The sequence below is a fragment of the Collinsella aerofaciens genome, from assembly GCF_040910185.1.
GTDB lineage: Bacteria > Actinomycetota > Coriobacteriia > Coriobacteriales > Coriobacteriaceae > Collinsella > Collinsella aerofaciens_BF.
The window spans coordinates 1-57671 of sequence record NZ_JBDGBA010000012.1; the positions used below are offsets into that span (position 1 = coordinate 1).

Annotated in this window: 47 protein-coding genes and 1 tRNA gene (1 of these 48 running past the window's edge); 18 read left to right on the plus strand and 30 right to left on the minus strand. The window is 60.6% G+C overall.

From position 1 onward, the window contains the following. Nucleotides 1-327: hypothetical protein (locus AB5Z54_RS06065; protein WP_368160774.1), on the plus strand; the 327-nt coding region annotated here is incomplete at its 5' end. 103 nt (nucleotides 328-430) lie between these two features. Here the strand turns inward: AB5Z54_RS06065 and rplT are convergent. The 9 genes from rplT to recJ form a co-directional block, all read right to left on the minus strand. Next, nucleotides 431-790 carry a 50S ribosomal protein L20 gene (rplT, locus tag AB5Z54_RS06070; RefSeq protein WP_006234421.1) on the minus strand — a complete coding sequence of 120 codons (360 nt, stop codon included), beginning with the start codon at nucleotides 788-790 and terminating at the stop codon, nucleotides 431-433. Nucleotides 791-836: 46 nt separating this feature from the next. Then, the gene (gene rpmI, locus AB5Z54_RS06075; RefSeq protein WP_006234422.1) at nucleotides 837-1028 is read right to left on the minus strand and encodes a 50S ribosomal protein L35; all 192 of its coding nucleotides are present in this window, start codon (nucleotides 1026-1028) and stop codon (nucleotides 837-839) included. Between the two features lie 32 nt (nucleotides 1029-1060). Next, nucleotides 1061-1630: a translation initiation factor IF-3 gene (infC, locus tag AB5Z54_RS06080; protein WP_006234423.1), complete on the minus strand. Its 570-nt coding sequence runs from the start codon at nucleotides 1628-1630 to the stop codon at nucleotides 1061-1063. A 431-nt stretch (nucleotides 1631-2061) separates the two neighbouring features. Further along, nucleotides 2062-2148 (minus strand) — tRNA-Leu (locus tag AB5Z54_RS06085). Between the two features lie 39 nt (nucleotides 2149-2187). Further along, nucleotides 2188-3621, minus strand: coding sequence for a transglutaminase-like domain-containing protein (locus tag AB5Z54_RS06090; RefSeq protein WP_368160776.1), 1434 nt, complete (start codon nucleotides 3619-3621; stop codon nucleotides 2188-2190). Between the two features lie 351 nt (nucleotides 3622-3972). Beyond that, the gene (gene fba / locus AB5Z54_RS06095) at nucleotides 3973-4839 is read right to left on the minus strand and encodes a class II fructose-1,6-bisphosphate aldolase (protein WP_035137086.1); all 867 of its coding nucleotides are present in this window, start codon (nucleotides 4837-4839) and stop codon (nucleotides 3973-3975) included. 194 nt (nucleotides 4840-5033) lie between these two features. Beyond that, entirely contained in the window at nucleotides 5034-5717 is a 684-nt protein-coding gene (locus AB5Z54_RS06100) for an MBL fold metallo-hydrolase (RefSeq protein WP_334203716.1), read from the minus strand. An 88-nt stretch (nucleotides 5718-5805) separates the two neighbouring features. Further along, nucleotides 5806-8166 (minus strand): RelA/SpoT family protein, encoded by a 2361-nt coding sequence (locus tag AB5Z54_RS06105; protein WP_238022544.1) that lies wholly within the window; start codon nucleotides 8164-8166, stop codon nucleotides 5806-5808. 15 nt (nucleotides 8167-8181) lie between these two features. Next, nucleotides 8182-11469, minus strand: a complete 3288-nt coding sequence (recJ, locus tag AB5Z54_RS06110; protein ID WP_368160779.1) for a single-stranded-DNA-specific exonuclease RecJ — start codon at nucleotides 11467-11469, stop codon at nucleotides 8182-8184. A gap of 276 nt (nucleotides 11470-11745) precedes the next feature. On the opposite strand from recJ, the gene AB5Z54_RS06115 reads away from it, so the two are divergent. Then, nucleotides 11746-12744: a bile acid:sodium symporter family protein gene (locus AB5Z54_RS06115; protein ID WP_368160781.1), complete on the plus strand. Its 999-nt coding sequence runs from the start codon at nucleotides 11746-11748 to the stop codon at nucleotides 12742-12744. A 30-nt stretch (nucleotides 12745-12774) separates the two neighbouring features. On the opposite strand, the gene AB5Z54_RS06120 is transcribed toward AB5Z54_RS06115, so the two are convergent. The 8 genes from AB5Z54_RS06120 to AB5Z54_RS06155 form a co-directional block, all read right to left on the minus strand. After that, nucleotides 12775-13572 (minus strand): DUF4931 domain-containing protein, encoded by a 798-nt coding sequence (locus AB5Z54_RS06120; RefSeq protein ID WP_260699352.1) that lies wholly within the window; start codon nucleotides 13570-13572, stop codon nucleotides 12775-12777. 3 nt (nucleotides 13573-13575) lie between these two features. Further along, nucleotides 13576-14253 (minus strand): copper homeostasis protein CutC, encoded by a 678-nt coding sequence (locus AB5Z54_RS06125; RefSeq protein WP_368160783.1) that lies wholly within the window; start codon nucleotides 14251-14253, stop codon nucleotides 13576-13578. A gap of 175 nt (nucleotides 14254-14428) precedes the next feature. Continuing rightward, the gene (locus tag AB5Z54_RS06130) at nucleotides 14429-15142 is read right to left on the minus strand and encodes an ABC transporter ATP-binding protein (RefSeq protein WP_006234438.1); all 714 of its coding nucleotides are present in this window, start codon (nucleotides 15140-15142) and stop codon (nucleotides 14429-14431) included. Further along, on the minus strand, nucleotides 15143-16003 hold the full coding sequence (locus AB5Z54_RS06135) for an ABC transporter ATP-binding protein (protein WP_055287178.1): 861 nt from the start codon (nucleotides 16001-16003) through the stop codon (nucleotides 15143-15145). Further along, nucleotides 15993-17072, minus strand: a complete 1080-nt coding sequence (locus AB5Z54_RS06140) for a branched-chain amino acid ABC transporter permease (RefSeq protein ID WP_117758808.1) — start codon at nucleotides 17070-17072, stop codon at nucleotides 15993-15995. The genes AB5Z54_RS06135 and AB5Z54_RS06140 overlap by 11 nt, the downstream gene beginning before the upstream one ends. A 9-nt stretch (nucleotides 17073-17081) precedes the next feature. Beyond that, a complete protein-coding gene (locus AB5Z54_RS06145) occupies nucleotides 17082-17963 on the minus strand; it encodes a branched-chain amino acid ABC transporter permease (protein ID WP_117582912.1) in 882 nt (293 codons plus the stop codon). A gap of 139 nt (nucleotides 17964-18102) precedes the next feature. Beyond that, the gene (locus AB5Z54_RS06150; RefSeq protein WP_368160785.1) at nucleotides 18103-19290 is read right to left on the minus strand and encodes an ABC transporter substrate-binding protein; all 1188 of its coding nucleotides are present in this window, start codon (nucleotides 19288-19290) and stop codon (nucleotides 18103-18105) included. A gap of 270 nt (nucleotides 19291-19560) precedes the next feature. Continuing rightward, nucleotides 19561-20727, minus strand: coding sequence for an ABC transporter substrate-binding protein (locus AB5Z54_RS06155; protein ID WP_195568611.1), 1167 nt, complete (start codon nucleotides 20725-20727; stop codon nucleotides 19561-19563). Between the two features lie 250 nt (nucleotides 20728-20977). Between AB5Z54_RS06155 and AB5Z54_RS06160 the strand changes: the two genes are divergently transcribed. Further along, the gene (locus AB5Z54_RS06160; protein WP_368160786.1) at nucleotides 20978-22321 is read left to right on the plus strand and encodes a homoserine dehydrogenase; all 1344 of its coding nucleotides are present in this window, start codon (nucleotides 20978-20980) and stop codon (nucleotides 22319-22321) included. 335 nt (nucleotides 22322-22656) lie between these two features. Here AB5Z54_RS06160 and AB5Z54_RS06165 read toward each other — a convergent pair whose 3' ends face one another. Next, complete coding sequence (locus AB5Z54_RS06165; RefSeq protein WP_368160788.1) at nucleotides 22657-24219, minus strand: cation:proton antiporter domain-containing protein; 1563 nt, start codon at nucleotides 24217-24219, stop codon at nucleotides 22657-22659. Nucleotides 24220-24403: 184 nt separating this feature from the next. On the opposite strand from AB5Z54_RS06165, the gene AB5Z54_RS06170 reads away from it, so the two are divergent. Both AB5Z54_RS06170 and AB5Z54_RS06175 read left to right on the plus strand, forming a co-directional pair. Next, nucleotides 24404-28150 carry a phosphoribosylformylglycinamidine synthase gene (locus AB5Z54_RS06170; RefSeq protein ID WP_368160790.1) on the plus strand — a complete coding sequence of 1249 codons (3747 nt, stop codon included), beginning with the start codon at nucleotides 24404-24406 and terminating at the stop codon, nucleotides 28148-28150. A gap of 99 nt (nucleotides 28151-28249) precedes the next feature. Further along, on the plus strand, nucleotides 28250-29185 hold the full coding sequence (locus tag AB5Z54_RS06175; RefSeq protein WP_368160792.1) for a DMT family transporter: 936 nt from the start codon (nucleotides 28250-28252) through the stop codon (nucleotides 29183-29185). Between the two features lie 98 nt (nucleotides 29186-29283). On the opposite strand, the gene AB5Z54_RS06180 is transcribed toward AB5Z54_RS06175, so the two are convergent. The 4 genes from AB5Z54_RS06180 to AB5Z54_RS06195 all read right to left on the minus strand — a co-directional run bounded on the left by AB5Z54_RS06180 (nucleotide 29284) and on the right by AB5Z54_RS06195 (nucleotide 32795). Then, a complete protein-coding gene (locus tag AB5Z54_RS06180; RefSeq protein WP_368160794.1) occupies nucleotides 29284-30426 on the minus strand; it encodes a GGDEF domain-containing protein in 1143 nt (380 codons plus the stop codon). A 190-nt stretch (nucleotides 30427-30616) separates the two neighbouring features. After that, nucleotides 30617-31639, minus strand: a complete 1023-nt coding sequence (locus AB5Z54_RS06185) for a 2-keto-3-deoxygluconate permease (protein WP_368160796.1) — start codon at nucleotides 31637-31639, stop codon at nucleotides 30617-30619. A gap of 150 nt (nucleotides 31640-31789) precedes the next feature. Continuing rightward, nucleotides 31790-32113, minus strand: a complete 324-nt coding sequence (locus tag AB5Z54_RS06190; RefSeq protein WP_368160798.1) for an AzlD domain-containing protein — start codon at nucleotides 32111-32113, stop codon at nucleotides 31790-31792. Next, nucleotides 32103-32795 (minus strand): AzlC family ABC transporter permease, encoded by a 693-nt coding sequence (locus AB5Z54_RS06195; protein WP_368160799.1) that lies wholly within the window; start codon nucleotides 32793-32795, stop codon nucleotides 32103-32105. Before AB5Z54_RS06195 ends, AB5Z54_RS06190 begins: the two co-directional genes overlap by 11 nt. A gap of 126 nt (nucleotides 32796-32921) precedes the next feature. Here AB5Z54_RS06195 and AB5Z54_RS06200 point away from each other — a divergent pair, with 126 nt between their 5' ends. Then, complete coding sequence (locus tag AB5Z54_RS06200; protein WP_368160800.1) at nucleotides 32922-33734, plus strand: HD domain-containing protein; 813 nt, start codon at nucleotides 32922-32924, stop codon at nucleotides 33732-33734. Here the strand turns inward: AB5Z54_RS06200 and AB5Z54_RS06205 are convergent. The 3 genes from AB5Z54_RS06205 to AB5Z54_RS06215 are packed head-to-tail and all read right to left on the minus strand — an operon-like array spanning nucleotide 33731 to nucleotide 37356. Further along, the gene (locus AB5Z54_RS06205) at nucleotides 33731-34936 is read right to left on the minus strand and encodes an FAD-binding protein (protein WP_368160802.1); all 1206 of its coding nucleotides are present in this window, start codon (nucleotides 34934-34936) and stop codon (nucleotides 33731-33733) included. The genes AB5Z54_RS06200 and AB5Z54_RS06205 overlap by 4 nt on opposite strands. Further along, nucleotides 34937-35752: an electron transfer flavoprotein subunit beta/FixA family protein gene (locus tag AB5Z54_RS06210; RefSeq protein ID WP_368160804.1), complete on the minus strand. Its 816-nt coding sequence runs from the start codon at nucleotides 35750-35752 to the stop codon at nucleotides 34937-34939. It abuts the gene before it with no gap. Between the two features lie 2 nt (nucleotides 35753-35754). Continuing rightward, on the minus strand, nucleotides 35755-37356 hold the full coding sequence (locus AB5Z54_RS06215) for an FAD-binding oxidoreductase (protein ID WP_368160806.1): 1602 nt from the start codon (nucleotides 37354-37356) through the stop codon (nucleotides 35755-35757). A gap of 346 nt (nucleotides 37357-37702) precedes the next feature. Here AB5Z54_RS06215 and AB5Z54_RS06220 point away from each other — a divergent pair, with 346 nt between their 5' ends. The 9 genes from AB5Z54_RS06220 (at nucleotide 37703) to AB5Z54_RS06260 (ending at nucleotide 47451) form a co-directional block, all read left to right on the plus strand. Beyond that, complete coding sequence (locus AB5Z54_RS06220) at nucleotides 37703-37999, plus strand: hypothetical protein (protein WP_117746255.1); 297 nt, start codon at nucleotides 37703-37705, stop codon at nucleotides 37997-37999. Further along, entirely contained in the window at nucleotides 37996-38505 is a 510-nt protein-coding gene (locus AB5Z54_RS06225; protein ID WP_117746254.1) for a hypothetical protein, read from the plus strand. Before AB5Z54_RS06220 ends, AB5Z54_RS06225 begins: the two co-directional genes overlap by 4 nt. Before the next feature lie 90 nt (nucleotides 38506-38595). Next, nucleotides 38596-39195: a hypothetical protein gene (locus AB5Z54_RS06230; RefSeq protein WP_346976846.1), complete on the plus strand. Its 600-nt coding sequence runs from the start codon at nucleotides 38596-38598 to the stop codon at nucleotides 39193-39195. Between the two features lie 49 nt (nucleotides 39196-39244). Beyond that, nucleotides 39245-39460, plus strand: coding sequence for a hypothetical protein (locus AB5Z54_RS06235; RefSeq protein WP_368160808.1), 216 nt, complete (start codon nucleotides 39245-39247; stop codon nucleotides 39458-39460). 18 nt (nucleotides 39461-39478) lie between these two features. Continuing rightward, nucleotides 39479-40909: a hypothetical protein gene (locus AB5Z54_RS06240; protein ID WP_368160810.1), complete on the plus strand. Its 1431-nt coding sequence runs from the start codon at nucleotides 39479-39481 to the stop codon at nucleotides 40907-40909. Nucleotides 40910-41027: 118 nt separating this feature from the next. Continuing rightward, nucleotides 41028-41744 (plus strand): DUF554 domain-containing protein, encoded by a 717-nt coding sequence (locus AB5Z54_RS06245; RefSeq protein WP_368160812.1) that lies wholly within the window; start codon nucleotides 41028-41030, stop codon nucleotides 41742-41744. Between the two features lie 88 nt (nucleotides 41745-41832). After that, nucleotides 41833-43593: a TerB N-terminal domain-containing protein gene (locus AB5Z54_RS06250; protein WP_368160814.1), complete on the plus strand. Its 1761-nt coding sequence runs from the start codon at nucleotides 41833-41835 to the stop codon at nucleotides 43591-43593. Next, nucleotides 43586-44890 (plus strand): ATP-binding protein, encoded by a 1305-nt coding sequence (locus AB5Z54_RS06255; RefSeq protein WP_368160815.1) that lies wholly within the window; start codon nucleotides 43586-43588, stop codon nucleotides 44888-44890. The genes AB5Z54_RS06250 and AB5Z54_RS06255 overlap by 8 nt, the downstream gene beginning before the upstream one ends. A 116-nt stretch (nucleotides 44891-45006) precedes the next feature. Further along, nucleotides 45007-47451 (plus strand): DEAD/DEAH box helicase, encoded by a 2445-nt coding sequence (locus AB5Z54_RS06260; protein ID WP_368160817.1) that lies wholly within the window; start codon nucleotides 45007-45009, stop codon nucleotides 47449-47451. 26 nt (nucleotides 47452-47477) lie between these two features. On the opposite strand, the gene AB5Z54_RS06265 is transcribed toward AB5Z54_RS06260, so the two are convergent. From AB5Z54_RS06265 to AB5Z54_RS06280, 4 genes are all read right to left on the minus strand, one after another. After that, nucleotides 47478-48356, minus strand: a complete 879-nt coding sequence (locus tag AB5Z54_RS06265; RefSeq protein ID WP_368160820.1) for a spermidine synthase — start codon at nucleotides 48354-48356, stop codon at nucleotides 47478-47480. Continuing rightward, nucleotides 48357-50264: an elongator complex protein 3 gene (locus AB5Z54_RS06270; protein ID WP_368160822.1), complete on the minus strand. Its 1908-nt coding sequence runs from the start codon at nucleotides 50262-50264 to the stop codon at nucleotides 48357-48359. Between the two features lie 98 nt (nucleotides 50265-50362). Beyond that, on the minus strand, nucleotides 50363-51259 hold the full coding sequence (locus AB5Z54_RS06275; RefSeq protein WP_368160824.1) for a DUF4097 family beta strand repeat-containing protein: 897 nt from the start codon (nucleotides 51257-51259) through the stop codon (nucleotides 50363-50365). Next, entirely contained in the window at nucleotides 51259-51981 is a 723-nt protein-coding gene (locus tag AB5Z54_RS06280; RefSeq protein WP_368160825.1) for a helix-turn-helix domain-containing protein, read from the minus strand. The genes AB5Z54_RS06275 and AB5Z54_RS06280 overlap by 1 nt, the downstream gene beginning before the upstream one ends. A 267-nt stretch (nucleotides 51982-52248) precedes the next feature. Here AB5Z54_RS06280 and AB5Z54_RS06285 point away from each other — a divergent pair, with 267 nt between their 5' ends. The 3 genes from AB5Z54_RS06285 to AB5Z54_RS06295 all read left to right on the plus strand — a co-directional run bounded on the left by AB5Z54_RS06285 (nucleotide 52249) and on the right by AB5Z54_RS06295 (nucleotide 57070). Further along, nucleotides 52249-53121, plus strand: a complete 873-nt coding sequence (locus AB5Z54_RS06285; protein WP_022094355.1) for a class I SAM-dependent methyltransferase — start codon at nucleotides 52249-52251, stop codon at nucleotides 53119-53121. Between the two features lie 118 nt (nucleotides 53122-53239). Further along, nucleotides 53240-54079: a tRNA (guanine(46)-N(7))-methyltransferase TrmB gene (gene trmB / locus AB5Z54_RS06290; protein WP_368160827.1), complete on the plus strand. Its 840-nt coding sequence runs from the start codon at nucleotides 53240-53242 to the stop codon at nucleotides 54077-54079. A gap of 309 nt (nucleotides 54080-54388) precedes the next feature. Beyond that, nucleotides 54389-57070 (plus strand): DEAD/DEAH box helicase, encoded by a 2682-nt coding sequence (locus AB5Z54_RS06295; protein ID WP_368160829.1) that lies wholly within the window; start codon nucleotides 54389-54391, stop codon nucleotides 57068-57070. 78 nt (nucleotides 57071-57148) lie between these two features. On the opposite strand, the gene AB5Z54_RS06300 is transcribed toward AB5Z54_RS06295, so the two are convergent. Continuing rightward, a protein-coding gene (locus tag AB5Z54_RS06300) for a DUF2130 domain-containing protein (RefSeq protein ID WP_368160831.1) crosses the window boundary here: on the minus strand, nucleotides 57149-57671 show its final stretch. The gene runs 1235 nt beyond the window's last position; only the last 523 of its 1758 coding nucleotides appear in the window; its start codon lies off the right edge, out of view — the gene reads right to left on this strand; it ends in the stop codon at nucleotides 57149-57151.

Below are 57671 nucleotides of genomic sequence, written 5' to 3' on the forward strand. Positions count from 1 at the left end.
CCTCTCGGCGGCCTTGCGAAAAACAAATCCAAGTTAGACCATTTCAAATGGTTCGATGTCTGCCCGGATGCGACACTTGAAGTGTCCATCCTCGCAGTATCCGGTTCTCAAGGTGCACGCCTGCGCTGGTTCCCGGTTCCACCGGGCCGCGCGGCAAGGAGATATATTGCCAGACCGCGAAGCTCTGTGGGACGTCAATTCCACTCTTCACAAGTCCTACACAACATATTGCTTTCTATAGGTAATAGAAAGACTGGTGCGGATCTTCCGCACGTATCAGATGATGACCCTTTGGTTCAGGAATATATAGAGATCGGTCACCTGTAAGTGTTTATCTACCCGCGCTTTTAGCAATGTAAACCGCGCTTCAGATAAAAAGAGGGAGCGCCGCGCACAACGCGACACTCCCCTAGCGATTCAAGAGAATCTATTAGGCCTCGAGAGCCTTCTTGGCGATGGTAGCCAGCTCGTTGAAGGACTCGATGTCCTCGTAAGCCATTTGAGCCAGGACCTTGCGGTCGAGCTCGATGCCGGCAACCTTCAGGCCGTGCATGAACTGAGAGTAAGAGATGTCGTTCAGGCGAGCAGCAGCGTTGATACGAGTGATCCAAAGAGAACGGATCTCGCGCTTCTTGTTGCGGCGATCACGATACTGATACTGCAGGGAGTGCTGGACCTGCTCTTTAGCATGCTTGTAAGTACGCGAAGCGGCACCGTAGTAACCCTTCGCACGGTGCATAACGGTACGGCGCTTCTTCTTGGCGGCAACAGCGCGCTTAATACGTGCCATGTTCTATCAACTCCTAGACGGTAAAACGAAAAACGGGAACGCGAACTTAGGCGAGACGCGACTTGATGACCTTGCGGTCGGCAGCGGCGATCTCGGTCTCCTGACGGAAGCCACGCTTACGCTTGGTGGACTTCTTGCTCAGGATGTGGCTCTTGAAAGCCTTGGCGCGCATAAGCTTGCCGGTACCAGTCTTGCGGAAACGCTTCTTGGTGCCGCTGTGGGACTTCATCTTAGGCATGAAATACTCCTTAATCGGTTACAGAACACTAGTTACTTGGTATCGCTTGCCGCTTTATCCTCATCGAAGGCGCCCTTAATCGGGGCGAGCAGCATAAGCATGTTACGGCCTTCCATCTTAGGCTTGGACTCGACCGTAGCGTAAGGCTTGAGATCCTCGGCGAGACGCTCGAGCACGTTAAGGCCCTGCTCCGGGTGAGCCATCTCACGGCCGCGGAACATGATGGTGATCTTAACGCGTGCGCCCTTCTTGAGGAAACGCAGAACGTGGCCCTTCTTGGTCTCGTAGTCGCCAACGTCGATCTTGGGTCGGAACTTCATTTCCTTGACCTCGACCTTGGACTGGTTCTTACGAGCAGCCTTGGCCTTCATGGCCTGCTGGTACTTGAACTTACCGTAGTCCATGACCTTGCAGACCGGCGGCTCCGCGTTGGGAGCGATCTCGACCAGGTCGAGACCCTGATCGTCGGCGACGCGCTGGGCATCGCGGATGGCGAACAGGCCGAGCTGAGAGCCATCGACGCCAATCAAACGGCACGAAGATGCAGTAATCTCGTCGTTGATGCGGGTGTCATCAGACTTAGCTATTTTCCCTACCTCCATTCATAAAAAAATAACCCGGCGCTTCTCAGCAACCAGGTCATACACATAGACTTCCTCGATTTGAGGAAGGGAATCTAGGTTGTATGACCAGTCAGCTGCTCATTGGCGCCAAAAGGTGGGAGCCCTCGGGTTCCTCTTTAGGGCATTGTGGGAACAACGCCTTGCGAATAATAACACGTACAGCGCATTATCACATTACGTACACGAAAAAGGGGGCCACAACCCCCTCAAAGCGCAGGTGCATGTATGGTGCCCGAGGCGAGACTCGAAGGGCCTTCGCTTCGCGAAGCCCCGGGCTTCGGGCGCATGGCGCCCTCACCACGCTCCGCTACAAACAGGCCACAGGCCTGTTTACTTAACGCTCCGCGCGCTCACGCGAGTTCGGCACGAAAAAGGGGGCCTTGACCCCCTTGAACGCCCACTTGCATGTATGGTGCCCGAGGCGAGACTCGAACTCGCACGTTGTTGCCAACGGTGGATTTTGAGTCCACTGCGTCTGCCAATTCCGCCACTCGGGCACGTAATGCGTGAGTTAGTTTATCACAGCTTTCTGTTGATTAGTCCGAAAATGGTACTTCGAGCATTTCGATAAGCTCAACCTTGCGCAACATCTCCCGCTTACGACATCCACGTCCGTCAACCGAGGCCTCGCCCATCTGGTTGTCATAGGGGTCCTCGCGCATGCCATCGAAAGCAGGCACAAACTCAGCCTGGAATCGATCGTTGGCCACCATACGCCACGGATCGAGATTGCCAAAGTAGTGACGACGGCGCCACTCCTCCCCCATCCTGCGTGCCGAGGAACCAAACGATACGTCGGCGTTAAGCCAACCGGTCTGGGGTGTGTAGAACTCGGCCCAGTCGTGCGGTCCCACCGAATCGGGCGCAACATATAGGCCGCTCTGCCAACGAGCAGGCACCCCCGCGATGCGGCACATGGTGATAAAAGTGAGCGCCATAACGCCGCAATCGCCGCGGAGCGAATGCGCACAGTCGTCGGCAATAGATCCCAAAAGCAAGTACGGCGGCTGATAGCGATAGTCGATATGCTGCGTCAGGTAATCATAGATAGCACGGGCGCGATCGAGCGGATCCTCGAGTCCGCCAACAACGCTGGCCGTCAGCTGCTGCAGATACGGCGTAAATGCAATGTGCGGACGGTCCTCGGAAATATCCTCGGGCAGAGGCGCGTCCATACGCGGATGAACCGGAAGTGTGCCACCGTAGACATCACAATAAGCAGCATCGATGTGATAACGATAAGTCACCGAGAATGAGCGCTCACTCGAAGAAGACCACGAGGCGGTACGCGCCGAAGCGTTCGCGGGAGCAACAGCACCCTCCGGCGTCATGTCGAGAATCTCGACCTGAGACTGTTGGCGGCAGGTGGCGGCTACGGGAAGCCAAGCGCGAACGGTCTCCCCCTCTAGAGCGCCGGGGACAGACAAGGACGCCTTAAGCGTAATAACGCGAGTCAATCCGTTTTGTGACTCCATCTCCTTGAGCATCTCGTTGCGCAGTGCAATTCCGTCCGTAGGATCGGGACGCATGCCGGGAACCTCTTTGGGATATACGCGAAGCGAATCGAGGAAGTTGTCGAGAACGAACAGCTCGCCATCGATAAAGCGCCAGTCAATACGCTTACGGTCAATCAGATCGTCAAACTGCTCCTCGGTAAACTCAGGCCACTCCTCGCGAATCATCGCAATAGCCCGATCGCGCGACACCGAAAAATGAAGCGGCGTCTCAAGCATGCGATACCGCTCGGCACGAACGCAGGCAGCAAGCGAGGGATCGGGATTCTGCCCCAAAAGACGATCACAAGCCGCAACAGCCTGCGTCAAATATCCGGCATCCTTGAGACGAAGAATCTCGGGCGGCAGTCCAATATCGAGATGACGGAAATCATCACAGCAAACATCAACAGAGCAACCAACAGGACCCTCGTCAATGACCTTCCCATCCGAAGGCAGCACATTAATAACAGCCATACCAAACTCCAAGTCATTAGAACTCTTGAAGCCCATTGTAGCGAGATAAAAAAGAAAGCCCCAATAAAGGAACCCTCAACACCGATAAACGGTACCTCTAAAAATGAATTCAGCCCAGTAACCCTGTAGCGAGTTAACAAAGGAGGCCCCGTTTCCCCGGAGCTGATTCCGTCGCGCGACTTCTGGCAAAGCCAGTAGCCATCTTAATTCAGCCCAGTAACCCTGCGGCGTTAAACGAAGGAAGCCCCGTCCCCCGGAACTGTTTCCTTGGCGCGACTTCTGGCGAAGCCAGGTGAGCGCAAAGGAAACAGTGTAGGGGGACGGGGCTTCCGACGGGAAGTTTAGCGACGCTTACGCCTTGTTGACGGAGCCAAACTCCTCCATGAGCTCCTTGGTGCGGGCAACGATGTTGTCGCGACCAGGCTTGAGGAGCTTGCGGGGGTCAAAGCCCTTGCCCTGCTGATCCTTGCCAGCCTCGATATACTCGCGAACGCCCTTGGCGAAGACGAGCTGCAGATCGGTGTTGACGTTGATCTTGGAGATGCCCAGGGAGATGGCCTTCTTGATCTGATCCTCGGGGATGCCGGTGCCACCGTGCAGGACGAGGGGCAGGTCGCCGGTCTGAGCCTTGATCTCGCCCAGGCGCTCGAAGGAAAGGCCAGCCCAGTCGGCAGGGTACACGCCGTGGATGTTGCCGATACCGCAGGCGAGGAAGTCGACGCCCAGGTCAGCAATCTGCTTGCACTCAGCAGGATCAGCGAGCTCGCCGCTGGAGGTCACGCCGTCCTCGGTGCCGCCGATGCCGCCGACCTCGGCCTCGATGGACATGCCCTTGGAGTGGGCAAGCTCAACGAGCTCCTTGGTGCGGTCGAGGTTAAGCTGGAAGGTCTCCTCGTGAGAGCCGTCATACATGATGGACGTGAAGCCGGCCTCGATGCACTTGAAGCAGTCCTCGTAAGAACCGTGATCGAGGTGAAGGGCGACGGGAACGGTAACGCCCGTGGCCTCGACGGCAGCCTTGACCATGTCGGCGCAGACCTTGAAACCGCCCATCCACTTAGCGGCACCAGCGGTGCACTGAAGGATCAGCGGAGACTTGGCCTCCTCGGCGGCCTGGAGAATAGCCAGGGTCCACTCGAGGTTGTTGGTGTTGAAGGCACCGAGACCATACTTGCCGGCCTCGGCCTTCTTGAGCATGTCTGCTGCGTTGACGAGCATAAAAGAAACCTCCTGTAAGGTTGCTCCGATAACGCCTGAGATTTTACCACGACATACCCGAGCATAAACGTTCGTTTGTTCACGAATACCATCCGATTGGACAAATTTTGACCGTTTGCCCCACAGAATCGACCCACTGGGGAAAATAGCTTGACGATTGAGCGGTCTTCGTGGTTCGGACGACGGCTTCGAGCCTACATCTGCATAAACGGGTTCTGCATAAGTTCGCGCGCCATCGTGGTCGAATCGCCATGGCCCGTCAAGCAAACGGTATCGGGCGGAAGCATCTTGGCAAGTTTGGAGAGCGAGCGCATAATCGCCGCCTCGTCACCGCCGGAAAGATCGGTACGACCGTGGCTGCCCGGGAAAAGCGTGTCGCCCACAAAGGCGATGTTCCCCCGCTCGGTCGCGGCGAACAGGACGATGCCGCCCGGCGTATGCCCCGGCGTCTCGATCACCTGCAGGCAGACGTCGCCCACCTCGATTGTATCGCCCTCGGCAAGCAAACGCGTCGGCTCACCCGGATCGGGTGTCTCGATACCCCACATGGCGCGCTGCTCCTCGATATTTGCGCGAGGTACCGTCACGTCCTTAGCGCACAACTCATATAGCGCGCTGTCGCCAACGACAGCTCGAACCCCGGCAACCCCGCCAACATGGTCGGCATGACCGTGCGTGCAGACAGAGCCGAGTACGCGCACCTCAGGATGCGCGGTGCGGATATGCTCCACAAGACACTCGCCCTCCCACGCCGGATCGACGATTAAGCACTCGTCATTCGAAATCACGGCGTAGCTGTTGGTCTGAATGGGGCCGTTGACGAGCGCCTCAATCGAAGCCGCACCTCGGGGTGTCAGGTCCAAAGTCATATCGCCCATGCGCATACCCTCCTTCTAAAATACGTTCGAGGCACCAAACGATGCCTCGAACGTAACCAATATCTATGATGCTGAGAGGCTCTCGCACCTACACACGGCGCTTGAGCTGAGCTCCGCCTTCGCCGGGCATAAGACGGCGAGCGTCGTAGACCGAATCGACACTGCTGATGGAAGCCAGCAGCGGATCCAGACCACTCGCGTCCGAGATCTCGACCATAAAGCGCAGGGTTGCAATACCCTCGCGGTTGGTCGACGTGGCGGCGGAAAGGATATTGCCGCCTGCATCGCCAATGGCAATGGTGACGTCCTTGAGCAGGCCCATGCGGTCCAGGCACTCGACCACGATCTCGACCTGGAAGAGGGTGTCGGCAGCGCCGTCCCACTCCACTTCGATCATGCGCTCGGGATGTTCCATAAGACCCTTGACGTTGGGGCAGTTGGCGCGATGCACCGAAACGCCACGACCGCGCGTGATGAAGCCGACGATGTCGTCGCCCGTCACCGGATTGCAGCAATGCGCCAGACGGACCAGCAGACCACTGTTGCTCTCGCCCTTGACGATAATGCCGTTGCTCGCGCTCTTGCCGCGCTTTTGCGGCTTGCGGTTGGAACCGCGGGCCGGCTGTTTCACGACCTCGGCGATAGCCTCGGCCTTGGTGACCTGTTCCTCGGGCTTGGGGTCCAAGATTTGCTCGACCTTGTTACCCACAGCGCGCGGGGCAACCTTGCCGGCGCCGACGGCGGCAAACAGGTCCTCGAGCTGCTTGTAGTTAAACTGCTCCGCCACGGCGTTGAGCGCACGCGTGGATCGCGGCGTAGAGATGCCATACCCGCGCTTGCGCAGGTCCTTGGCCAGTATATCGCGGCCGGCAGCAGCGTCGTCGTCTTTGGTCGCGGCGGCGAAGTAACGGCGGATCTTTGACTTGGCGGAAGGTGTCTTGACGATCTTGAGCCAATCACGCGACGGCTTGGAACTCTTGTTGGTCAGGATTTCAACGCGGTCGCCCGTCTTGATCTCGTGCGTGAGCGGGGCCACCGCACCGTTGATCTTAGCGCCGACGCAGTGGTTTCCCACCTCGGTGTGAACGGCATAGGCAAAGTCGAGCGGCGTGGAGCCGGCACGAAGAGCCATGACCTCGCCCTTGGGCGTAAAGACGAAGATCTCCTGATCGAAGAGGTCGACCTTCAGCGAATGCAGGTATTCCTTGGCGTCGGTAATCTCATCAGACGCAGCCCAATCGAGCGAATGTTTGAGCCAGTTAATCTGGTCGTCCAGACGCTGGGCATCATTGGTCTTAGACGCAGACGATCCGCCCGACTTCTTATAGAGCCAGTGGGCGGCAATGCCGTACTCGGCCTGCTCATGCATCTCATAGGTTCGAATCTGAATCTCGAGCGGGCGGGCCGTGGGGCCGATAACCGTCGTATGGAGCGACTGGTAGTTATTGACCTTGGGCATGGCGATATAGTCTTTAAAGCGACCGGGCATGGGGTGCCACAGCGTATGCACCGCGCCGAGCGTGGAGTAGCAATCGCGCACCGAATGGGTAATAACGCGCAGCGCCACCAAATCGTAGATCTCGGAGAACTCCTTGCCCTTGCGCTTCATCTTTTGGTAGATGGACCAATAGTGCTTGGAGCGGCCATTGATCTGGAAGCCCTCCAGGCCAATGCGGTTGAGCTCGTCGGTGAGCGTCTTGATGGTCTCGGCCAGATAGCGCTCACGGACCTCGCGCGACTCCGCCACCATGCGCGCGATGCGCTGGTAGGCATCGGGCTCCAGGTAGAAGAAGGACAGGTCCTCGAGCTCCCACTTAATAGAGCTCATGCCCAGACGGTCGGCCAGGGGCGCATACACGTCCATGGTCTCGCGAGCCTTAAACAGGCGACGGTCCTCGCGCAGGGCCGCCAGCGTACGCATGTTATGCAGGCGGTCGGCAAGTTTGACGATGATAACGCGGATGTCCTTGGACATGGCGAGGAACATCTTGCGCAGCGTAAGCGCCTGCTTCTCGTCCATGCTGTCGACTTCGATGTTGGTGAGCTTGGTCACGCCATCGACGAGCTCGGCTACCGTATCGCCAAACAGGCCGGACACATCGGCAAGCGAGGTCTCGGTATCCTCGACGGTATCGTGCAGCAGCGCGGCGCACACCACATCGCAGTCCATCTTGAGGTCGGCCAAAATGATGGCTACCTCGACGGGATGGTTGATGTACATCTCACCCGAGCGCCGCTTTTGGTTGCAGTGCTTCTCGGCGGCAAAGCAGTAGGCCTGCTCCACCTTAGAAAAGTCGTCCTCATTCATATATTTGAGGCACAGGCGCTCCAGCTTGTCGTAGCTGTCCGCCATAATCTCGGGCGGCAGCTCATCGGCATGCTTATAGTGCTCCATCTCCGAGAACGGTTGGAGGGTGGAATCATGGGCGGTACGGGCTGCGGCATCCATCGAGGTCCCCTTCCCCTAGGCCCGCGGTACGATCGGGCGGTTAACTTTGGCTAGCATATCAGAAGCGCACGAATCGAGCGCCCAGCTCCGGAAAGCCGAGAACTCCATGCGCGAGCGCAAGCCCTCCAAATAGCGAATTGACCTGCTCAATTGCACACGGCCCGGGTTTTCTGCCATCGCGATGCGACGGGTGTCGTCAAACCCCGAAACGCGACAGAAACCAAGCTCTTCGAAGATTCCCAGGCCGCTTTCCACCGAGCGCTCGTCGACCGGCGTGCGAGCATCGATAGCAAGGCACATCTGCGCGATGTCGATATCGCTCGCACTAAAGGAATCGTCCCCGGTCTTGCCGCGGTTGGAGCGCCACATGGTCTGCAACGCACGATAGAGCGTGACGAGCTCGTCGCGCTCGGGCGCATAGCAGTCGAGTAGGCGCTCGTTAATGCGAGCGTCACGCGACGAGTAGAGCAAGTGAATCACGGCAGGTTGGCCGTCGCGACCGGCGCGTCCGCTCATCTGGTTGAACTCAATGCTGCCAAACGGCATGTGGTAGAGCACGACATGGCGGATATCGGGCAGGTTGACGCCCTCACCAAAGGCAGAGGTCGAAACGATGCAGCTGAGGCTTCCGTCTCGGAATGCTTCCTCCACGCGGCGACGATCGGAGCGCGCAAGCCCCGCGTTATAGAACGCGATGCGGGTCGCGCAATCGGGTACCCGCTTGCGCAGCGTCTTAGCAAGCGCCACGGACTGGTCGCGCGAGTTGACGTAGATGACGGTCTTCTCCCCCGTCGCCACAATTGACACCAGGCGGTTCTCGCGGCTCGCAAGGTCTCGGTCATCCTCGAGCTGCAAGTTCTCGCGCACCGTCTCGTCGACCACCGTACGGGTAATCGGTAGCACGCGGGCGAGCTCGGCCACAACCGGAGCCGTTGCGGTGGCAGTCGTGGCCAGAACGACCGGGTCGCCCAGGGCCTTGAGGATATCGGGCATGTCGAGATAGGCGCTGCGATCGCCGCCCTTGGCAAGGCCGGCGTGGTGCGCCTCATCGATAACGACAAACCCGATGCGCCCCGAACGCGCAAAGCGGTCGCGGTGAATGGACAGGAACTCGGGCGTCGTGAGCACGATGCCGGTGCGGCCCGAAGCCAAGCCGGCAAACACGTCATCGCGCGCCGCCTCCACGGTCTCGCCGGTCAGCACGCCTACGCCAATGCCGAGCGCGGCCATCGTCGACGAGAGGTGATAGGCCTGGTCGGCAACGAGCGCGCGCAGCGGATAGACAAAGATGCTCGCACGCCCGCGAAGGACCGCCTCGCGCGCGGCATGCACATGGAAGATAAGAGACTTGCCGCGCCCCGTTCCCATAACGGCCAGAACACTTTGGCGATCGGCCAGGGCATCGAGCGCCTCGACCTGCGCGCGGTGCGGCTGGTTCGAACCGATAAAGTTATGGATAAGCGAGCGCGTCAGCTCGGTATAGGAAAGCTGGGCGAGCGTTTGGCGCTTGCGGGACTCCAGACGAAGACCGGCGTCCGCAGGCTCCACGCCACGGCGAAGCTCACATGCCGGGTCGTCAACGCTGGGCGCCGTGGTATCGCGGACCAAGACATCCTTGATCATGAGCTTGGGCTTTACGCGACCTTGCCAATGCTCGGCCACGGCCTCGAATACCAGGTCGACGGCGCTATCGCAATTGATGAGCTTATCGATCTGCGGCACGCGGAACATAATGGCCGGCACACTCGCAGCGCCATCGGTCGCCACGAAGCGCATGTGCTCGCCGGTTTTGCCCACCACGGCACGATCGCACATTGTCACGCCCTCGGCCGCCAACAGCGGCACCTTGTTGCCCTGGCCAAACGGCTCAAGACGGGAGATTTGCTCGATGGTCTCAATATTCAGCTCGGAGAGGTCAACGGTGGCGGCAACCTCGTCGGTGTCCTCAAAGTCCTCGGCGGGAAGCTCCGATAGCACGGCCGAAAGGCGACGGCGGAACTCGTCGAGCTTGGACGCCTCGATGGTCACGCCCACCGCACCCGCATGTCCGCCGCGACGAATCAGCAGATCTGAGCAGCGCTCGACAGCGTCGAACAGGTTGACCTTGCCCACCGAGCGACCCGAACCGCGAGCGATACCGTTTTCGATCGAGAACAGCAGCGCCGGCACGTGATAACGGTTGGTCAGGCGGCTCGCCACGATACCCTTGACGCCCTCGTGCCAGCCCTCGCCACCCACGACGATTGCGCGACCGCCATCATAGGTCTCCTCGACCTTTGCCATGGCATCGCGTGTGAGCTCCGCCTCGATCTCGCGACGCTGCCGGTTGATCTCCTCGAGCTCGGCGGCAAGCGCGCTCGCTTCGATGGGGTCGCGGGCAAGCAACAGGTCGAGCGCCAGCTTGGGATCGGCCATGCGGCCGGCGGCGTTCAAGCGGGGAATGAGCGAGAATGACAGGCCATCCGCCGTAATGCTCGAAAGGTCCGCCTTGGCGAGCGCGGCAAGCGCGATATAGCCGGGGCGAGCGGTTACGCGCATCTGCTGGATGCCCTCGGCGACCAGCGCGCGGTTCTCGGGCGTCAGCGGCATCATGTCGGACACGGTACCAAGCGCCGCAACTTCGATCAGCGAACGCCAATACGGCGGCTTGCCCAGACGCTCGCCCAGAACCTGCACCAGCTTGAGTGCCACGCCGGCACCGGCAAGCTCACGCGAAGGACCCTCGTCCTCGAGCTTGGGGTCGGTCAGAGGCACGCCCTGCGGCACCTGGTCGGACGGCTCGTGATGATCCGTGACCACCAAATCGATCCCCAGGCTCTCCAGATAGGAGACCTCTTCCTTGGCGGCAATGCCGTTATCGACGGTCACGATCAGCTGGGGGCGAGCGAGCTCGTTAACGCGGTCGAGCGCCGCTCGCGAAAGACCGTAGCCCTCGTCAAAGCGATGCGGAATAAACGGCGTGACGTTGGCGCCAAACGTGCGCAGTGCCTCGGTCAACAGACAGGTCGACGTAATACCGTCAACGTCAAAATCGCCAAAGACCGCGATGTGCTCGTGGTTGCGAATAGCGCGCTCAACGCGGTCGGCAACGACCGACATGCCCGGGATAATGAGTGGGTCGGCCCAGTCGCGATCAAGCGAAGGCGTCAAAAACAGCTGGCCTTCCTCGATGGATGTAATGCCGTGCGCAACCATAATGCGCGCCACCAGCCCGGGTATGCCCAGGCCAGCCGAAAGCTCCTTTTCGAGCTCGGGGTTTTGCTGAGCGACCGCCCAGCGATGCGTCGTCTTAAGCGATGACATAGGCGCCCACCCCCGATAGGGGCAGGTCGCCGCGATACCTCTCACGGTTCATAGCGATGAGTCCTCTGTGTATGCCCGCTTCGGCAGGCAGATCTGTTGAACGGATTTATTATACCGTGCAGCGCGGACGCAAATCGCCGCAGCACGCCGCGGTTTCGGTAAACGATGCCGGTAATCGCCTCGAAATATTCGAGCGTTTCTGACGCACGGACGCATGCGAGCGTCTAGCATATCCATTCAAAACGAATTCACGAGCAAAGGGAGTCACAAGAGTATATGAAACAATGGGTTGGACTGGGCAAGTTTCTCGCGGGGCACATGCAGGTCATCGTCCCGATTTGTGTGGCGCTCGGCGTGCTCTTTACCCAGCAGATCGGCGTTCTCAAGCCCATCGTTCCCACCTTGTTTGCTTTCATGACGTTTCAGGGTGCGCTCAGCAACACCTTTCATCAGGTGGCTGAGGTGTTCCATCGTCCCCTGCATCTGATTTTGGCGTTATTTGTCTCGGCTGTGATCATCCCCATCGCAGCGTATGCCATGGGCTCACTGTTCTTTGGCTCCAATCCCAACCTTGTCTGTGGCATCGTGCTCGAGTACAGCGTACCCGTGGCAGTCACTGCCTTTATGTGGATTAGCATGTTCGGCGGCAACGGCCCGCTCGCGCTCACCATCATCCTGACGTCCTCGGTCATCTCACCTGTGACGATTCCTCTTACGCTCAAGCTCCTGCTGGGCGCCACCGTCTCGATCGACGTGCCGAGCATGATGCAGAATATGGCCTTTATGATCGCCATACCCGCCGTGCTCGGTATCGTCATTAACGAACTCACGCGCGGCTGGGGTCATGAGAAACTCTCCCCCGCGCTTTCGCCCGCCTGCAAGTTCATGATGATGGGCGTCATCGCGTCCAACTCCACCGCCATGAGCGAGTACGTGCTGCACATGAACATGGTACGCCTGGAAGTCGCCCTCTTTATCCTGGCGTTCGCCATCAGTGGCTTTATCATCGGCATCCTGGTCGCACGTGTCCTGCATCTGCCGTATAGCGAGACGACCACCATGTGCTTTACCTGTGGCATGCGCAATATCTCTTCGGGCGCCGTCATCGCCACACAGTATTTTCCCGGCGAGGTCGTGTTCCCCGTCATGTGCGGCACGATGTTTCAGCAGGTACTCGCCTCGCTTATCGGACATCTCTTTGAACGTCTGACCGGCGAGGAGCGCGCCAAACAGCGCAAGCGGGTCGAGGCCGGGCGCGACGCGATGGCACGCTAAGCAGCACTCTTTTCGCAGGCGCTCGCCTTGCTACGCGAGCGTTTCCAGATGCGCACGCAGGCGCTCAGCATCGATATCGAGCGTGGTCTCGGCATTGACCTGGGCCAGACGATAGCCCACAAAGTAGGGCGAAACCACCCAACGTGGCAGAGCCTTGGCAATGGTCCGGCCGTCCATGTGGTAGAAGAACAAGTTGTACGACTCCGCGCGACCGCCATGGTGCTCGTGCAGGATATAGCGCAGGGCCACCTGAATCGCATCGGCAAACAGGTCCGCTTCGGCTTGGTCGCGGGCGTCGTCGCTGGCGGCGATTCCCTGTGGAGCCGAGACGTTGACCTCAAAGAACCCCATGATCGGTTCGGTTGAGATGTCGACCGAGATTCTCCCCTGTTGCCAGACACTGATGCCTTCAAAGTTGGCTGAGGTCAGCGCCGCATAGCCGTCCTCCTGTTCCAGGCCCACAATCTGCATGTGTGGATGGACGAGGCTGCCGCCCGAAAGCGGGCCTTTGTTCTTGTACATGAGCACACTGCGGTACTGTTGGGAATCGATCATCTGCTGCCAACAGCCCAGGGCAAACCGCATCACATGATGCAGCTCATCCGGTTCATAGGTCACCAGGTCGGCGTCGTGATTGGCAGACTCGATCAATACGGTCTGACGTGTGGCCCGCAAGGTCTTGAACTTATTCTCGAGCCAGATACAGTCACCATCGCGCTGGATGATGTTGGCAAGTCCCTCCGTGTCGCAAAAGGGGCACGCGGTGCCAGGGCGACGATTATCGTCGGGCTTACCGCTCGCCTGCTGAACGTCAAATACCAGCGCCACGGGTTATACCTCCAGCGGCACGATCTTGGTGCCATGGAGCTCGGAGACGCCTAGCGCCGCCGCGACCGCGTCGCGATTTGCCGTAGTGATGCCGCCGCCGGGAAGGATGGTCAAACGATCGCCCGCATACTCGATTAAACGAGTCAGGTAATCGAAATTATCCTCGATCGACGTACCGGCAGCGCCGCCATGCGTGAGGATGCGCGTAACGCCGCAGTCGGCAAGTGTATCAATCGCATCGAGCTGAGCCTCGGGCGAGAGCTGGTCGAAGGCCATGTGGAAGGTAATATCGATGGGATCACGCTTACATTCCTCGGTCGCGCAGCCCGCAGCCATCACGAGGGCGCCAAGCGTAAGCTCGTCGAGCGCCCATCCGCCAGCGCAGGGTTTGCAGCAGCCAAAGACCAAGCCGTCAACGCCCGCACTCACGGCAAGGCCCAAGTCCATCTCCATCATGCGCAGCTCATCCTGGTTGTAGTGAAAGTCGCCGCCACGCGGACGGATCATGCACATCACCCGTGCATCGTGTTCGTGGGCATAGTTGGTTGTAGCGCTGATAACGCCGGCCGAAGGCGTGGTGCCACCGACGGCGAGGTTGTCACACAGCTCAATGCGCCTCGCACCGGCCTCGATGGCCGCTGGCACTCGCTCAAAGTTCTCGGCACAAAACTCGTACAGCATAGATGGACCCCCAAAGACAACAGACGTTTTCCGACGGGCATTGTCACACATCCCCATGAAGTTGCGGTGGAATAGGGACTGTTTTGGCCTCTGAGACTCCCATTTAGTCCCTATTCCACCGCAACTTAAAAGGGGGCGCTGACCGGGTTGGTCAGCGCCCCCTTTGTTGAATGGATTAACCACCCAGGTAGGCTTTGCGGACGTTGTCGTCGTGCAGGAGCTCTTGGCCGGTGCCGGTCATGGTGATCTTGCCGGTCTCGAGCACGTAGCCGCGTGTGGCGATGGAAAGAGCCATCTGTGCGTTTTGCTCGACCAGAAGCACCGTGGTGCCGGCCTTGTGCAGGTCCTCGACAATCTGGAAGATCTGCTCAATCAGAATCGGCGCCAGACCCATGGAAGGCTCGTCGAGCATAAGCAGTTTGGGGTTACTCATAAGGGCGCGCCCCATAACGAGCATCTGCTGCTCGCCGCCCGAAAGGGTGCCGGCGACCTGGCGACGACGTTCCTTCAGGCGCGGGAACTGCTCGTAGACGCGCTCCAGGCCCGGAGCCACCGTGGACTTGGGCTGCGTATAGGCACCCATCTCCAGGTTTTCCTCGACCGTCATCTGCAAAAAGGCGCGACGACCCTCGGGAACCTGAGCCAGGCCCTTACCAACCAGCTTATCAGCGGGCGTATGGGTAATATCCTCGCCCATAAACTTGATGGAGCCGGTCTTGGAGCGCAGCAGGCCCGAGACGGTCTTGAGCGTTGTAGACTTGCCGGCACCGTTGGCGCCGATCAGGGCCACGATCTCGCCCTCGTTAACGTTAAAGGAGATATCCTTGATGGCGTGGATGGCGCCGTACCAGACGTTGATGTTGTAGACGGAAAGCATCGGCTCTGCCATTTAGTTCTCCCCCTTATCCTGCTTACCCAGATACGCCTCGATAACGGCGTCGTTGTTCTGGATTTCCTCTGCCGTGCCCTTGGCGATGACCTTACCAAAGTTGAGCACGCAGATACCCTCGCAAATATTCATGACGAGCGACATGTCGTGCTCGATAAGCATGATGGCAATGCCGAAGGTGTCGCGAATCTTAACGATGTTCTCCATGAGCTCCGCGGTCTCGGACGGGTTCATGCCGGCGGCAGGCTCGTCGAGCAACAGCAGTTTGGGGTTGGTGGCAAGCGCGCGGACGATCTCCAGACGACGCTGGGCGCCGTAAGGCAGCGAGCCGGCCTGCTCGTTTGCCAGATGCTCCATATCAAAGATGGACAGCAGCTCCATGGCGCGCTCGTGAGCAGCCTTCTCGTGCTTCCAATACGTCGGCAGGCGCAGCACGCCCTCAAAGCCGGAGTAACGCTCCTGGTTATGCAGGCCGACCTTAACGTTATCCTCCACCGTCATGGTATTAAACAGGCGAATGTTCTGGAAGGTACGGGCAATACCCATGCGGTTGACCTGGTAGACCGACTTGCCCGAGGTGTCCTCACCGTCGAGCAGGATGGTGCCGTGCGTGGGCTGATACACCTTGGTGAGCAGGTTGAAGACCGTGGTCTTACCGGCGCCGTTGGGGCCGATCAGACCGGCAATCTCGGTCTTGCCGATAGTCAGGCTAAAGTCGTCGACTGCCTTAAGGCCACCGAACTCAATGCCCAGGTGGATGCACTCGAGTGCCGGGCGCTCGCCTAGGTCACGGTCGGGAACGATGGCGCCAGAAGGATACGGGACCATCTTGCCCTTGTTGAACTCAAATTTACTGGGCATCGGCTGCCACCTCCTTCTTGGAAGCAAAGCGGTCCTTGACGCGACCGAAGAACGCCTTGAGCTGCGGATTGTTGGTAAAGATCATGACCAGGATCAGCACGATGGCGTAGATGAGCATGCGGTAGTCCGAGAACTGACGAAGCAGCTCGGGAAGCACCGTGAGCAGCGCCGCCGCGATGACGGAGCCGCGCATATTGCCCAGACCGCCCAGGACCACGAACACCAGGATGAGAATGGACGTGTTGAAGTCGAACTTGGTGGCGGAGAGCTGCGAGAAGTTACCGCCGAAGAGGGCTCCGGCAGCACCGGCGAGGGCAGCGGAAACCACGAAGGCGATCATGCGGTACTCGGTGACGGAGATGCCTACGGACTCGGCTGCAATCTTGTTATCGCGCACGGCCATAATGGCACGGCCGGTACGGCTGCGAACCAGGTTGAGTACGATCACGAGTGCGACCATGACCAGGATGGCACCGGCGAGGAAGGTCGAGTACGTCGACACGCCCGAGGCGCCCTGGGCGCCCTTGATGATGGCGGTGCCGTCCTCGAGCAGGTGCAGGTCATCGATCGTGGAGTTACCCGTGATGTTAAAGATTACATGCAGGCCGCGGGAATCGACGCCCACAATGAGGCAGGTGACGATCTCCTTGATAATCTCGCCAAAGGCCAGCGTCACGATAGCCAGGTAATCGCCGCTCAGACGAAGGACCGGGATGCCAATCAAGAAGCCCAGGATGGCGGCAGCGATGGCGCCGACCACGATACTGATGATAAGGCGCACCGGATCGGAGGGAACGGCGCTCTCCAGCGCGACGGCGGTGACGATTCCCGTATAGGCGCCGACACTCATAAAGCCCGCGTGGCCCAGCGACAAGTCGCCCGCGATACCGACGACGAGGTTAAGGGAGATGGCCATGACGATATAGGCCGTGATGGGAACCAGCTGACCGGCGATCATGCGCGGAATCATGTGGTTAGACTGCATAAAGAACACGATGGCGAAGGCCACGATGCACATGGCGTACGTGACAAAGTCGTGACGCGTCTGCTTGTCTTTAAGAAACTTCATACCGCTCACCTACACCTTCTCGGGGACGTACTTGCCCAAGAGGCCGGCAGGCTTGACGAGCAGGACGATGATCAAAACACCAAAGACGATGGAGTTGGCAAGGCTCGTGGAAATGTAGGCCTGCGCCATCGCCTCGATGATGCCGATGAGAATGCCACCGACAAAGGCACCGGGGATGGAACCGATACCGCCGAAGACGGCGGCGTCGAAAGCCTTGATGCCAGGCATGGCGCCCGTCGTGGGCTGCAGCACCGGCGAGTAGGAGCACAGCAGCACGCCGGCGATGGCGGCAAGGGCAGAGCCGATGGCGAACGTCATCGAGATGGTGCGGTTGACGTTGATTCCCATGAGCTGAGCGGCGGCCTTGTCCTCGGACACGGCGCGCATGGCTTTGCCCATCTTGGTCTTACCTGTAAAGAACATCAGGCCGGCCATGATAACCAGGCAGGCGACGATGGTGACGAGCGAGACGGCGCTTACGTTGAACTTGGCCAAGAACTCCGGCACCTGGAAGGTAACGAGCGAAGTAAAGTTCTTGGGCGTGGCGCCCCACAGAAGCTGTGCGGCATTCTGCAGGAAGTAGGACACACCGATAGCCGTAATCAGAACGGCCAGCGGACCCGCCTGGCGCAGCGGCTTGTATGCCAGACCCTCGATGAGAACACCGAGAACGGTACAAACCACACAAGAGAGAATTACAGATGCCCAGCCCGGGAGGCCGAGATACGACGTGGCACAGAACGAGACATAGGCACCGACCATGATGACGTCGCCGTGAGCGAAGTTCAGCATCTTGGCGATACCGTAGACCATGGTGTAGCCCAACGCGATGATGGCGTAGACGCTGCCCATGGACAGGCCGTTGACCAGGTATTGGATAAAGACCGTCATGTTCCACATCCCCCTTTCGAATAGGTTTCCATTTAATGTATGAAACAGGGACGTTACACTGTCCCTAGATACCAAGCAAGCAGGGAAGGCCAAAACCTCCCCTGCTTGGGATCAAAACCGCTCTATGTAAGGCGGCCAATTAGGCCTGTACGTACTTGCCGTCGGTGATGACGTACGCCGTGGGCTCCTTCTGGACCTGGCCCTTATCGTTCCAGGTGAGCTTGCCGGTCAGACCGTCAACGGTAATCTTGAGCATAGCTTTGGACAGCTTCTCGGCGACCTCGGTCGGGTCGGCGTCGACACCAAGACCGGCCTCCTTGACGGCCTCGGCCACCGCGTGCACGCCGTCGTAGGCGTCGGCGGCAAACTGGTCGGGGGTATCGCCGTACTTATCCTTGTAAGCGTTGACGAAGTCGGCGTTCTTCTCGTCGTCGGCGGAGAACGGGGTCATGAGCAGCAGACCCTCGGCAAGAGAGGTATCGAAGCCCTCAACGCCCAGGATACCGTCCATGCCGTCGCAGCCCATCATCTTGACGTCGTAGCCCATGTCCTTGGCGTTCTTGAGCAGGACGGACGCCGGCGTGTAGTAGATCGGCGCAAAGATCATGGTGGCGCCGGCCTGCTTGGCCTTGGTCAGCTGGTTGGTAAAGCTCGTGGCGGAGTCGTCCTTAAAGGTCTCCTCGTCAACAATCTCGAGCTTGGACTCAGCGGCCTGGACCTTAAAGGAATCTGCGATGCCCGAAGAATAGGCGTCGCCGGAGTTATAGAACAGCACGAACTTCTCGTCCGCATACTTCTGCGCCAGGAACTTGGCAGCGTTGACACCCTGGTTGGGGTCGGTGAAGCAAACCTGGAAGACGCAATCCTTGCCGTCGGTGACGTCCTCGGAGGACGCGGACGGGGTGATCATGAACGTCTTGGGGTCGTTACCGCACTCGGCGGCAACGGCAACCGACGCACCCGTGGTGGTCGGGCCGACGAGGGCCTGCATGCCCCAGTCGAGCAGGGTGTTGAAGGCGTTGACGGCCTTCTCGCCATCGGCCTGGTCATCCTCGGCCTTGCTGGCAAGCGGCAACTCCTTGGTCGAGAAATCCTTGCAGCCAAGCTCGACACCCTGGGTAACGGACTTGCCGTAGGACGCGTTGGCGCCGGTCAGCGGGCCGATGGTGCCGATCTTAAACGAAGCGTCGCCCGAAGCGGAACCGCTATCGCCGCCGTTGGAGGAGCAGCCAGCTAGAATGGACATCGCCCCCAGACCTGCTGCGCTCGCGATAACGCTCCTGCGATTCATAACAGGGTTCAATGACTTACCGGTGAGGCTCGACATGCGGCTCTCCTCTCAAATCTCGTCGGGTTTCGGTTACCCGACAGGCCATCCTTCGCCGTGTTCGGCGTTCGCAAAATACTAGACGCTTTAGTTAAGGAAAGTGGCGATTATTTCAACTTTTCTTTGGATTTGTTCATTTATCCATAATTCTGCGTATTTCTATTACTTTATACAGTAATGCCACTTTATTGTGTGAAAGTAATGTTTCCGTTCTGTTACAGGCGTCCTTGCCCTGAATAAAACGGCCCGCCGGTCTCGATGTATATGCACTTAGGCGGCAATGTACTTACCGTCCTGAATCACATAGGCCGTAGCAGGCTTTTCGACCTGACCTTCGTCATTCCACGTCAGCTCGCCTGTCAGGCCCTCGATCTTGATCTTGCGCATGGCCTTGGCAAGGTCGCCGGCAATGTCGGCACCGTCGGCCGAAATGTCAATCCCCGCCCTATCGATAGCCTCGGCGATGGCGTGGACGCAATCGTAAGCGTCGGCGGCAAACTGGTTGGGCGTCTCGTCGTAGGCATCCTTATAGGCCTTGACGAAGTCGGCATTCTTCTCATCGTCAGCCGAAAACGGGGTCATGAGCAGTACGCCCTCGGCAAGAGAGGTATCGAAGCCCTCCACAGAGAGCAGGCCGTCCATGCCGTCGGTACCCATGAGCGTCATGTCGTAGCCCATGTCCTTGGCGTTCTTGAGCAAAACGGACGCCGGCGTGTAATAGATCGGCGCAAAGATGAGCGTGGCGCCGGCCTCCTTGGCCTTGGTGAGCTGGTTGGTAAAGCTCGTGGAAGAGTCGTCCTTAAAGGTCTCGGTATCGACGATGTCGAGCTTGGACGCCTTGGCCTGCTCGGCAAAAGCGTCGGCAACGCCCGAGCTATACGTATCGCCGGAGTTGTAGAACAGGGCGATCTTGGCATCCGCGTACTTCTCGGCCAAGAACTTCGCGGCGCTGGCGCCCATGGTGGGATCGGTGAAGCAAACCTGGAAAACCGTGGTCTTATCCTTGGTAACGTCGAGCGACGAGGCCGAAGGCGTGACCATGAGCATATCGTCGGCGATCTCGCCCGAGACAGCGACGGCGGCACCGGTGGTGACGGGGCCGACGAGCGCCTGCATGCCCCAGTCGCACAAGGTATTGAAGGCGTTGATGGCCTTCTCGCCGTCAGCGACGTCGTCCTCAGACTTAAGCGAGAGTTTGAGGTCCTTGGTCGAAAAATCCTTGGCGGCGAGCTTGGCACCCTTCTCGGCCGAAACGCCATAGGTTGCCGCGGCGCCGGTCAGAGGGCCGATGACACCGATCTTGAAGGTCTTGCCGTCATCGGCGGAGCCGCCGTCCGAGCCACCCGACGAGCAACCAGCGAGTGCCGCGGTGCTACCGAACGCCGCGGCGCCAGCCAAGAAACTCCTGCGGTTAAGTACGTTGTTGATGCTAAACATGGTGTCCCCCTTTTCGCTGGCCGCGGTGCGGCCGTCTTGCGGTACAGGGCAAACCTTATGGTGCAAACGTTGACAGTTTGTTACGGAAGTTCGTTTGTAGCGAGCGTGTTTCCAATGTTTCCGCAGCGTTTCGGGGGTGGCGTTTTATGCTGCTCCCGCTGCCAGGCAAGCACGCGCCCGCACTTCACGCTAGAATGCACTCAACCTTTAAGCGGTTAATCCATCCATAAGATGCACGAAGGAGCTATCTATGAGCGAACCCCTGCGCACCGTGAACGTCGGCCTCATCGGTCTGGGAACCGTCGGCGGCGGCGTGGCCCGTCTGATCAAGAGCCACCACGATGAGTACCTGGCAGCCTACGGCATCGACCTTAAGCTGACCCGCGCCTGCGCGCTTGCCTGGGAGCAGGCCGAAGCCGCCGGTATTGAGCGCGAGGCCTTTACGAGCGACTGGCACGATGTCGCAACCGACCCCGCCGTCGACATCGTCGTCGAGCTGATCGGCGGCGAGCATCCCGCAACCGAGATCTTCACCACTGCCTTTGAGCACGGCAAGCACGTCGTCTCTGCCAACAAGGCCCTGCTGGGCCGTCACGTCGAGACGCTTGCCGAGAAGGCGCGCGCGTGCGGCGTGCAGATTAAGTGCGAGGCCAGCTGCGGCGGCGGCATCCCCATCGTGAGCACGCTTGAGCACGACCTGGTAGGCAACAAGATCCTGACCATCGCCGGCATCCTCAACGGCACCACCAACTTCATCCTGTCGCGCATGGACGCCGAGGGCGCCGATTACGCCGACGTACTTGCCGACGCACAGGCTAAGGGCTATGCCGAGGCCGACCCGTCCGCCGACGTCGACGGCTTCGACGCCGCCAGCAAGACGGCGATCCTCGCCTCCATCGGCTTTGGTACCCGCGTGACCACCGACGACGTATACCAGCAGGGCATCCGCACCATCGGTGCCGAGGATATCGCCCAGGCCCGCGAGCTCGGCTACACCATCAAGCTGCTGGGCATCGCCCGCAACACCGACGCCGGCGTCGACGTTCGCGTGCATCCCACGCTCATCCCGGCAGACCATATGCTCGCCAAGGTCAACGGCGCCATGAACGCCGTCTACGTGGTAGGCGACGCCGTGGGCGAGACCATGTTCTACGGTGCCGGCGCAGGCTCCTTCCCCACCGCGAGTGCCGTCGTGGGCGATATCCTGTCGCTCTCCGAGCAGATCAGCCGCGGCGTGGCCCCACTGCCCGAGATTGAGCCCTATGGTCACAACCTCGCCTTTAAGCCCATGGACGAGCTCCAGACTAAGTACTATGTGCGCCTGAAGGTCGCCGACCGCGTGGGCGCCCTGTCCGAGACGGTCGATATCTTTGCCAAGCACAACATCTCGATCTCGCTCATCAACCAGGTCGAGGACGGCAAGTCGGGCGCTAGCGATACCTGCTCGGTCATCTTCCTGACGCACCGCGCGCTCGAGAAGGACGTCCAGGCTGCCGCCGCCGAGCTTGCCAGCGTCGACTGCGTGGCCGAGGTCGCCAACGTCCTGCGCATCGAGGACGTCGAGGCCTGGACCGAAGGCGTCATGGCCAACTAGTCCACTACTTCGAACCTCAACGAAGCTCAACGTAAAAGGCGCGCTGCTTGCATCAACCGCAGGCAGCGCGCCTTCTTCTGTTTGAAGTGGAAGCCGTGTCCCAGAATTCCGGTCCAGACCGGGATGCAGCTTCCCTCAGGGCCATGTTTCGGAAAGTGTGCCCCGTTTTGAACGCAGATTCTGGGACGCGCTTTCCGCAACGGGTCTCTCGCGGAAAGCGCGTCCCACTCTGGACGCCCATTCCGGGACACCGTTTCCCAACGGCCCCTGTTTCGGAAACCACATCCCGTTTCGAGCCTTCAAAGCGGGACGCGGCTTCCCCGAGAAAGTATCGACTACTTACCGTCGTCGTCTTCGGCTTCTTCGCGCGCATAGAGCTCCAGCATGCGGCGGCGGTATTCGCGCACAGCGAGCTTGGCGCGCTCCAGGCGGCGGCGCTCACGCGGAGTCAGCTCGGACGGGTCGACCTCGTCTCCATAGGTCTTATCGGCAAGCAGGTGCGCCGCGTCCACGATGCGGGCATCGATGTGGCCGCTCGCTGCCTCGGCGGAAAGACGCTCGGCAATCGTATCGAGCGTAGGCAGGCCCTCGAATACGCGACCATGGCCATGCGAGGTCAGCAGCTCGTGCTCGCGCGCGAGCAAGCTCGCTAGGTCGTGGTGGGCGCGCAAGATGTCGAGCGCATCGGATGGATGCTCGGCAACCTCTGCCACGGCGGCGACCGGTGCGGCATCCACCACGCGGTAGAAGAGCTGCGCGAGCAATGGCATCAAGAACACCGTGATGGCACCGGCGGCAACCATGACCGACGCAATATCTTGCGACAGCGCGCCCGCGTTGACGGCAACGCTCGTAACGGCAACGATGATCGGCAGCGCCGTGGTGCAGTACAGGGCCACGGTAATGCGACCATACGCCGACACATCGCGCGTCGCAGGACAAATGCTCATGGAAATAAGAATAGGCACGGCACGAATAATCAACAACGCCACGATAAAGCCCACGAGCAGACCCGGGCGCGACGCCACGGCCGTCAGATCGATCTTTGCGCCCGATACGGTAAAGAACACCGGAATCAAAAAACCGTAGGCCAGACCGTCGAGCTTGGTCTCGAGCGTATGGTTGCCCTCGGGGATGATATAGCGCAGGACAAAGCCGGCGGCAAAAGAACCCAACACGATGTCGAGATCAAAGACGGCCGAGAACGCCACGAGCGTGACCAGGATGAGCACCGTCAGGCGCACGAAGGTCTGCGACGTGGTATCGGCGCGCTCCTCGACAAACGCAAAGAAGCGGCTGCCGACGCGCTTGGAGCGGCTTGGGACCACGGCAAGCAACACGCAGACCACCGCAAACAGGCCAAGAATCACGAGCGTTTGGATGCCGGTACGGGCAGACAGCAGCACCGACATGGCAAGCACGGGGCCGAGCTCGCCCCAGGTGCCATACGCGAGAATCGAGTCGCCCACGCGCGTTCCGACAAGTGAACGCTCACGCATGATGGGCACGAGCGTGCCGAGCGCCGTAGAAGTGAGGGCAAGCGTCACGGCGATACCGTCGAAATGACTGACCGAGAACCACGGGGTAAAGCGCACGGCAAGCCAGGCGATACCAAACGTGACGACCCACGTCGCCAAGCCGTAGCGCCCCTCGACGCCCGTGATGCTCTTGGGGTCGATCTCAAAGCCGGCAAGCAGGAACAAAAAGGCCAGACCGAGCTCGGACACAAGCGAGACCTCGGCATCTACATGGATGACGCCGAGCATATGGGGTCCCAGCACCGCGCCGAGCACGAGCAAAAAGACCGTCTCGGGAACGGGTTTTCCAGGAATCGCCGAGGCGATAAAAGGACTCGCAAAGGCCACGAGTGCGATGATGGCGAGCGAAACGAATGCCATGTGATGCCTTTCTCTTGATTGCGCATCACTGTAGCACCCTCGCCGTCCTCAACGCGCCACGAGCTGTCGTATCATAGTGAGGTTTACAAACATGTGGCTCAAGGCGACCGCAGGGCAGACCCCGCAAACCGACCGCTGCCGCATACCGTACCGTACGCCCAACCGATCAGGAAGGCAGGAACCAATGGTCTCTCGTATCTACGTGGAGAAGAAACCCGGGTTCGACGTCGAGGCTCAGCAGCTCAAGGGCGAGCTGACCGAGATTCTCGGCATCAAGGGCATCGAGGCCCTGAGGATCATCAACCGCTACGACGTCGAGGGCATCGACGAGGAGCTTTTCCGCTCCTGCGTGCCGACCGTCTTTAGCGAGCCCCAGGTCGATGTGACCTACGACGAGCTCCCCGCAAGCGATGGCGCCGTCTTTGCCGTCGAATTCCTGCCTGGCCAGTTTGACCAGCGCGCCGACTCCGCCAGCGAGTGCGTGCAGCTCATCAGCCAGGGCGAGCGCCCCGCCGTGCGCTCCGCCAAGGTCTATATGATCTCGGGCGCTCTGGACGAGGCCGCCATCGATGCCATCAAGCACTACGTGGTGAACCCCGTCGAGGCGCGCATCGCCTCGCTCGACCTGCCCGAGACGCTGTACATGGAGACCCCCGAGCCCCAGCCCGTCGAGGTGCTCGACGGTTTCCGCGAGCTCGACGAGGCCGGCCTTGCCGCCTTTATTTCCGAGCGCGGCCTTGCCATGGACGAGGCGGACATCGCCTTCTGCCAGCAGTACTTCCGCGATGAGGATCGCGACCCCACCATCACCGAGATCCGTGTGATCGACACCTACTGGTCCGACCACTGCCGCCACACCACCTTCGGCACCGTCCTGGACGACGTGACGATCGACGACGCCGTGGTGCAGCAGGCCTTCGACCGCTACATGGAGATGCGCCACGAACTCGGCCGCGACGCCAAGCCCGTCTGCCTCATGGACATGGGCACCATCGGCGCTAAGTACCTTAAGAAGACCGGCGTCATGACCGATGTCGACGAGTCCGAGGAGATCAACGCCTGCACCGTCAAGGTGAAGGTCGATGTCGACGGCGAGGACCAGGACTGGCTGTTCCTGTTTAAGAACGAGACCCACAACCACCCGACCGAGATCGAGCCCTTCGGCGGTGCCGCCACCTGCGTGGGCGGCGCCATCCGCGACCCGCTCTCGGGCCGCAGCTATGTGTACCAGGCCATGCGCGTCACCGGCGCCGGCGACCCCACCGTCCCGGTTTCCGAGACGCTCGAGGGCAAGCTGCCGCAGCGCAAGCTCGTGACCACTGCCGCCGCCGGCTACTCCAGCTACGGCAACCAGATCGGCCTTGCCACCGGCCAGGTCAACGAGCTCTATCACCCCGGCTACGTGGCCAAGCGCATGGAGGTCGGCGCCGTCGTGGGCGCTACCCCGGCAAACCACGTTCGTCGCGAGTGCCCCGCCCCCACCGACAAGATCATCCTACTGGGCGGCCGCACCGGCCGCGATGGCATCGGTGGCGCCACCGGCTCCTCCAAGACCCAGAACACCGAGTCCATCGAGACCTCGGGTGCCGAGGTCCAGAAGGGCAACGCCCCTGTCGAGCGCAAGCTGCAGCGTCTGTTCCGCCGCGGCGACGCCTGCCGTCTGATCAAGCGCTGCAACGACTTTGGCGCCGGCGGCGTCTCGGTCGCCGTGGGCGAGCTTGCCGACGGCCTGTATGTCGACCTTGATACCGTGACCAAGAAGTACGACGGCCTGGACGGCACCGAGCTCGCTATCTCTGAGTCCCAGGAGCGCATGGCCTGTGCCGTCGCCGACGGTGACGTCGAGGAGTTCATGGGCTACGCCGCTGAGGAGAACCTCGAGGCGACCGTTATCGCCGAGGTTACCGCCGAGCCGCGCATGCGCATGGCCTGGAACGGCGTCGCCATCGTCGACCTGTCCCGCGAGTTCCTCAACTCCAACGGCGCACCCAAGCACCAGGTCGCCCACGTGTGCGCCCGTAGCGTGTGGCAGCCCAGCTGGGCCGGCACCACGCTCGCCGAGCGCATGACCTCGCTTGTCACCGACCTCAACGTCGCTTCTAACAAGGGCCTTTCCGAGCGCTTCGACTCCACCATCGGCGCCGCGACCGTGCTCATGCCCTTTGGCGGCAAGACGCAGCTCACCCCAAGCTCGGCCATGGTCGCCAAGTTCCCCGTGGACGGCGAGACCACCACGGCGAGCGCTATGGCATGGGGCTTCAACCCCTACCTGATGGAAGCCGACCAGTTTGCGGGCGCCTACCTGTCCGTGGTCGAGTCCATCGCCAAGCTCGTTGCCGCCGGCTTTGAGCACAAGCGCGCCTACCTCTCCTTCCAGGAATACTTCGAGCGCCTGCGCACCGAGGCAGAGCGCTGGGGCAAGCCCGCGGCAGCCGTCTTGGGCGCCCTTATGGCCCAAGTCGACCTGGGTGCCGGCGCCATCGGTGGCAAGGATTCCATGAGCGGCTCGTTTGAGGACGAGGCCGGCGAGCTCAACGTCCCGCCGACCCTGATCAGCTTCGCCGTCGCCGTGGGCAAGGCCGCCCGCGCCGTCTCGCCCGAGTTCAAGGGCCTCACGCACCGCGTCGTCCGCATCGCCCCCGCCACCTATGGCGAGGACTACCGTCCCGACGCCCAGCAGCTGCTCGCCGCGTTTGACGCTGTCGAGGTGCTCACTGCTACCGGCAACGCCCTGGCCATCTCCACGCCCGGCTACGGCTGCGGCGCCGAGAGCCTCTTTAAGATGTGCGTCGGTAACCAGATCGGTATCGAGCTTGCCGAGGATGTAGACGTGGAGAGCCTCTTCACCCCGCTCTACGGCAGCTTTATCGTCGAGCTCGCCGAGGATGCCGAGCTGCCCGAGGTCGCCGACGGCGTTGTCGTCGAGCCCCTGGGCACCACCGTCGAGGGCTATGTCATCGACACCGGCTCCGAAGTCATCGAGCTCGCCGAGCTCCAGGAGGCCTGGGAGAGCGGCATCGAGAGTGTCTTTGCCTACCGCAGCGCCGACGAGACCCCCGAGGTCGAGACCATCGACTTCCGCGCCAAGAACATCCACGTGTACGCCGGCGCCAAGATCGCCCGCCCGCGCGTGGTTATCCCCGTGTTCCCCGGCAACAACTGCGAGTACGACAGCGCCCGTGCCTTCCGTGCCGCCGGTGCTGAGGCCGACACCTTCGTGATCAACAACCTCACGCCCGAGGCCGTCGCCGAGAGCACCCACGAGCTTGCCCGCCGCATCCGTGCAAGCCAGATCGTTATGATCCCCGGCGGCTTCTCGGGCGGCGACGAGCCCGACGGCTCTGCCAAGTTCATCACGGCGTTCTTCCGCGCTCCCGAGGTCACCGAGGCAGTCCGCGACCTGCTCAAGGCCCGCGATGGCCTAATGCTGGGCATCTGCAACGGCTTCCAGGCCCTGATCAAGCTCGGCCTGGTGCCCTACGGCGACATCGTCGACGCCACGCCCGATGCGCCCACGTTGACGTTCAACACCATCGGTCGCCACCAGAGCCGTCTGGTGCGCACCCGCATCTCGTCCAACTTGTCCCCGTGGCTGTCGCAGTGCAGCCTGGACGACCCCTACACCGTCGCCATCAGCCACGGCGAGGGCCGCTTTGTCGCCAATGACGAAGTGCTCGCCCAGCTGATCGCCAGCGGCCAGGTCGCCACGCAGTACGTGGGCGAGGACGGCAAGCCCAGCATGGATCTCTCCGTCAACCCCAACGGCTCCGCACTCGCCATCGAGGGCATCACGAGCCCCGACGGCCGCGTCCTGGGCAAGATGGGCCATGCCGAGCGTCGCGGCGACAACCTGTACCGCAACGTGCCCGAGCATGTCCCCGGCGATAAGTTCATGCCGATCTTTGAGAGCGGCGTGGCCTACTTCGCTTAAACCTTTCCCATCGGTTACAATCCCTTCGGGTAACAACACCCGCCACCGACACATCCGGTGGCGGGTTCTTTTTTGCTTCGCGCATGTAGGAAGGACATCATGGAAAGCCGCAAGCCGTATCTCGCCACCCTGCCCGGACTCATCCTGGGCTGTCTTGTTTGCTGTGCACTCTGGGGATCGGCCTTTCCCTGCATCAAGATCGGCTACGCACTCTTTGGTATCCCAGCGCACGACAGCGCTTCGCAGCTGCTCTTTGCAGGTTTACGCTTTACGCTTGCCGGCGCCCTGGTTATCGTTGGGATGAGCGCGGCCCAACGCCGTCCCCTCATACCGCAAGCGCGCGACATCAAACCCATCTTTGTCTTGTCGCTCTTCCAGACTATCGGGCAGTACTTCTTTTTCTATCTGGGCCTCTCACGCGCCAGCGCCATGTCGAGCTCCATCATCGAGGCCAGCGCCAACTTCCTCGCAATCCTCTTTGCCGCCCTGGCATTTCACACCGAGAAGCTCAGTACGGCCAAGGTGCTTGGCTGTGCGCTGGGCTTTGCCGGCGTCGCGCTCGTCAACCTTTCGGGCGCAGATGGCACCTTTGGCTTCAGGCTCGATGGCGAGGGCTTTATCCTAGCCTCCACTGTCGCGGGTGCTCTTTCGACCTGCCTGATCGGTATCTTCTCGCGCGAGCACGACGGCGTCTTGCTTGCCGGGTGGCAGTTCTTGGTCGGCGGCCTGGTCCTCACCGCCATCGGCTTTTTGATGGGTGGCGCGCTCTCCCCCACAGCGATTGTCCCCGCCATCGCGCTCATCATCTACATGGCGCTTATCTCCGCGGTCGCCTACTCGCTGTGGTCGCGCCTGCTTGCCGTCAACCCCGTCAGCCGCGTCTCGGTCTTTGGCTTTATGAACCCGGTCTTTGGCGTGCTGCTGAGCGCGCTGCTGCTCGGCGAGGGCGCTGGCACGAGCCCCGTTACCGTCATAGTTGCCCTGCTGTTGGTCTGCGGCGGCATCATCATTGTCAACAAACCCAAAAAAGCCTAGCGAGCTCACTTTTTAGGAAGGGCATTCGCATACTTTAGCTTAATGGAATACATCGATGAGCTGAGGGCCGCCACGCACGCAAGCGTGCGACCCTTTTCCTAGCGTATCTGGATGCCGGCTTTCTTTTTCTCGGCCTTGACGCGGTAGAGCTCCGCATCGGCAGCGCGAAGTAAGTCTTGCCAGGTATCAACACTATCGCCGACCCGCGCGTAACCGATGGACATCCGCAATGCATACGGTACCTCGGCACGAGCGAGCTCGTCGTCAATCGCCGAACACAGGTCTATGATGTCCTGTTCCGCCGCTGCCTTTTGGAGCACCACAAACTCATCGCCACCATAACGTGCGATAAAGCCACCAGACGCCGAGCAGACTTCTTTGAGCGCAGCGGATATGACCTGAAGAGCATGGTCGCCCTCCACATGTCCATAGCGATCGTTAATCTGCTTAAAGCCATCAGCGTCCATCATAAGCAGATAAACATCTTCGGCCTGATCCACATTTGAAAAGAGCGACAGCATATAGGTCTCAAAACGATTGCGGTTGTTGAGTCCAGTCAACGGGTCAGTAGAGATCAGTTGCTCCTGATAGACGATGTAGAGCAGCAGGATGCTCAGCGTTATACCGACGCAAAGGCCCGGTACCGAAAACAAAACTTGGAAGGTACCGCCCACCAGAGCGGGAACCGCAAAAAAGGCGAGGGCGCGATAAATGGCCTTCTTTTGCAGGCTTTCGACTTTTCGAGCCTGAATAAAGGCATGCAAGGACGTATATATGACGTAGCAGTAGCTCACGATGGGCTGAATCATATAAGCAAAGCCGCGACGATATACGCCCTGTGCATCGATATAGAACATAGCGTGCGTCCAGTAGCTGGTAAATGCCAGCACGACCACCAATGCTGTTGGCAACGTTAAAAGTACCACCCTGTAGGGCGTGGTCAGGAGCCGTGAGCCCTGCATCGTCTCGGAATAGAAAAACCAAATGAGGCACGCGATGGCGAACAGCGAAAACGAGACCGCGTTGGAAATCCAGTTGGCCGTGATGCCTACAGGAGTGCTCACGCCGTCCGAGAGCGTCCAGATCATATCGAAGAAAATGTAGGCAGCAGACGTGTAGCCCAGCATGCTAAACAAAAGCTGCTGGGTGCTCGAGAACAGGGAGCGACGGCTTCGTACGGCAAGCCCGATAAGAATAATCATGCACAGCAGGAATATCTCGATCTTGAGTGCCTTAATCACTAGACGCCCTCCCTTCAATATCCAAGTGGCCAGAATCGCCCGAGTCGCGCCCAGGCGCCAAACACCCCTTTCTCCGCAGGGGTAAAGGGAATCATAGCAGAGCGCCCGAACGTCACTGCAGAACAGCCACCGTTCGGGCGCCCATACGGCGCGAATTGCACACGCCGGCTTGATTGACTCGCGTCGACGATTACTCGCCGTCGATGTCGGTCGCGACGGCCTCCTCAATAGCCTCGACGCCTTCGACCGACAGATCCTCTTCGCCGTGGCAGAACTTCTTATCGACCCAGCCGGTCAGAATCGGGGCCATGATTGCCGTGATGATGACGGCGGTGGCGATCTGCGCATACGCGGTGGGCGCAAGCTCGGCATAGCGTGGCGCGACCTCGGCAAGAGCAACCGGCGTGGTCATAGCCGTGCCGGCGATGGTGGAGCAGGCAACGGCGGCCTTGCCGTTGCCGCCGCACAAGCGCTCGAAGGCAAAGGTGATGGGGCCAACGATAAAGAGGGTGATGAGGCCCAGCAGGATGCCCGAGATACCGCCGGTGATAAAGCTCGACAGGCTCATGGACGCACCGAGCTGAAATCCGATGACAGCGATCGCGGGATTGGCGCCGGGGACCAGCAGGTTCTTGATAAACGGGAACAAGTTGCCCAGGACCATGCCGATAACAAGCGGCAGGATGGATCCGATGATGGTGCCGACGGGGATATTGGCGAGACCCGAGACACCGAGGATGATCATCGTGACGGCGGGGCCGGCCGTAAAGAACAGGATACCGACAGCGCCCTGCTCGGACTCATCGCCGAACTCGCCCATGATGCCCGTATAGAGCGCCATGTTGCAAAACGTAATGCCGCCGATGATGGAAACCGAGCTCAGGCCTAAAAAGTTATCGTTAAAGAAGTACGCGACGCCCAGACCCAGCGCGGCTGCCACTACAAGCTTAGGAATCAGCACGACGATGCCGGTCTTGATGGCGCCCGGCGTGGACTTAAAGCTGATGCCGGCGCCCACAAACAGCAGGATCGCGGCGACGATGGTATTGGACCCACCGCGGCAGGCAGCCGTAAAGAAGCCGCCGATCTCAAAAACCTGCGGGCAGAAGGTGTTGAGCAAAAGACCGACGATCATGGGATAGATCATGATGTCGCCCGGGATGCGCGGGACCTTGAATTTCTTTTGCTCGTTGGCGGTTGCTTCCTGTGCCATGAAACCCCCATTTCCGCTGACGGGGTACAAAAGCCCACGTCACGCTTTGCTACAGTAAAGTTTGACCATGGTACCAGAAGAAATAGACCAGCTCGGTGAAAAATTCTACAAGTTGGGATGGAACGAGATTCGGCGCCCGCGACGCCAGCCCTATATAAGGCTCAAGACGATATAGAGCACGATGCCCGAGACGCAGCACCACAGCATCGATTTTGTCTTGACCGCCACGGCCACGACGCCGGCGGCCGCAATCCAGGGAACCAAGGCAGGCCAGAATCCCGCGTCGAACGCGCCGGGGTTCACCAAGTCGTTGGCGACCAGCGCGGCAAAGGCAGCGGGCGGGATATAGCCCAGGGCCTCGGTAATGCGGGGCGACAGGGTCCGCCCGCGCAAGGCGAACGCCGGCGCGATGCGAAAGAACGCGATAGCAGCCCACGACGACAGCCACAAAACCAAGAACTCGTTAACGGGCATCGCGGGCACCTCTTCCGTCAAATACAGCATCGCACGCCAGCGCAATGGCAATACCGACCACGACGCTTGCCGGCACGGCAATATTCGTGAGGCCCAAGGACTTGCATACGGCGACGGACACCGCGCCCGAAACCGCTGCGACAACGTTGCCGCGCGACAGTCGCTGCGAAAAGAGCAGGCAGATAAAAAGCGATGTGCAGACAAAGCCCGCAATAGCGGTGGGGACATCGACAACAGTGCCGACAACGGCGCCCATCGTGCACGAAACGCCCCATGTCGCGATGAGGATCGCGTTGAGCACAAAAGACTCGAGCGGACCCCAATCCTCCCCTTCAACCAACTTGGCAAGCGAGATGCCATATGCTTCCTCGGTGAGCGTCGCGGCGACGGCCAGCGTCTGACGCTTCGAGGCACCCCTCAGATGCGGGGCAAGCGATGCCGAATATAGTGCAAAACGCGAGGAGATGGCGGCGACGCTCGCGATAATCGAAGGTGCCGGTACGCCCGCCAGCCAAAGATTGCAGATCATAAACTGGCCGCTGCCCGTCACAAACGTGCTGCTCAGGGCAAAGACCATCCAGGGCTCCATTCCCGTCTGCCCCATGATCATTCCGCACGGCGCGCCTATTGCAACATAGGTAAGCATCACTGGCCAGACGGTTCTAACGATTTTGAGCACCATACGCTTCTCATCCTGACAAGGTCTCCGAACCGCATGTAGCGACACGGCAGAATCATCATCCGACAGCAACCGAGTTCACCTACAATTGCCACCGGATCGAAAGACACAACTTTTTAGGAAGTCATTATGACAGCTATCGATCGAGACCGGGCGCGCGCGGCCTTCAAAAGCTACACCGATGCCTACGACGCCACCAACCCACGCATCGCGCTCAAAATCGAGCATACGTACCACGTGGCCGAGGCATGCGATGCCGTAGCGCGCGAGCAGGGCTGGTCGTCAGAAGATATTGACCTGGCATGGCTTTGCGGCCTGCTACACGATATGGGCCGCTTTGAGCAGCTGCGACGCTGGGACACCTTTAAGGACGCCGAGAGCATGAGCCATGCGGCGCTGGGGATCGAGGTCCTCTTTGGCGAGAATCCCGCCGATGCACCCGCCGTAACGAGCATCCGCGACTTTATCGATGACCCGGCAGAAGATGAGCTCATCCGAGCGAGCATTGCCTATCACAGCGATTTCCGTCTACCCGCGCAGCTCGACGTGCGCACGCGAAGCTTCTGCGATATCGTGCGCGATGGTGACAAGATCGACATTATGCGCACCATCGCCGACAGCACCGTCGACACTATCCTCAAGGTGGACGAGAAGACGTTTCTCGGCAGCCGTTTCTCGTCGCCGACACTTGCCGCCTTTGACGAGCACCGCTGCGTCGCACGCGATGAACGCAACGAGCCCGCAGACTACCTGGTGGGACTCATCTGCTTTATGTTTGAGCTCGTCTATCCGGCAAGCCGCGCGCTGGCGCGCGAACAGGGCGATATCCACCGCCTGCTCGACGCGCCCTTTGGCATTACGCGGCCCTTTACCGACCCCGCCACGCAGGCAACCTGGAGCCGTCTAAAGGACGAGATGCGTAACTGGCTGGCGCGCGCCTAGCGCTCAAGCTGGGCTAGCAGCTCCTCGACGACCTCGACGGCGTCCCCAACAACCTTGTACTGGGCAGCACCGAAAATGGGGGCATCCGGGTCCTCGTTGATGGCGATAATGCACTCCGCCCCACCGATGCCGGCGAGATGCTGGATGGCGCCCGAAACACCGATACTCACGAGAAGCTTGGGCGAAACCGATACGCCGGTCTGGCCAATCTGATGGCGATACTCCAACCAGCCGGCCTCCACGACAGGTCGCGTGCAACCAAGCTCGGCTCCCAGAGCCTCGGCGAGCCTTCGCATCAGGGGCAGATTCTTCTTGCAGCCAATGCCGCGGCCCACCACGACCAAGCGCTCGGCATCGGCGATCGAGGCCTGCTGCCTCCACTCCTCGGCGGGAATCGAGATCTCGACACGAGCCTTAGCATCATCCGCAAGCGATATCTGGGTAATCGTGCCGGAGCGGTCGTAGTCAAAGTCGGGCGCCTTAAAGATGCCGGGACGAACCGTTGCCATCTGGGGACGATGATTGGGGCAGACGATGGTGGCCATCAGGTTGCCGCCAAACGCCGGACGCGTCTGTTGCAGCAGTCCCGTCTCCGTATCCATCGAAAGTACAGTGCAGTCAGCCGTAAGGCCCGTCTGCAAGCGCACGGCAACGCCGGGTGCCAGTTCGCGGCCAAAGGCGGTCGCGCCGTACAGAATGGCCTCGGGCTTGCGCTCTGTCACCAAATCACAGATCAGGCGGACATAGACTTCAGCGTCGTTCTGACGCAGGCGCTCGTCGCGACAGACCAGGACCTCATCTGCGCCCGCGCAAACCAGATGCTCCAGGTCGCCGAGAGAACCCTCGGGACCCATACCGACCAGTGCCACCAGACGGCAGCCGCGAGCATCGGCAAGCTCGCGGCCCTTGCCCATAAGCTCATAGGCAACGGGAGTCACCGTATCGTGCTCGTCGGTCTGCGCGAATACCCAAATGTCTCGATACGCATCAAGGTCAACCGCGCCGGCGGCCTCATCACGCTCGATCGAGATAGCATTGACAGGGCAGGCGTCGACGCACCCACCGCATAGGATGCAGCCGTCGGTTACGTGGGCGCATCGGTTGGGTCGCTCGCCTTCCACCACGATGCCGCCCGAAGCACAGGCGCGAACGCAGCGACCGCAGCCGATACAGGCTTCGCTATCGATAATCAGTCCGCTCATCTACGCCATCCCCTCGATAATCTTGGCAAGTTTTGCCGCCTGCTCGGACGCCGTTCCGTCAACGTCCTCGCACGTTTGGTCACGGTCGGGCACAAACGATCGCACGACCTGTGTCGGTGATCCGGCAAGGCCGCAACGCGAGGGATCGGCGTTCACGTCGGCGGCACTGACCACGCGCACGTCCGCCTCCTCCGCCGCGCGAATACCGGCAATGCTCGGCATACGCAGCTGGCCGATCTCCTTGGCGGTCGTCATCGCACACGGCATCTCAAGATAGACCGTCTCCTCGCCGGCATCGCAGCCGTGAACAAGCGCCAGTGAACCACAGGTCGTAAAGCCCGCGCTTTGCACGCAACTCACGTCGGTCACGCAGGGAATCTCAAAGGCACCGGCAAGTTCGGGACCAATCTGGGCCGTATCGCCGTCCACCGCCATCTTGCCGCAGATGAGCAGGTCAAAGTCCTCGTCGAGCGCCTCGATACCGCACTTGAGGGCATAGGTGGTTGCCAGGGTATCGGCACCCGCAAAGGCGCGATCGGTCAGCAGCAGTGCGTCATCGGCGCCTCGGGCGATGCAGTCGCGCAATAGCGATTCAGTCGCGGGGATGCCCATCGACACCACCGTTACGCGCACGTCCATGCCAAAGCCGATAAAGTCGTCCTTCAGCGCCAGCGCGCATTCCAAAGCGCTCGCGTCAAAGGGGTTAATGACCGCTTGCTTGCCATCGCGCACGATAGTATTGGTCTTGGGGTCCATCTTGACCTCGGTGCTTCCGGGCACGGCCTTGACGCACACCACCATATGGAAATCGCTCATCTTCACGCGCCCCCTTTCTGGACAAGCTCATCCAAGAGCTTCTCCGAAAACAGGTTGCCGCGACCCAGTTGCCCGTCGGGATCGAGCTGGAGCTTGAGCCGCGCCGACTCGACCATGGCCTCGTGACCGTACATCGTCTCTAAGAAGCCCGCCTTGATCTTGCCGACGCCGTGCTCGGCAGAAACGGCGCCGCCCATAGCCGTCACCTCCGCAGCCCACCGGGCAAACAGCTCGCCACCTCGACGGTAGTCCTGCGCATCGCGCGGCAGAATGTTCACATGCAGATGGTTGTTACCGATATGCCCCCAGGCAGCAGACTCAAGCCCGCTTTCGGCCAGCGTGCGGCGATAGAGGGCCACGACATCGGCAAGGCGTGCATTGGGCACCGACATGTCCGAACCCAGTTTGGTAATGGTGGGATCCGTGCGGCGACGCTCGTCGATAAGCATATTGACGCTCTCGGGGACCGCATGGCGGAAGAACCGCTGGCACTCGCGATCAACCTCGGTGCGCGCGACCCATGTCGCATCGTCGCTGCCGCCCGCAAGCTCTAGTACCCACCCCAAGTGATACAGCTCCTCAGTCGCCTGGGCCTCGTCATCGCAGTCGAGCTCCACGTAGACACAGACCTTGGCCTCTTTGTCGAGCGCCGGCAGCGAGGCAAACGCCGTCGACTGCTCGCGCTGACGACGCAGGATATCCAGAGCGCCCGCATCGAAATATTCGATGGCAGCCGCGTGGGAGAGGACGGGACGCACAGAATCGGTGAAGGACACAGCCTTGTCTTCGCTGTCAAAGAAGCAGCTCACGCCCCAAACGACCGCAGGCGCCGCCTGCAGGGCAATCTCGAGCTCGGTGATGACGCCGAGTGTGCCACACGCACCGATAAACAGATCGATGGCATCCATATCGTCAGCGACGAAATAGCCCGAAGCATTTTTGGTCTTGGGCATGGTGTAGTCGGGAAGGTCGAGCTCGAGCGTGCGGCCCTGCACCGTGACGAGCGAAAGGCGACGACCCTGCGCAAAAACCTCGCCACGATGAAGCTCGAGCAGGTCGCCATCGGCCAGCACGACATGAAGGCCCGTGACGTGAGGGCGCATGGGGCCGTAGGCGTAGCTGCGGGCACCGGAGGCGTTACATGCCGCCATGCCGCCCAGACAGGCAGACGCCTCGGTGGGATCGGTGGGAAAGAACTGCTCGGGGGCCTCTTGGAACTCCTCGTAGGCCTCAAGCGATGCCTGGTCCCAACCAGCAGTCGGCAGCACCTTCTTGCTCAGCTGCTTGCGCAGCTCCGAGAGCACAACGCCCGGCTCCACGCGCAGCAGAAATTGGCCTTGTTCATCGCGGCGAAGGCCCAAGTAGCGATTCATACGGGAAGTATTGAGGATATGCCCGCCGTGGGGCACGGCACCGGCGGCAAGGCCGGTTCGGGCGCCCTGAACCGTTACCGGGACACGCTCGGCATGGAGCTTTTCCAAAATGGCACGGACCTCGTCTTCCGTTGTCGGAAACGAGATGCTCGAGGCCTCGCCCGATGCGCGAGACTCATCGCGACCATACTCTTCGAACTCGTCGGTGAAGGGTTTGATGGTTGCAGACACGCGAACTCCCCCTTTAGCTAACTACAGTGTTTGCAGGGAGATGTTACCGCATCGTTTCGTCGACGTGTTCGAGACCGTCTCCATAATTGGCGATTTTTACGTTCGTGCAATTCGGCAAGCGGCTGGATTTCCTCGGCAGACGATGCTTTTGACACATATGGCGCCGCCGTCGCCGACCGAGCGATTGTCGCTCGAAAAAAGTTGGAGTATTTTTTGCCGCCTTTTACCTGCGGAGACGCCAATCCGTCAAGCATTTGGTCAGAAATTGGTCAAGTAGCGGCTGATACGGTCGGCATCGACAGCCAAAACCGACAGAAGTTTTGGCCCCAGAAGCAGGGAGGTTCCCATGGCATATTACTGGCCCCAGTACGGCATCGCCATCGAAGTCGACGACGATCCCCATCTCCTGCCTTTCGACGAAGAGGCATTCCCCGATACGACGGTCTACCACGTTACCACCGATGTGATCTGCGACCCCGAGTCGTTCTCGGCGCTCGCCCACCGCATCGCGCATATCCACGACATCGAGCTCCCTCCCGACTTCGACGAGCTTGTCTACTCACGCCGCCTGATGCTTCACATGCTCTTTGGAGCGAACCCGTCCACCTTTGCGCGCATCTATACCGCCAAGGATGCCGCATGAGCGCGAAGAAGCCACCCCACTTTGCAGGCCTGGGTCGTCGCAAGAAGCTCATCGTTGCCTGCTTGGCCATCGTCTGTGCCCTTGTCGCCGTAGGACTATACGCTTGGCAGTCGCAGCCCGTACCCGAGGCGGGCGCTTCGGTTACGACGGCCGAGGGCAAAACGCGTCAGGAAATCCAAGATGAGCTCGACGCCATAGTCCGCGACAACATGATGACGATTTCGGTCGCACCGGTCGCTCAGCTGCAGGAGGACGGCAAGCTGCGCGTCAACGTGCAAAACGTCCAAGACAATAAATTTCCCCAGCGATTCCGCGTCATCCAAAACGACGAGACCATGTACGAATCCGGTGTGGTCGAGACCGGCAAGACAATCGAAACGTGCCCCGCCGGCGACATCAAAGAAGGCGAGGCGTACATCGAGATCCAGGCACTCGATGCCAAGACCCTCGACAGCCACGGCAATCCGACACGTGTCAAGGTGCGGGTTGAGCAAGCCGAGAACTAGCTTTTCCGGCCGACGCGGCACCGCACGCAATTCACCAGCATTCGTCCAATCATCGCGGGGACGGCCCGCGGCGAATAGAAAGGAACGACCATGGACATCACCAGGAACATGAACGGAGCCAGAGCGCTCGTCGTGGGCGCGGGGCTCGCGCTCGCGCTCGCAATGGGCGCCGCCCCGACGCCAGCTATGGCGGCCGGGCGCGTTGGAACCACGAAAGTAATGGTCAGGACCGAGATCGACAACGTTGAGTTCAAAGTTCCGACGGTTATTCCCTTCGTCGCCAAGGCCGACGGCACGCTTCAGGGCCCCTCAGAAGACGCGACCACCATCGACAATCATTCGGCCTACGGCATCCATGTCACCAACATGAAGATCGACGCCATGAACACCTGGACCATTGCTGCCGACGCCAAGGCCGGAACCGCGCAGAACTCCATCGACTTTAAGGTCGGCCCCGACGGCGCGCTCCAGAACGCCAGCGCCGCAATGCAGGGGACGGGCCTCGATCTTTCCAAGAATGCAGCCTTCGACATGGGCTACCAGGGCATTGCCGGCGGCACAGACAAAATTAAGCTCAAGACAAGCGGAAACGTCGCCCGCGTCACGCGCGACATCTTCCACGTAACCGGCGAAGGCGATCAGGTTGCAACGATCACCTGGACGGTCGAGCCCGGTGTGCACACGGCATAAAGCCGTCGCCCTGGCCGCCGCCGTCAGCATCCTAGCGTTTGGGCCAGCCATGGCCTTTGCCCAGCAAGAACAGGCGCAGGCCGCCACACAAGTGACGGTCGACCTCTCGGAGCTCGACCGCCGCGACCGCGAGGAACCGTTGGCGCAGACAGGCGACAGACGATGGCTCTTGGCAGCAGGCGCCACAGCAGCAGGCGCGGGAACCGCCGGCCTCGGTCTGCACATCAAACGCAGCCAGAAACAAAACACGGACAGGCCGCACTAAATTAGCTAAGGAGACCCCATGGCATCGAAGAACCTTTTGCCCGTCGTCGCACTTTGCGGCGCGCTCGCAACCGGAACGCCTGTCGCCGCTTGGGCGACTCCCGTCATGGCAGACTCCTTACCAGCAGCCCTAAGTTCCGCCCCAAATCCGTCGAGCACCATTGCGTGCGAGCGTTTTTCGATCGCACAGGCCGCGATCTCAACCTCGGGATGCCTTCGTCGTAATACGGACGGCTCGATAGTCGTGGATATCAAGCGTTCGAACAAGGCAAACGGCTCCCAGGCGGGGTGCGCCGTCTGCACGTGGCGCTCGGTTGTGCTCGATGCGGATGGCGATCCATGCAATTTAGAGCTGCGCATCGACATCGCTTCGGTCGATGACTCGGCGAACGGAGCGAAGGTCGCCTTCGACGGTACGTTTTTTGAGAAAGGAGGCGGTATATGTCTGGGCTGCGCCGCCGCGAATGCGGATGATGCGCAGCCCACCCTCTCATTCACGGCATCGTTGCGGCTGACCAAAGCCGGTACCGATGCCATCGCGGCGGGAGAAGCGTCCCTGCTGTTCTACGCCGTCAGCACCAAAGACACAGACGCTCATTTCGAGAAGCCAGCCGGATCACTCAGCCTTACACGAGGGATAGAGGCAGGCCCTATTGAAATCGATGCCCACGCGCAAAGCAGGCAACGTATTCTTGCCGACCCGGCGCTTCTCGAAATGGAGTGGAACGGATCAGGAGCCATCGGAATTCTCCCCTCCACGCTTGACGCCAAGACGCTCCCCTCAAACGACGAACCCATCAACGCAACCATACAAGAAGAGAGCGCGGACAAAGAAGCAGGTGCGGGCGACACGCCGTCGCCGAAAAACAGCGTCCCAGCTTCTTTCGAAGCATCGAATGAGCCCGCTGCCGTTCCAAACGACCCCGAGCTCGCGGACAGTCTGGGGCTTGCTGATCCTAAAGAAATTGATGAGGGTAACTGCTGCGTGCTTGCCGCGCTCGACCACACAGAGGTCATCGACGCTGCGAACATCGAAGTTGCCGCCGCCAATCAGCCCGTCCGCAAGTCGGCCATCATCGCATTTCCCGAATCCATCGAAGTCGTCTTTTTGCCATCGGGCGAGGTCGTGGCCCCAACACTGCTCACCTTGTTGGGCGCCAAGAATACTCGAAACGAAATTAAAAAGGTCACGGTTGTCGACCCTGTAACCACCGCTAAACTGCGTCTATACGCCGTTGCCCCAGGCGGAGGCAAGACCTTGGAATTCGATGGCGACACACTCCTAGCCTGGCGACGTCTGGACATTATGCAAGACGTCTCGTATCAGATCGAACTCGTAGGGTTTGATCGTGCCCGCGATGCCAATATCATCGCCGCGGCTATTGAATCCCCACAGCGGCTTATGACGCTGCGCTTTGACTACTATCCCTATGTCCCGACAACCACCTGAGGCTTAAATGCTGCGCACCATCCCTAATACCACTTATATAACGTATTAGATGAGTCGCGATGTGCCTCGCATTTCGTTCTGCTACGATTGCCACGTTGGCATCAATACAGGAGGGCTCATGCCGGGCTTGGGAACAATCATCAACGTTGTGCTTTTAGTTGCGGGCGGTCTTTTGGGATTAGTGGGCGGCCGCTTCATTACACCGCGCATCCAAGACACGCTCATGAAAGCATCGGGGCTGTGCGTCCTGTTTATCGGCCTGGGCGGCACCATGCAAAAGATGCTCATCATCGATGGGAAGGCACTGGCGGCCACTGGTACCACCATGCTCATTGTCTCGTTCGCCCTCGGCTCGCTCATCGGCGAGGCCATCAACTTGGAGGCCACCATTGAAAACCTTGGCGAATGGCTCAAGCGCAAAACCGGCAGCGAGGGCGATAACGAGTTCACCAACGCTTTCGTCTCGACTTCACTCACCGTGTGTATCGGCGCCATGGCCATTGTGGGATCGATCCAGGACGGCCTGCTCGGCGACTGGTCCACGCTTGCCCTCAAGGGCGCGCTGGACTGCATCATCGTCTGCACCATGACGGCGTCGCTTGGCCGCGGCTGCATTTTCTCCGCCCTGCCCGTCGCCGTGTTCCAGGGGACGATCACGCTGTTTGCCGGCGCACTCTCCCCCATCATGACTACGGCAGCCCTCGACAGCCTTTCGCTCGTAGGCTCCATGCTCATCTTCTGCGTCGGCGTCAACCTCATCCGTCCTCAGACCTTCCGCACGGCCAATATGCTCCCCTCCGTCGTCATCGCCGTCATCTACGCCCTCCTGTTCTAAATCTATCAACGCAGCGGTATCTCGAACATCTGTTTGATGCTGTGCTATGATATGAGGTCACCGTAGCTGCGTTAGGAGAGGAGAAGCGGTGGCCGACCAGGACATCAAGATGCTCATCGAGCGCATTATGGCCGAGGCCCGGACCCATCAGTCCACCCGCTTCTCAAACGAAATCTACGCAGACGAGCCGATTCTCAAAACCGGCCGACAGATGCAGAATTTCCTCCCCGACCAGTACCGTAAAATGCGCGAGATATCGCGCTGGCAGGATGACCCCAAGGGCGGTGCGGGCCGCTGGCTTTCGGAAGCCGAGCTTTTTTACCGCCAGGGCCTGCTGATGGCCGACTTTGAGGACGACTGTCCCTACAACGGCACCTTTAAGTCGTACTTTCCCACCTACAACGCCATGAGCGACCGACAGCTGCGCGGCTACTTTACCTGGCGCGCCCAAGTGCGCCGCGGGACCGTCGAGGAAACGTCTACGTCCTTTGCCTTTCTGTATCTCTATGAGCTGATTTGCGGCATCGGCGTAGATAATCCGCTCGATGGTTTTAACAAGATCAAGGCCTTTTGGGATGCCTACCGCGCCTTTGAGCCCGGCATCGACCGGTTTGCACGCGTGTGGTTGCAGGACTACGCCGTGTTCCACGGGCTCGACCCCAAGCTGCTTCGTGATTCTAAAACCGTCATGTTCGACAACGCCCTTATCGAGCTGCGGCGCGCGGCACGAGACCTTGCACCAGCACCGGCACCGTCCGGCCAGACCCCCAAGCGTCGCAAAACCTCCGAGCCCACGCTCCCCCTTCCGCCCGATGAGGTGCGCGAGGAGCGACTCATGACCGCCATCAACGCCCTCTCCACGTACAACCTAAGTAACTCGCGGCTCGACCGCAGCCACCACCGCGATCTGCGCCACGTGGCATGCGCCGTGTATGTCCGCATGGCGCGCTACTATGACACGCACCGAAAGACCGGCATCGTGGCGAGTTTATTTGGGGAGGAGACGGCCATGCCCTACACCATGTTTGCCTCGGCCGTATTCTTTGCGCCCGAGCGCCACGAGGACTGCGAATACCGCCTGGATCCTATCCATATCTACCGTTGCCAAAACGGCTTTTGGGAATGCATGCGTATCCATGGCAGCAGGCAAAAGAGCAGCAAGCTCGGTGAAATGATGCGCGCCTGCGACCAACGCCTGCGCCTGGCGCTGGACCCCGCCCATCCCCTTAAGGAAGAAAAGGTCCCCAAATATCTGGCCAAGATTATCGATGACGAGATTGTGGCATGGCTTTCGTGGGACGCCGCACACCAGCCCGTCAAAATCGATATCGATCTGAGTCAGCTGGGGCACATTCGGAACGCCGCTGCGCAAACGCGCGAAGCGCTTTTGATCGATGAGGAACGCGAGGACGGCGCGTCCGCAGAAGCCGAGGCAGCGGACTCAGGGCAACCGGAAGCCGGGCCCGTAGCCGACGCGATTGTCGAGGCGGTCGTGGCACCCATTCGGCAGGACTTGACCGACGAGCCGACCATATCCACCGAACAGTTTGGTGTCGTGGCACCGCTTCTCGCGCCAACGTCAGCGTTCGCAGCCGCAGTGCCCGCTGACGCCACGAACGAGCTCGCGCCCGCCGCAGACGCCTATCTCCGCGCGCTGCTCGAGCACAACGCAGTACAGGCGGAATCGGCGGTAGTGCAATCGGGGCAGAGCGAGGACATGCTCGTCGATACCATCAACGAGACGCTCTTTGACCTGGTGGGCGACACCGTAATTGAATTTAGCGCGGCAGGGCCGCAGATTATTGAGGACTACGAAGCAGACGTGAGAGGATACCTAGACCATGAGTGATACCGCATCCGCAGCACCCCGCGTGCCCAAGCGCGTCGCCGCCGTTATCCTAAACTCGCTCAAGGGCGGCGTGGTCCCGCGCATCGGCCTTCCCTATATCACCGTGGGACGCGAGGTCGAGATTCGCGCCCTGCTCACCGATCTGAGTCTCATCTCCGACGGTGGCGCGAGCTTCCGTTTTTTAGTCGGTCGTTACGGCGCCGGCAAGAGCTTTTTGCTCCAGACCATCCGCACGCACGCCATGGGCGAGGGATTCGTCGTCGCCGATGCCGACCTATCCCCTGAGCGCCGCCTGCAGGGCGGCCAGGGACAGGGCCTTGCCACCTACCGTGAGCTCATCCGCAACATATCGACTAAAACGCGCCCCGAGGGCGGTGCGCTCAACCTTATCCTGGATCGCTGGGTCGCCTCGTGTGCCGATGCCGATGAGTCTGCCGTCAATGCCCAACTGGCCCCGCTCGAGGAAATGGTCCACGGCTTCGACTTCGCCCGTATGCTCCGCCGCTACCGCGCGGCCGTATCCGAGGGCGACGAAGAAGCTATGAGCCGCGTGACCAAATGGATTCGTGGCGAGTACCGCACCAAGAGTGAGGCACGCGCCGAGCTGGGCTCCTCGACCATCATCAGCGATGACGACTGGTACGACTACGTTAAGCTCATTGCGCGCTTTTTGGTCTGCAGCGGCTACAAGGGCATGCTGGTGCTCATCGACGAACTCGTGAATCTGTATAAGATTCCCAACGCCATCACACGCCAATACAACTACGAGAAGATCCTGACCATGTACAACGACACGCTCCAGGGCAAGGCGCAGTACCTGGGCATGATCATGGGCGGCACGCCAACCTCCATCGAAGACCGCCGCCGTGGCGTGTTCTCCTACGAGGCCCTGCGTAGCCGACTCGCTCAAGGCCGCTTTGCACGCGAGGATCTTAAGGACATGCTCGCGCCCATCATCCGCCTGCAGCCACTCACCTATGAGGAGTTGCTGGTGCTCATCGAAAAGCTCATGCAGATCCATGCCGGCTACTTTGGCTGGACGCCCACGCTTACCGAGAACGACTTGGTGGACTTCCTCAAGATTGAGTTTGGCCGCGTGGGAGCCGATACGCACCTGACGCCTCGCGAGGTCATTCGCGACTTTATCGAGCTGCTCGACATCCTATGCCAGAACCCCGATGCCAACGTTGCCGAGCTACTACAAAGCGTCGGCGGTGACGCGCTGGCGCCAGCAACCGCAACAGGCGACACCGATACCGCAGGTGGCGACCGTAACTTCGCCGAATTCACCATCTAACCTGCCAAAAAGGGACAGGTTTATTTTGGTAGGTTTTATCTGGGCGAACGTTGAGACAGTAATGCAGCAAGCCACTGACCACCGCGTTAAGAGGTTCGTATATGAGAGGAGGCCCCGTGAACGCCTTTGACCGCTACGCCCCGTTTATCCAAGACTTCATCTACTCCCACGATTGGGATAGCCTGCGCTCCATTCAGGTTGCGGCAGCAGATGCCATCTTTAACACACAAGACAATGTGCTCCTGACGGCATCCACGGCATCCGGCAAAACCGAAGCGGCCTTCTTTCCCATCCTGACCGAGTTTTGGGAGAACCCGCCCGCAAGCGTTGGCGCCCTCTACATCGGCCCCCTCAAGGCACTCATCAATGATCAGTTCGTCCGTCTCAATGACCTGTGCGAAGAGGCCGACATCCCCGTCTGGCACTGGCATGGCGACGTCTCGCAATCGCACAAAGCTAAGCTCATCAAAAAACCGAGCGGCATCTTGCAGATTACGCCCGAGTCACTCGAGGCGCTCTTAATCCATAAGCACATGGCGATCCCGCGCATGTTTTGCGACCTACGCTACGTGGTCATCGATGAGGTCCACTCGCTCATGCGCGGCGATCGAGGCGGGCAAACGCTCTGCCTTATCGAGCGACTCTCGCGCATGGCCGGCGTGCAGCCTCGCCGCATTGGCCTTTCGGCCACCATCGGGGACCCGGAACGCACGGGTGCCTTTCTCTCACAGGGAACGGGGCGCAACTGTGTTATCCCCCGCTTTGAAGAACCGCGCCGCGTATGGCGCATCTCCATGGAGCACTTCTACAACTCGGGCCCCCAGGCACAGCAGCGGGGATTCATGGGCACAGGTCCTCAAGAGGCCGAAGTGCTCGCGTGCGAGCGCATCGAGGCAGCGGCATCCGCGGCGCTGCCGGCCGGTGCTCAAGACATGCGTCACAGCGGACAACTCACGCAAGAGGAGCGCCGCCAACGTCGCGAGCAGGCACGGGGCAAGGCTGCCCCCAAGGACCGTCGCACTTCCTCAGCCCCCGAGGGCGAAGTCGACATCCCGCAGGCAACCGAACAGGCACTGCTCAACCCCACCGACACCGCACCCGACAACGCCGACCCCGGCATGGGCTACATCTTTGAGCATACCCGCGGCCGCAAGTGCCTGGTCTTTGCCAACTCGCGCGAGGAGGCAGAGGCCGTGTGCTCCATGTTGCGCAGCTACTGCGAGAGCCGGCACGAGCCAGACCGCTTTCTAATCCATCACGGCAACCTTTCGGCATCGCTGCGCGAGACGGCCGAGGAGCTCATGCGCGACGAAGAGCAGGCGCAGACGACCGTCACCACCTCCACGCTGGAGCTCGGCATTGATATCGGTCGCCTGGAGCGCGCGTTCCAGATTGACGCGCCGTTTACCGTCAGCTCCTTTTTGCAGCGCATGGGGCGCACAGGCCGTCGCGACCTTCCGCCCGAGATGTGGTTTGTCATGCGCGAGGAAGAACCCGAGCCGCGCACGATGATGCCCGAAACGATACCCTGGAAGCTCCTGCAGGGCATCGCACTCGTACAACTCTATCGCGAGGAAAAGTGGGTCGAGCCGCCCGAGCTCGATCGACTCCCCTACAGCCTGCTCTACCACCAGACCATGTCGACGCTCGCCAGCACCGGCGAGCTCACGCCGGCCGAGCTTGCTCAGCGCGTGCTCACGCTCAGCTATTTCCACCGCGTCTCGGCCGATGACTATCGCGTACTGCTGCGCCACCTCATCAAGATCGACCACATCCAGGTCACCGAGGGCGGTGGGCTCATCGTGGGTCTCGCGGGCGAGCGCATCATTAACAACTTTAAGTTCTACGCTGTGTTCCAGGAAAACGAGGAGTTCACCGTTCGCAGCGAGTCGGCCGAGTTGGGCACGATCGTCAATCCGCCACCGCCCGGTGAGCGCATCGCCATAGCCGGGCACTGCTGGATAGTCGAGGAAGTGGACTGGAAGCGACACACCGTCTTTGCCACGCAAGTCAAAGGTCGTGTGCCGGCATACTTTGGCGACTGCCCCGGCGACATTAACACGCATGTACTCGAGCGCATGCGCAAGGCGCTCAACGAGCACGCGGCATATCCGTACCTCATGGGCAACGCACGGGCACGCCTTGCACAGGCTCGTCATACCGCCGAGATTTCGGGTGCGGGGACCAAACCGCTCATCAACCTGGGTGGCGACACCTGGGTGCTCTTCCCCTGGTTGGGCAGCTACGCCTTTCTGGCGCTCGAACGTATGCTCAAGATTAAGTGTGCCGCGGAGCTGGGCCTTCGCGGGCTCGATCCGTCGCGTCCATACTTTATGCAGTTTAAGATGAAGGCCGACGAGGAGACGTTCTTTGAGGTGCTCGCAGCCGAGGCCGAAAAGGACTTCGACCCCATCGAGCTCGTCTATCCCGGCGAGATACCTTATTTTGATCGCTACGACGAGTACGTTCCCGAGGAGCTCGTGCGCAAAGGCTTCGCCGAAGGCGTGCTCGACATCGAGGGCATGAAGCAGCGCGTCCTCAGCTGGCGCGACCACGCCTAAGACCAGTCTTTTTGGGACGGAGAGACTTACTTGTCGTGAAGGACGGTGCCGAGGAAGTCGGTGTCGAAGGGCACAGCTTCGGCAAAGGCGTAGTCGCCGTCGCTGGCGATAAGCAGGTAGTTCTCCTCGCCGCCGAACTCCGCATCGCCACATGGGACCACCCAGGCGTGGGCGAATACCTCGAGTGCCGTGGCAGCGCAGTCACGCAGGAACGTCACATCGCTCCCCTCGTTTGCGCTCACGATATTGGCCACGTAGATACCCCCGGGGTTCAGGCTGCCCCGCACCAGGCGCAGCGCCTCAACGGTCGCCAGCTCGCGCACGGGCTCGGCACCGCCAAAGCAATCGCTCACGACCACGTCGTAGCGACGATGGCCCACGCTCGTCACACCCAGATACGAGCGAGCCTCAGCGGTTATCACCCGCAGGCGATCGCCCGCCGCGCGCTCCAGCTCGTCTAGGTAGAACCAGCGGCGCGCCAGGCGCGTAATCTCTCCGTCATACTCGATGACGTCCATGCGCAAGCCCTCGTGCGACATCAGGGCGAATTTAGGATAGGCAAACCCGCCGCCGCCCAGCATAAGCATGCGGTCGATACCGTGACCATAAGCGTCGCGCATCGCATCCTCGGCCTCAAACACGTCGTCAAACGCACGATAGTACGCGAAGACGGGCTCTGCCCAACGCTCGCCAACATAGCTTGCGCTTTGGTAGACGCCGCCTTGCACCAGCACGCGAATCTCATCGCCGCCGTCATCGTGCACGCGTTTCACACGCGCCAACCCATTGCGGGTTCGCGCAACCTGCAAACAGGCAGCACGAACAGCAACGGCGGCCGCTCCGAGCGCCGCAGCTCCCAGGGCAACGCCGGCAACGACGCCGGCAGAAACACTCGGCTTGTTCATTTAGAGCTCCTTTTGCAGATAGAGTCCGTGGTCGTAGAAACCCAAATGGCGATAATACTCGCGCGTACCGATCGCGCTGATCACGTTGATGTGCGTATAGCCCGCATCCCGGGCAATATGGCACGCACGCTCCACCAGCGACCGACCCAGTCCATGGTGCTGGGCCGCCTGGCCTTGATCACCAACGCGCGCCGCCATGCCATACACATGTACCTCGCGAATCATCGCCTCGTCCGGCGTCGTCGGCAACTCATCCGCATGTGCAGCAACAAAAGCGCGATCGGGAAGCGACAGTCGCAAAAAGCCCGCGATCTTGCCCTGCGGCGTCACCCACTGCAAAAAGCGCTCGCTCGTCACCGGCGTCTCGTACGCCACCTCCTCGTCAAGGGTCAGCTCATCCAAGTCGGCACCCGCCGTGCTGATCTCGCGATAGCGAATCTCACGCACCGTCGCACCGTCACCCCGAGCAGCCAAGCGGTTTTCGACGAGCTGGCGCAGGTTGGGCTTCTTGTTGCCCACCATGATGTCGTCGGAGCTAAAGTCGCGGATCATGCGACTGATGCGGCAGAACGCCGGCGTCACCACGATGTCGTCGGCCAGTACATCGAGCAGCTCGTCCTCGGTATAGGGGCGCCACTCGCCACACTCATAACAGCCCACCAGACGCGAGCCCTCGATGAGCGCGCACGGGTAGACCTTGACCTCGTCGGGCATAAAGGCCCCCTCGGTCATAAAGCGTTCGTAGTCGCGCTTGTCTCCCTCGGGCGTGGCGCCTAGCAAGTTGAGCATAAAATGCGCGTGGATCTTAAAGCCAAACAGACGCGCAAGCGAAAACGCCCGCTCAATCTGCGCCACCGAAATGCGACGCTCGTTGATATCGAGCAAATGCTGGTCGAGGCTCTGGATGCCCATCTGAATCTTGGTGCAACCCAGGCGGCGAATGAGCGCGAGGGCCTGCGGTGTTACAGCATCGGGGCGTGTCTCGATAACGAGCCCCACCACGCGATGCTTCGCCGTCTCGTTGATGCGCTGCTGACGCTCGAGCTCCTCCATCGTTGCCGTTTGCCACTCGGCAACCTCGCCCCACGGCGTACCGGAACCGCACAGACGACGCACCGCGTGGTTATAGCCGCCCACGGCAGCATCCACACGCCCCTGCTCGTCGGCAACGCCGCTCGCAAGCTCAACCTCATCGGTCGCAATACCGGCAGCGCGATATCGTTCGCGTCGCTCCGCTACCACCGGCGGCAGGACATCGGCGGGAGCGTCATCGAGCAGGCGCCCCGCCTCGGCACGACTGATGCCCGGACGCGCCAACATGGGGTTGGCCGCCACGCCGGCCACGGCATCGTCATTGAGCGCGCGGAAGAGCTCCGACATAAACCATGTCTGATAGCCTTGCGGATAGTCGCTCCAGGTGCCACCGAGCACAATGAGCTCTATCTTGTCGGTCGCATGCCCCATCTGCGAAAGCGCGGTCAAACGAGCGCTCACCTGCAGATACGGGTCGAAGCAGTTTTGCTCCGCACGGGCGCATGCCGGCTCGGCGTGCAGATAGCTCTTGGGCATGCGCAGGTCGTTGGGGCAAAACAGGCAATCGCCCGAGCACGGCCACGGCTTGGTGATGACGGTAATGGTCGCCACGCCCGAAGCCGTGCGGCGCGGCTTCATGCGCAGCACCTGCAGCAGTCGACGTTCCAACTCGGCATCGACATTCCACCCAGCCCAACGAGCCGGCTCCTCACGTTTAACCCGTTGGTAAAACGGCAGCAGGCGGCGCTTTGCCAAGTCGCGCTTATCGGCACCCTCGCGGCGCGCCTCGGCATGTATCAGTTTGACGAGCGCCTTGTCGTCCACGGTCTCGCCGCGGCGCAGGGCCTCGAGTATGTTCAAGATAATCTGTTCCATGACCCCATTGTAAAGGCAAAGGCGCCGAAGCCCGTCACGGCTCCGGCGCCTCCATCAAACAGCGCAGCTATGGTTTATAAGTCTTCGATAGCCGCCCGTCACTCCGAATCAAACGACATGTCGCCCGAACCGACCTCAAAACGATACGTGGCAGACTTATCGCCGTTATCGAATTCAAGATTCAAAACGGTCTCGCCGTCGTAGCCAAGAGGAAGGAAATCGCTCTCGAAGTCGCCGCTGCCCAAGGTGAGGCTCGCCTTAAAGCCCGTCGAGTTCGGAACCGTCATCTCCACATCGCCCGAGCCCACGCTCACGTCCATCGACTTCGCGGGGGCCTGGTAGAGCTCGAACGTCACATCGCCCGAACCGACCTCGGCATTCAGGGTATCGGTCACGGTACCCGTAAACTCGACGTCTCCCGAGTCCAAAGTCAGGTTGAGGTCATGACACGCAATGCCCGCGACCGTCAGATCACCCGATCCCACATTCGCTGTGATGCCCACCATGTTATCGGCAACATCGCGCGGCAGTTCGACGGTAACCGTGCGGTCAATGGCGCGCTCGTCATCGCAATCGAACTGGCGAATCTTGAGCGTAGAACCCTTGATTTCGGCCAGGTTCTGGGTTGCCGCATCGAAGGCAACGGTCCCCGTTGCCACGCGACCGCTTTCAATTACGCGCACTGGCCCGCCGGAGACGTGTTTGACCTCGACCGTGCCCGACGTCACGTCCAAATCAAGCGATGTGAACGCGTCGGCATCAAACGTTTCGCTCGAAAGCTGTTGAGGCCGAGCGGAATAGTTACCGCTATCCAAAAGATCGTCCTCGTCAAGCGCATCGTCCATACCAGACAAGCCGGATACAACATCGTCGAGATCCCACGGACCATCAAAATGAATCAATGTCCGCGAAATGCCAAAGACAAGTCCGATGATGAGCACAAACGCTCCGATGCCGACGCCCAGGCGCAGCTTGGATTCATGCGAAAGCCTCATCATTCGTCACCTTCTTTGGCACATGGCTCAGCGGTGGCCGCGGTAGCCACGTCAGCATCAGGTTCCGCAGAAGTATCCTTCCCCTGGGCCCTGACCGCCACCGGTGCCGGACCAACCTGAATATCCCCGCGCGCCCAATCACCATCGAGCGCACGCGCAACCCAGTGATAGATGGGAATCGTAAAGAAGATCAGCGCGGCAAAGGGGCCGGCGCCAAACAGGAACATCAGCAAAAAGAACAGCAGCCAACACACGGCCCAATACGGGAACGACTGGAACGGGCCCTTCACCGGAGTCGAGCCAACTGCGCCGCCACTCGTCGCCTGAGCCGTCGCCGCATTGGCAGCCTGCGCACTCCAGCTTGCCGCTTGCGCCGCCTTGGCGGCGGCGTCACTCGCCTGTGTTGCCGCCTCGGTAGCTCGTGCCGCCGCCTCATGGGTGCGTGCGCGCTCTGCCGCCTCGGCCTCGCGCTGACGAGCGCGGTCCTCGTTCTCAAACTCGATATCGTCCTCGATCTCGTCGCTCGGATTGAGCAGCTCGTCCAGGCTCACACCATAGAGTTTGGCGAGCGAGATCAGGTTCTCGGTATCGGGCGAGCTCTCCGCGCGCTCCCATTTACTGACCGCCTGGCGCGACAGTCGCAGCTTTCGTGCCAGCCCTTCTTGACTAAAGCCTTTGCTGCGGCGAAGGTCGGCGAGCCGCTGCGCAGTTTCTACATTCATGGTTCCTCCTATGTGATGCCAGCCGTACCGCCGGACCGCTTTTGTTCTTAAGGCGCCTTGCACAGTTAAAAATCTATCCGCCACCGCCAAAAGCATGCCACCTATTCTAGTGAGATTTTTGACAACCGGCGGTTGCGGGCGCATATGAGCTGCGGAAATGTGTCCAAACAAAGCAATGACCCGTAGCTTGGTTGTCCCCGTTGCGGCGTTAACGGTAGTATGGTCGTACTGTTTATTCCGCACCGCCAACGGAGGGAGTTCCGCGCCGTGAACCGCGATTTCGCCTCATCGCTCATCCAGCTCAACAACACGTTCTATCGCGAGCACTCCGCTTCCTTTTCCGATACGCGCCAGGCCCCGTGGCCCGGCTGGGTACGCACCATGGATATCGCGCTCGAACAGCTCGACGTCGCCACGATCGAGCATCCCGTCCGCGTCTTCGATCTTGCCTGTGGCAATATGCGATTCGAGAACTTTGCCGCCGGCGGCGCACTTGCCGCCAAGGGCGTCGATGGCGCAAACCCCTCGGCAGATGCCAGCTGCCCGTTTGAGTTCTATGGTGTCGACTCGTGCCAAGACCTGGCCATCGATGCACATGGCCACGCGCTGCGCATTCCCAACCTGCACTTCCAGGAACTCGACGTGCTCGACGCCCTTATGAAGCTCAACCCCGCCGAGACGCCCGACGTGCTTTTCGACGCCCCGCTCGCCGACATCTCGGTCTGCTTTGGCTTTATGCACCATGTGCCGTCGTGCGAGTACCGTGTACGCGTGCTCGACGCTCTGGTGCGCCAGACGCGCCCGGGCGGCATCATCGCCATCAGCTTTTGGGAGTTTATGAACGACGAGCGCATGGCGCGCAAGGCTGTTCGCGCCGAAGCCCGCGCCGAGCTCACCCCGCCGTTTGAGGGTTACGATTCCGCCCAATTTGAAGCCGGCGACCACCTCATTGGCTGGCAAAACGACCGCCACGCCTACCGCTATTGCCATCACTTTGACGATCAGCAGATCACCGACCTGGTGCGCGGCGTCCGTACGTTCTACAAGAGCGGCGAGGTCCCCGTGCGTGAGCTTGAGCGCTTCCATGCCGACGGTCGTAGCGGCGAGCTCAACCGCTATGTGATTCTCAAGCGCCTGTAGGCATCGACGACTCGCCGCCGAGCCGCACCGCATCTTCCGGGCAAACTATGCCCGCCCTTTTTCAATCCATTGACGGAACGTGCAGCTATGCGTTCCATACTTATGACCAAGGAGCCTCATGGGAGCCGTCCACGTTCGCACGCCTAAGAACTTTGTGCTCGAGGAGCGCCTGGGGCGCTACGCCGATGCGATTGAGACGAACCCCGAGGCCTATGTCGGAGATTGGCGCAAGGCCTGTGCGCCCGCAGGCAGCAAGCCCTTCGAACACCTTCATCTGGATCTGGGCTGCGGCAAAGGCACCTATCTGGTTGAGCGCGCTCGCCGTGAGCCCGACACGCTCTTTATCGGCATGGACCAGGAGCCCATCTGCATCGCCTATGCCGCACAGAAAATCTGCGAGCATGAACTGACCAACGCACTCGTTCTGCCTCGAGGCGCCGCATCGCTGCCGCAGCTATTTGCCACAGGCGAGCTCGATGCCATCACCATCAACTTTCCCACGCCGCAGCCCAAGGCCAAGTACGCCAAAAAGCGCCTCGTCCATGTCGACCATCTGATGCTCTATCGCCCGCTCTTTGCAGCCAGCGCTACCGTCACGCTGCGCACCGACAGCAAGCCATTGCGCGATTACGCCCTGGGACAGTTTGCCGCAGCCGGCTACGATACGCTTTGGGTAAGTGACGACGTCCGCCGCGACCATCCCGAGCACCCCGAGACCGAATATGAATGCCGCACGCGCGAGATGGGTGCCGCTGTATATGGTATTTGCGCCACACCCGGCGCGCAGCCCAGCGATGAACAGCTCGCGGCGGGCCGCGCGCAGGAGCAAAGCCTTGCCTACTACCTGCCCGAAAACCTCGATGAGCTCACCTACGTGCCTCTCGGCATGGAAGAGGCCGTCGAGAACTTTAGAAACCGCGCCCGCAAAGGCAAGAAGCGCCTGCCGCAAGAGTCCTAGGGGCTTCTGATGGTCGCGGCGTCGGCAAACAAGCACAAATAGGCGCCAGCAAACGGCCCTCAAACCTAAGTGAGTAGACTATTTTGCAATAGCCAAGCACAGCCCGCATAGCGAAACATAAAACCGCAGGTAGAACCCTTGCGCAAAAGCCATGTGCTCGCGATATTGCAAAAAGTCTACTCACTTAGCTGGCAACTGCACCAAACGGCCGGGCAGAACGCCCATTTCCTGCATTTTCTCGCGCGCTGGCACCCCGCGCCGCCGCTACGCCATAATAGTTGGCGGACAATCGCGAGAGAAAGCAACCACATGGCACAGACCACGACAGATACCGCCGCCAGCACCGTCTCCGGCGCCGGCGCCGCCAGCTCATTCTCGGGCGGCACGGGAACCGAAGCCGAGTTTGGCTCGCTCGGCGCGCTCTCCCCCACCTGGTGGGAGCCCGAGGACGGCAGCGAGCCCGAACCGTGGCTCACGCCCGACCAAGCCTTCGAACGCTTCTTTGAATGGACGAGCGATCGCGGCATTGAGCTGTGGGATCACCAAGAAGAGGCCCTCATGGACCTGGCTGCCGGCGACCACGTCATTTTGGGAACACCGACCGGATCGGGTAAATCGCTCGTCGCGCTGGGCATGCTCTTTATGGGCATGGCGCAGGGCAAGCGCTGTTATTACACGGCTCCTATCAAGGCTCTGGTCAGCGAAAAGTTCTTCGATCTGGTACAGGTGCTCGGCCGCGATAACGTCGGCATGATCACCGGCGATACGCACATCAACACCAAGGCGCCCGTCATCTGCTGCACGGCCGAAATCCTTGCCAACGATGCGCTGCGCGAGGGCGAGGACGCCGACGTGGGCTGCGTGGCCATGGACGAGTTCCATTACTTTGCCGACCCCGACCGCGGCTGGGCTTGGCAGGTGCCGCTGCTCACCCTGCCCCATACGCAGTTTATGCTCATGAGCGCCACACTTGGCGATGTCACTGCCATCGCCGCCTCTCTCGAAGAGCACACCGGCGCTGCTTGCGACTTGGTTGTCGACGCCCCGCGTCCTGTTCCGCTGAGCTACGACTATGTGACGACCTCCCTCGAGGGCACGGTCGAGCTCGCCATGCGCCGCGGCGAGGCCCCGCTCTATATCGTGCACTTTAGCCAGGATGCCGCCCTTGCGACGGCGCAGTCGCTCGCCAATTTTGGCATCGCCAGCAAGGAGCAGCGCGAGGCCATTAAGGAAGCGGCAAAGGGAACGAGCTTCTCGACGGCCTTTGGCAAGATTCTCAAACGCCTGCTCGGATGCGGCGTCGGCGTGCACCATGCTGGCATGTTGCCGCGCTATCGCCTCCTGGTCGAACGCTTGGCGCAGCAGGGCCTGCTGCCCGTCATCTGCGGCACCGATACGCTCGGCGTCGGCATCAACGTACCCATCCACACCGTGGTGCTCACCGCGCTCACCAAGTTCGACGGCTACAAGATGCGTCGCCTGCGCGCCCGCGAGTTCCATCAGATTGCCGGTCGCGCCGGCCGCTCGGGCTTCGATACCGAGGGCATGGTAATCGCCGAGGCACCCGAGCACGAGATCGAGAACGCCAAGCTTATGGCCAAGGCGGGCGACGACCCCAAAAAACTCCGTAAGATTAAAAAGAAAAAGGCCCCCGAGGGCTTTGTCACCTGGAACAAGCAGACCTTCGAGCGCCTGATCGAGACGCAGCCCGAGACGCTCAAGCCGCGCCTGCGCATCACGCACTCCATGGTGATTAGCGTGGTCGAGCAGGGCGGCGACGCTCGCGCCCGCGTGCACGACCTCATCGAGACAAGCCTGCAGACCCCCGAGGAAAAGGCCAAGCTCGAGGTTCGCGCCGACGAAATCTTCGCCACGCTCATCGATTCCGGCGTCGTCGTTCGCACCGAGGTGCCGCCCGCGCCCGACGCCCCGACTGACGCCGCACCAGACATCGACTATGCGCTGACGGTCGATCTGCCCGAGGACTTCGCACTCGATCAGCCGCTCTCGCCGTTCTTGCTTGCCGCGCTGGAGCTGCTCGATCCCGAGAGCGAGACCTATACCATGGATCTAATCTCAATGGTCGAGGCAACACTCGAGGATCCCAAGCAGGTGCTGCGCGCACAGGAGCGCGCAGCACGCGATCGCGCTATGGCCGAGATGAAGGCCGACGGCATCGAATATGAGGAGCGCTTGGAGCGCATTCAGGACGTCACGTACGAAAAGCCGCTCGAGGATTTGCTCGACGCCGCTTTTGACAAGTACTGCCAGGAAGTACCCTGGGCCAACGACTACCAGCTCTCTCCCAAGAGCGTTCTGCGCGATATGCTGGAAAGCGCGAGCGATTTTAAGGGCTACATTCAAAAGCTCGGCATCGCCCGCTCCGAGGGCATTCTGCTGCGCTACCTGGCAGAGGCCTACCGTTCCCTCGATCGCACCGTGCCCATTGAGAAGCGCGATGAGCGCCTGCGCGACATTATCTCGTGGCTGGGCTTTGTGGTGCGCTCGGTGGACTCGAGCCTGGTGGACGAGTGGGAGAACGCCGGCAACCCGGCAGCCCTCGATGCCGCGCCGCCACAAGGCATCGACGAAGTCGTGGCAGACCGCCGCGGCTGCACGCTGTTGGTGCGCAACGCGCTCTTCCGCCGCGTGACCCTTGCCGCCCGCGAGCATGTTCGCGACCTGGGCGAGCTCGACGACGACTGGGGCATGAGCGAAATTCGCTGGCAAAAGGCGCTCGATGCCTACCATGAGCAGCACGAGGAAATCCTCACCGACGGAGATGCCCGCAGCGCCGCGATGTTTTCCATCGACGAGTCCGACGAGAAGACCGCGCACGTATGGCACGTGCACCAGATCTTTGCCGACGAGGACGGCGACCACGACTTTGGCATCATGGGCGATGTTGATCTGGACGCCACGCAGGATGGCGGCGAGGTCATCTTCAAAAACTACCGCGTCGGCTTTATCGAGGACCTGCTCGAAGACTAGCCGAACATACTGGAACGAAACAAGCGGGGCCGTTGGCAATATCGCCAGCAGCCCCGCTTTTGCACTATACGCTATGCCTTACTCGGCATCCTCGACCTCATACGAATCCGCCTCGGCGGGCTCATCGTTTGTCTCTGCCGCAGCCCCGCGCGCCTCGTCAAACGCCGCCTTCATGGTCTTGTTGCCCCACGTGAGCTTGCGAATGGTAAGCTCATCGGCCTTGTTGTGGGCCAGACGCAGATTCTCGGTACTGCGACGCAGGTCGTCCTTGGTCTTCTCGAGCTGCTTAATGGCGGCATCGATCTCCTTGATCGCCGACTCGAATTGCTTGCTCGCCAGGTTGTAGTTGCGTGAGAAGCCATTCTTGAACTTTTCCATCTTGGCTTCGAAGTTCGTAACGTCGATATTCTGCTGTTTGTACTCCGCTAGCTCCTGCTTATAGCGCAGCGAACCCATGGCGGCGTTGCGAAGAAGCGTAATCATGGGAATGAAAAACTGCGGGCGAATCACGTACATCTTCTCGTAGCGATAGCTCACGTCGACTATCCCTGCGTTATAGAGCTCGCTCTCAGGCTCGAGCAGCGTGCAGAGCACCGCGTAC

What these genes read in the sequence shown, in the direction of transcription:
- rplT (WP_006234421.1), bottom strand. Translation starts at nt 790, where the DNA reads ATGGCACGTATTAAGCGCGCTGTTGCCGCCAAGAAGAAGCGCCGTACC.
- rpmI (WP_006234422.1), bottom strand. Translation starts at nt 1,028, where the DNA reads ATGCCTAAGATGAAGTCCCACAGCGGCACCAAGAAGCGTTTCCGCAAG.
- infC (WP_006234423.1), bottom strand. Translation starts at nt 1,630, where the DNA reads ATGGAGGTAGGGAAAATAGCTAAGTCTGATGACACCCGCATCAACGAC.
- AB5Z54_RS06090 (WP_368160776.1), bottom strand. Translation starts at nt 3,621, where the DNA reads ATGGCTGTTATTAATGTGCTGCCTTCGGATGGGAAGGTCATTGACGAG.
- fba (WP_035137086.1), bottom strand. Translation starts at nt 4,839, where the DNA reads ATGCTCGTCAACGCAGCAGACATGCTCAAGAAGGCCGAGGCCGGCAAG.
- AB5Z54_RS06100 (WP_334203716.1), bottom strand. Translation starts at nt 5,717, where the DNA reads ATGGGCGATATGACTTTGGACCTGACACCCCGAGGTGCGGCTTCGATT.
- AB5Z54_RS06105 (WP_238022544.1), bottom strand. Translation starts at nt 8,166, where the DNA reads ATGGATGCCGCAGCCCGTACCGCCCATGATTCCACCCTCCAACCGTTC.
- recJ (WP_368160779.1), bottom strand. Translation starts at nt 11,469, where the DNA reads ATGTCATCGCTTAAGACGACGCATCGCTGGGCGGTCGCTCAGCAAAAC.
- AB5Z54_RS06115 (WP_368160781.1), top strand. Translation starts at nt 11,746, where the DNA reads ATGAAACAATGGGTTGGACTGGGCAAGTTTCTCGCGGGGCACATGCAG.
- AB5Z54_RS06125 (WP_368160783.1), bottom strand. Translation starts at nt 14,253, where the DNA reads ATGCTGTACGAGTTTTGTGCCGAGAACTTTGAGCGAGTGCCAGCGGCC.
- AB5Z54_RS06130 (WP_006234438.1), bottom strand. Translation starts at nt 15,142, where the DNA reads ATGGCAGAGCCGATGCTTTCCGTCTACAACATCAACGTCTGGTACGGC.
- AB5Z54_RS06135 (WP_055287178.1), bottom strand. Translation starts at nt 16,003, where the DNA reads ATGCCCAGTAAATTTGAGTTCAACAAGGGCAAGATGGTCCCGTATCCT.
- AB5Z54_RS06140 (WP_117758808.1), bottom strand. Translation starts at nt 17,072, where the DNA reads ATGAAGTTTCTTAAAGACAAGCAGACGCGTCACGACTTTGTCACGTAC.
- AB5Z54_RS06145 (WP_117582912.1), bottom strand. Translation starts at nt 17,963, where the DNA reads ATGACGGTCTTTATCCAATACCTGGTCAACGGCCTGTCCATGGGCAGC.
- AB5Z54_RS06150 (WP_368160785.1), bottom strand. Translation starts at nt 19,290, where the DNA reads ATGTCGAGCCTCACCGGTAAGTCATTGAACCCTGTTATGAATCGCAGG.
- AB5Z54_RS06155 (WP_195568611.1), bottom strand. Translation starts at nt 20,727, where the DNA reads ATGTTTAGCATCAACAACGTACTTAACCGCAGGAGTTTCTTGGCTGGC.
- AB5Z54_RS06160 (WP_368160786.1), top strand. Translation starts at nt 20,978, where the DNA reads ATGAGCGAACCCCTGCGCACCGTGAACGTCGGCCTCATCGGTCTGGGA.
- AB5Z54_RS06165 (WP_368160788.1), bottom strand. Translation starts at nt 24,219, where the DNA reads ATGGCATTCGTTTCGCTCGCCATCATCGCACTCGTGGCCTTTGCGAGT.
- AB5Z54_RS06170 (WP_368160790.1), top strand. Translation starts at nt 24,404, where the DNA reads ATGGTCTCTCGTATCTACGTGGAGAAGAAACCCGGGTTCGACGTCGAG.
- AB5Z54_RS06175 (WP_368160792.1), top strand. Translation starts at nt 28,250, where the DNA reads ATGGAAAGCCGCAAGCCGTATCTCGCCACCCTGCCCGGACTCATCCTG.
- AB5Z54_RS06185 (WP_368160796.1), bottom strand. Translation starts at nt 31,639, where the DNA reads ATGGCACAGGAAGCAACCGCCAACGAGCAAAAGAAATTCAAGGTCCCG.
- AB5Z54_RS06190 (WP_368160798.1), bottom strand. Translation starts at nt 32,113, where the DNA reads ATGCCCGTTAACGAGTTCTTGGTTTTGTGGCTGTCGTCGTGGGCTGCT.
- AB5Z54_RS06195 (WP_368160799.1), bottom strand. Translation starts at nt 32,795, where the DNA reads ATGGTGCTCAAAATCGTTAGAACCGTCTGGCCAGTGATGCTTACCTAT.
- AB5Z54_RS06200 (WP_368160800.1), top strand. Translation starts at nt 32,922, where the DNA reads ATGACAGCTATCGATCGAGACCGGGCGCGCGCGGCCTTCAAAAGCTAC.
- AB5Z54_RS06205 (WP_368160802.1), bottom strand. Translation starts at nt 34,936, where the DNA reads ATGAGCGGACTGATTATCGATAGCGAAGCCTGTATCGGCTGCGGTCGC.
- AB5Z54_RS06210 (WP_368160804.1), bottom strand. Translation starts at nt 35,752, where the DNA reads ATGAGCGATTTCCATATGGTGGTGTGCGTCAAGGCCGTGCCCGGAAGC.
- AB5Z54_RS06220 (WP_117746255.1), top strand. Translation starts at nt 37,703, where the DNA reads ATGGCATATTACTGGCCCCAGTACGGCATCGCCATCGAAGTCGACGAC.
- AB5Z54_RS06225 (WP_117746254.1), top strand. Translation starts at nt 37,996, where the DNA reads ATGAGCGCGAAGAAGCCACCCCACTTTGCAGGCCTGGGTCGTCGCAAG.
- AB5Z54_RS06230 (WP_346976846.1), top strand. Translation starts at nt 38,596, where the DNA reads ATGGACATCACCAGGAACATGAACGGAGCCAGAGCGCTCGTCGTGGGC.
- AB5Z54_RS06235 (WP_368160808.1), top strand. Translation starts at nt 39,245, where the DNA reads ATGGCCTTTGCCCAGCAAGAACAGGCGCAGGCCGCCACACAAGTGACG.
- AB5Z54_RS06240 (WP_368160810.1), top strand. Translation starts at nt 39,479, where the DNA reads ATGGCATCGAAGAACCTTTTGCCCGTCGTCGCACTTTGCGGCGCGCTC.
- AB5Z54_RS06245 (WP_368160812.1), top strand. Translation starts at nt 41,028, where the DNA reads ATGCCGGGCTTGGGAACAATCATCAACGTTGTGCTTTTAGTTGCGGGC.
- AB5Z54_RS06255 (WP_368160815.1), top strand. Translation starts at nt 43,586, where the DNA reads ATGAGTGATACCGCATCCGCAGCACCCCGCGTGCCCAAGCGCGTCGCC.
- AB5Z54_RS06265 (WP_368160820.1), bottom strand. Translation starts at nt 48,356, where the DNA reads ATGAACAAGCCGAGTGTTTCTGCCGGCGTCGTTGCCGGCGTTGCCCTG.
- AB5Z54_RS06270 (WP_368160822.1), bottom strand. Translation starts at nt 50,264, where the DNA reads ATGGAACAGATTATCTTGAACATACTCGAGGCCCTGCGCCGCGGCGAG.
- AB5Z54_RS06275 (WP_368160824.1), bottom strand. Translation starts at nt 51,259, where the DNA reads ATGAGGCTTTCGCATGAATCCAAGCTGCGCCTGGGCGTCGGCATCGGA.
- AB5Z54_RS06280 (WP_368160825.1), bottom strand. Translation starts at nt 51,981, where the DNA reads ATGAATGTAGAAACTGCGCAGCGGCTCGCCGACCTTCGCCGCAGCAAA.
- trmB (WP_368160827.1), top strand. Translation starts at nt 53,240, where the DNA reads ATGGGAGCCGTCCACGTTCGCACGCCTAAGAACTTTGTGCTCGAGGAG.
- AB5Z54_RS06295 (WP_368160829.1), top strand. Translation starts at nt 54,389, where the DNA reads ATGGCACAGACCACGACAGATACCGCCGCCAGCACCGTCTCCGGCGCC.